Below are 57,671 nucleotides of genomic sequence, written 5' to 3' on the forward strand. Positions count from 1 at the left end.
GACGAATCGAGATCCGCGGCCCGGTCACGTCGGTCAGCGCCGAGGAGACCAGCACGTCGACGTCGCTGCCCTCCAGCGTCCACAGCACCCGGCGCAACGTCTCGCCGTCCATCTGCGGACTGATGGCAACCGTGGTGGCGTACGTCGCCCGGATGGCCGTGTGCAGGGTTTCCGAGGTGCCGACGATCGGCACCCCGAGCAGGTCGAACCCACTGCGTTCCGGGGAGTCGTGACTGTGCCGGCCGGGCGAGCGGTCGAGCACGACACCGACGACCGACCAACCCGACGTCGGATCCCGCTGGGCCAGCCGGACCARSGYSGCMGCSGASTCCCCSGCCCCGACCACSAGCACCCGGTGCAGGCAGCGGCCCGCCCGGCGCATCCGGTGCAGGTAGCCGCGCGYGGTGGCGCGGCCGGCCACGGTCAGCAGCAGCGCCGTCGGGAAGGCGATCAGCACGTAGGCACGCGCGAGCTCGGCCTTGGTCGCATAGGACAGGACGGCCACCACCGCGGTGAGCTGCGCGGCGGCGTTGAGGACCCGGCGGAACTCCTCCGAGCCGCTGCCGAGGAACCGGCTCTCGTACGCCCGGCTCAGGTACATCGACAACACCCACGCGACGGGCAGCAGGATCGACATGRCGACATACGGCGTCGCGGAGACCGGCTTCAGGTCGAACTCAACCAGTCCGCCGAACCGGACCAGGTAGGCCACTCCCGCCGCGACCACGCAGGCGGCCGCGTCGGAACCCACGAGCAGCCAGCCGTACGGCCGTTCCCAGCGAACCTTCGCCCGGTAGTCGACGACACCGTCGGATGTTCCGTCCGCGCCGGGGCCCGCGCCCACCTCGTACCCGTCGTACCGGGCGGGCTCATCGGCCCCGTCCAGCGGTTTCGGGATGGCATCCGTGCCCGGCCCCGCGGCCAACCCCACCTGTGCATGGCTGAAGACAGTGTCCGTCACCTGGCAGACCCCCCACGGCCRCAACATCTTCGGACCGACGACGACGGGGGGAGCGCTGCTTGGCGCCGACCACGCGTGTCACCTGCGTATCGACGTGCCCAGGCCTGGTGCCGAGCCCCCGAACCCGCCGCACCACCGGCCATCCGGACCCCCCATCCGACCGGCACCGCACATACGCGWGTAACTCTAACGTGCCGAGATAGGAGKATCCACGACGTCAACCCCGATGACTCATACGCGTAACAAAAATCGCGACTAGGCGGTCAAGGGACACGACAGTCAGGAGACACAACAGTCAGGAGACACAACAGTCAGGAGACACCGGACAGGTACGCCCGTAGCAGCCGCTCGGCCTCGTCGATCGCGGCGAGCTCGACGTACTCGTCCCGGGCATGGGCCAGGTTGGGATCGCCCGGCCCGTAGTTGAGCGCCGGGATCCCGAGCTCGGCGAAGCGCGCCACGTCCGTCCAGCCGTACTTCGCCACCGGCACACGACCGGTGGCGGCGACGAACGCCGCCGCGTGCGGGGCGGCGAGCCCGGGCAGCGCCCCGCCGACGAGATCGGTGACCTCGACGTCGTAGCCACCCAGCACCTCGCGAACATGCGCCACCGCCTCGTCGGGGCCCCGGTCCGGAGCGAACCGGAAGTTCACCGTGACCTGGCACCGGTCGGGGATCACGTTGCCCGCCACCCCACCGTCGATCCGCACCGCGCAGAGCCCCTCACGGTAAGTGCAGCCGTCCAGCGTCACCGTCCGCGCCCGGTAGCCGGCGAGGCGGCGGAGCAGATCGCCGGCCTTGTGGATGGCGTTGTCCCCGAGCCACGACCGGGCCGAGTGCGCCCGGGTGCCGGGAAGCGTCACGACCACCCGCAGGGTGCCCTGGCAACCCGCCTCGATCTCGCCGGAGGTCGGTTCCATCAGGATGGCCAGATCCGCATCCAGCCAGTCCCGGTGCCGGGCGGCGAGCCGACGCAGCCCGTTGCGGGCCGCCTCGACCTCCTCGTGGTCATAGCAGACCCAGGTGACGTCGTGGCTCATCGCGCCGGGCGTGGCGACCGGGAGCGTGGCCGCGAGCCGCAGCGCGACCGCGACCCCTGCCTTCATGTCCGACGTCCCGCAGCCGTAGAGCCGCCCGCCCACCACACGCGAGGGCAGGTTGCCCGCCAGCGGAACGGTGTCCAGATGGCCGGCAAGCAGGATCCGGCCGGGCAGCCCCAGCTCGGTCCTGGCCACCACGGCGTCACCGTCCCGGTCAACCCGCAGCCCGTCCACCGCGGTGAGCGCCTTCTCCACCGCGCCCGCGAGGGCGGCCTCGTCCCCACTCACCGAGGGCACGTCAACCAGCGCCCGGGTCAGCTCGCCGACGGGCGCCGTGAGGTCGAGGCTCATGCCGTCACACCCTACGGTCACCGGGCCAGCGGATCGTTAACCGGCGATAAGATCATTAACCGGCGACAGGACGCCAGCCGGCAACAAGATCGTTAGCCGGCGACGCCATGCTCCCGCAGGATGTCGTTCAACGCCAGCTTGTCGTGGATCTCGCCCTCGGCGAGCGTCCGCAGCACCAGGATGCAGGGCATCGCGAACTCTCCGCCCGGGAACGACTTCACCCGGTTGGAACCGACCGCGACCGCCCGCTCCGGGATCTCCCCGCGCGGGTACTCCGCGCCGGTCGCGGCGTCGAAGACATGGGTGGAGGCGGTCAGGATCGCCCCGGCGCCGAGCTTGGCCCCGCGGCGCACCCGCGCGCCGTCCACCACCATGCAGCGACTGCCGACGAAGGCGTCGTCCTCGACGACGACGGGGACCGCGTTCGGCGGCTCCAGGACCCCGCCGAGCCCGACCCCACCGGACAGGTGCACGTTGCGGCCGACCTGGGCGCAGGATCCGACCGTGGCCCAGGTGTCGACGAGGGTGCCGGCGCCGACGTAGCCGCCGATGTTGGTGTAGCTCGGCATGAGGACGGCCCCGGGCTCGACGTGCGCGCCCCAGCGCACGATCGCGCCCGGTACCACCCGCACGCTGTCGAACCGGGTCTTGAGCGGCACCCGGTCATGGAAGTGGAAGTCGCCCGCGGACGACTCGACCATGGCGAGAACCTTGAAGGACAGCAGGATCGCCCGCTTGGCCCGCTCGTCAACGGCGACCGAGCCGTCCACGGTGACCGTGGCGACCCGGGCCACTCCCGCATCGATGGYGTCGACGGCGGCCACCACGATCTTGCGGGCGTCGGCGTCGGCGGGGGTCAGCTCCGCCCGCCGTTCCCACAGTTCGTCGACGGCGGGATCGATCGGAGAGTCGAGGGATGTGTTCGAGGCGCTCACAAGCCCGACCCTACGAGGTGACCCCGGCCGCACGAGATGGCGGGGCCGCGGATCCGGGCCGGGTGCTAACGGATGTCCGGCTCGGCACCCCCATAGCTGCCCTGAGTGACCGRCTGACCGTAGTCGGGCCGAGCGCCATGGTCAGGCCGAGCGCCACGGCCGGGCCGAGCGCCATGGTCAGGCCGAGCGCCACGGCCGGGCCGAGCGCCATGGTCAGGCCGAGCGCCACGGCCGGGCCGAGCGCCATGGCCGGGCCGAGCGCCATGGCCGGGCTGCCCCGTGGCGGCGACCGGCGACAGCATCGTCATCCGCTCGGGAACGGTCGCCACCTGCGAGTCCGCGGCGGTCAGGGCGATCCGGACGTGATACCGGCCAGCCTCCCCGTAAAACGTCCCGGGCGCGACGAGTATCCCGACCTCGGCCAGCGCGTCCACCGTGGCCCAGGCCTCCTCACCCCGGGTTGCCCACAGGTAGAGGCCGGCCTCGCTGTGATCGATGGTGAAACCCGCGACCGCGAGCGCCGCCGCGAGGACGGCCCGCCGGTTGGCGTAGCGCGCCCGCTGATCCGCCACATGCATGTCGTCGGCGTACGCAGCCGCCATGGCGGCCTGCACGGGCGTCGGCATCATGAAGCCGGCGTGCTTGCGGACCGCGAGGAGACCCTCGACCAGGGCCGGGTCACCGGTGACGAACCCGGCCCGGTAGCCCGCGAGGTTGGACCGCTTCGACAGCGAATGCACCGCCAGCAGTCCCTCGTGGGAGCCGCCGCACACGTCGGGGTGCAGCACCGAGACGGGCCGGCTCTCCCAGCCCAGCTCGATGTAGCACTCGTCGCTGGCGACGATCACACCGCGCTCCCGCGCCCAGGTGACCACGGCGCGCATCTCGTCGACCGTGAGCACCCGCCCGGTCGGGTTCCCCGGCGAGTTCAACCAGATCAGGGTCACCCCGTCGGCCGGGCCCGCCACCGGTTCGCAGCGGGCGAGCAGCGCGCCGACCTCGTAGGTTGGATAGGCCGGGGTCGGCACCCACACCCGGTCACCGGGTTCGAGCCCGAGCTGACCGGGGAGCTGGGCCACCAGTTCCTTCGTCCCGAGCACGGGCAGCACCGCGCCCGGGTCGACGAGCACGCCGAGCCGGCGGGCCAGCCAGCCGGCCGCCGCCTCGCGCAGCTCCGGGGTACCCGCGGTCAGCGGGTACCCCGGAGCGTCAGCGGAGCCGGCCAGCGCCTGCTGCACGACGGCCGGCGTGGCGTCGACCGGAGTACCCACCGAGAGGTCGACCAACCCATAGGGATGCAGCCGGGCCTTCTCCTTGAAGGAGACCAGCTGGTCCCACGGGAAGTCGGGCAGTCGCACCCGGGACCGGGCCGGTGACCGCGGGACTCCGGAGATGTTGCCGGGTCTCCCAGGGCCGCTCAGGACTCGCCCTGAGGAGCCAGCGCGGCGACCGTCGGCGGGTCGAAGTCCAGGGCGCCGACCTTAGATGCGCCGCCAGGCGACCCGAGCTCCTCGAAGAAGTTCGCGTTGGTGTCGGTGTACCCCTTCCACTGATCGGGAACGTCGTCCTCGTAGTAGATGGCCTCCACCGGGCAGACCGGCTCACAGGCACCACAGTCGACACACTCGTCAGGCTGGATGTAGAGCATCCGTCCGCCTTCGTAGATGCAGTCGACCGGGCACTCCTCGATGCAGGCCCTGTCCTTGACATCGACGCAGGGCTCTGCGATGACGTAGGTCACCGGTTTTCCTCCTCGGGCTCACGGGCGACTGAGTCCTTAGTATCGACCTGGACAGTTCCGTGTCGACAACAAGGGCGTGCGCTGGTGGTGTATGTCGTCCGCATCACTCCGGCCGATGTTGGCGCGCGAGTTATGCTTCGCCACCGCATCCCCGGACCGGTATCCCTCAGTGATGTTCTCGGAACGTTGCGGTCATGGTCATCGGGCGTGCTCACGGTTGTCACTGCCGAGGGCACACTCGTCCAGGTTACCGAGGATGCCGTCGTAGCGGCACGCGTCATCCCACCCCGCCCACCGACACGACGTACGCGGAATGTCCCGGATACGACGGCTCTCATGGAGATTGTCCCGAATACGACTACCCTGAATACGACTACCCCGAAGGCGACTATCGCGGGGGCGACTGTCCTGGGGACGACCGTCCCGGACACACCCGATCCGGACACGCCCGATCCGAAGGTGCCCGGCCTGAAGGCTGCTGCCCCACCAGGGGCGGCTGCCCCGGAGACGGCCGCCCCTGGCGTGAACGCTCCGAGCGAGCTCTCGTGAGCACCCGCAGCCGCGGCAGGTTCGCCGAGGTCGTGCGCCGCGAGCCGATCGACCTGGCGGTCGCCTGCCATCTGCTCGCCGCCGAGGTCGACCCGGCAGCCGACGCTCCCGACGCCACCGCCACCCTGAGCGCCCTCGACGCATTCGCCGCGCAGGCCCGTCCACTGCTCGCCGCGCGGACGACCTCGAGCCGACGGCCCCGGTTCCCCCGGGCCGAGCACGGTACGCCGGTGGCACGCCAGACCGGCGCACCGGGGCAGGCACAGCCGGAATCCGGATCCGAGGCGGCAGGGCGCCTGGAGGGGTTCGGCCCGGGAGCGGGGAATTTCGATCCGAGGATCGCCGCCGAGACGCTGCACGAGTCCCTGGGGCTCGCCGCCGGCTTCGCCGGGGCCGAGGACGACTACACCGACCTGCGCTCCTCGCTGCTCCCCGATGTGCTGCGCCGGCGGCGCGGCCTGCCGATCCTGCTCTCCGTCGTCTGGCTGGAGGTGGCCGCCCGGCTCGGGGTCCCCGCCTATCCTGTCGGGCTTCCGGGGCACGTCGTGGTCGCGGTGGGTTCCCCCCAGGACCACGTGCTCGTCGATCCGTTCGCCGCCGGTCGACTACTGACGGTGCACGACGCCGCGGAGAAGGTACGCGCGGCCGGGTTCGCCTTCACCCGTGCCCACCTCGCCCCGATGAGCGCGCAGGACGTGCTCACCCGGATCCTCGGCAACATCCGGATCCTCGGGGCCCGCTCGGACGCGCCGCACATGCGGCTGTGGGCCGTCGAGCTGTCCCTGCTGCTCCCCCACCACCCGGCGAGCCTGCGCCGGGAGCGCGGCGAGCTCCGCGTCCGGTTGGGCGACTTTCTCGGCGGGGCCACCGATCTGACCGCGTTCGCCGACACGGTGGCCGCGGTCGAGCCAGCCGCCGCGGCGGCCGCCCGCCAGGCCGCCGCCGCGGCCCGCGCCCGGCTCAACTAGCCCCGGAGACCGTCCGCCCGCCCGGGAACCGTCCGTTAGCTCTGGGAAGCGCCTGTTAGCTTCGGGAACCGTCTGTTTCCCTCTGCGCCTCTGTTCCTCCCGTATCCGCACCGACCGGGTCGAGGTAGCGCCCGTCGTAGAAGACGAGCGGTCCGACATCGTCCCGCGGCTGGGCGAACGAGACGACCTCACCGAGGACGAGGGTGTGATCCCCCCCGGGATGGGTCGTGACCGTCCGGCACTCGAAGACCGACAGCGCGCCGTCGAACAGGACCACTCCGGTCTCCGGCCCGATCGAGTGCTCCCATCCCGCGAACATGTCGCCGGGCTGGTCATACGCGCGTTTCGCAAAGCAGCGCGACGTCTCGGCCATGTCCTCGGCGAGCACCGAGACTCCCCACACCCCCGAGGCCATGAGCGGACCGTGGAAGCGGGCGTCCCGGCGGATGCTGGCGAGCACCAGCAGCGGGTCGAGGGAGACCGAGACGAACGAGTTCGCCGTCATGCCGAGATGGCGACCGTCGGCGACGGTCGTGAGAACCGTCACTCCGGTAGCGAACCTGCCGACCGCCCTGCGGAAGTCCGCCGTCCGCAGGATCGACCGGTCGGCCTGGGAGACCTGGAAGACCGGAGAGACCGGAGAGACCGGAGAGGCGGGCGCGCCGGCCCGGTTCTCTCCACGGTGCGCAGGGCTACCCACCCGGCCACGCTACCCGCTCCGCTCACCACGTGGGCGACAGTCCCCAAGGGCCGGTGACATCTCCCACATCACAAGAGCCGGTGACATCTCCCAGGGCGAGACAGGCGACCCGGTGACCGGGTGACCGGACCGGTGCTCAGCAACCGGGAGGAAGCGCCGTGAGCCCCCGCCGTGCCCCGACGAGGACGGCGACCGCGATCGGGCTCAGTGCCCCGAGCAACAGGAACGCGTAGCCAGATCCGCTCGCCCGCAACAGCAGGTCCCCCTCGGGGCGGGAGCTGGCGAACAGCAGCACGACGACGGCCCAGCCGATGAGCACGGTCGTGGGTCCCAGCCGGGTGCCCGTCAGCCACCGCACCAGCAGCGCGGCACCCCCGTTGCCCACCAGCGCGACCAGTACGCCGAGCGACAGCAGCATCCCCCCCGGCCGCGGACCGGCGGGAACGAGGAAGACGCCGTAGAGACCCAGCCCGACCCCCAGAAACACCCCCAGTGTGTAGGAGGCGGTCAGAAAGGCCCTGCCGGGTTGCGGGTCCGGGGACGGTTGCAACGACGGCCGTGCCGGCTGTCGTTGCAACCGGGTTGAGGGCGGCGTCCGGCGGGGACCGGCGCTGGGACGGGGCATTCTCCGACAGTAGGACATCGTCCGCCAGGCCCGCCCGGTCAGGCCGACCAGCCCCGAGGCCCCAGCCCCGAGACCCCCGTAGCGGACCCCGGTGGCAGATCTCGGTCCTCAGGCGATCACCAACTCGGCGGGTACGACGATCACGTCCACCAACGCGCCCCGCCGCCACACCGTGAGTTCCACTGGCCGGCCGATCGTGCCCTCGGTCAGCAGCCGCTGGAGATCACCCGGAGCGACGACGGGCGTCCCGGCCACCGACAGGACGAGATCCCCGGTGAACAGCCCGGCGATCCCGGCCGGACTGCCGACGACCACCTCGGCCAGCCAGACACCGTGGCRCTGCCCGATCCGCTCGGCCACGGCGGGTGGCAACGGAACACCCGCCCCCGCGACCCCCAGGTACGCCCGGCGGACCCGGCCGTCGCGCATCAACGCGGCGAGGATCTTCCTCGTCGTGTCGTTCACCGGGACAGCCAGCCCCAGGCCGACACCGGCGACGGCGGTGTTCACTCCCACCACCCGGGCGTCGGCCGTGACCAGCGCCCCGCCGGAGTTACCCGGGTTGAGAGCCGCGTCGGTCTGGATCACCTCGTCGACCACCCGCACGGCCGAGCCCGAACGGGTCGGCAACGACCGGCCGAGGGCGCTGACGACCCCGGCGGTCACGCTGCCGGTGAGCCCCAGCGGGTTGCCGACGGCCACGACGAGCTGGCCGACCCGCAGACCCGCGGCGTCCCCGAGGACGGCAGCCGGCGGGGTCGTGCCCCGGGCCCGCAGCACGGCCAGGTCCGAGAGCGGATCGGCACCCACCAGGTCGACCTCGCGCTCGGTGCCGTCCGCGAACTGCGCCAGCCCGACCGGTGCTCCGGAGGTGGCCCGATGCCCCTCGACGACGTGCGCGGAGGTCAGCAGGAACCCGTCGTCGGTGAACACCACCCCGGAGCCGGCTCCCGCGCCGCGCCGGGTACGCACCCGTAGGCTGGCCACTGACGGGGTCAGCGCCGCGGCCACCCGGGTCACGACCGCGGAGTAGGCGTCCAGCGGCTCGACCGGCAAGGAACCACCGGGCCGCGTCGGGTCGGGTCCGTCCCCCCTGGCACGTCTGGTCCGCATCCGACCTCCTCGGCCGACGCCACACTTACATTGATTACAGCGTTACGAACACGGGGCCGTCCAGAACATTCCCACCGAGGTGCCTGTGCCACCGCGGCGAGCGGGCGAGCGGGCGGGCAGGCGAGCGGGCAGCAGACGATCGGCCAGCGGGCAGGCAGGCAGGCAGGCAGGCAGGCAGCAGACGATCGGGCCGGGGCGTCAGCGGGCCGGGGCACCGGAGCCGATCAGGGCTCGCACACGAGACCGGCGAACAGGTCCCGCTCCCGCCCGTCCGGACCGTCCCCCGGCCCCCGGGCGCCCTCGGCCAGCACGAAGTGCTCGACACTCCAGGCTCGCTGGCCGATGCCGTCGGCGAGCGCGAAAAAGAACCCGTCAACGCTCATCTGCGTCCGGTGCGACCGCATGGCGGCGATCTTCGCCTCGAAGAAGTGGGGAGCGGAGAGCTCGGTCGTGATGTCCGCATCGTCGACAAGCGTCACCCCCAACTCGTCCACGGACGTCAGACCCGCGAACGGGTTGCTCTCAGCGGCGGAATCGCGGAAGTACTCGAAGCCCGCGACGGCGCTCGATCGCGCCAGCGCCGTCTCGTAGCGCTTGGCGACCTGCCAGACCGAACCGGCCTGCGGGGCGAAGGACGGGTCGGCGGCGTCGGTGAAGGCCCGCCGGGTGAGTTCGTGGGCCCGAATGTGATCGGGGTGCCCGTAACCACCACGGGCGTCGTAGCTGACGAGCACCTGCGGCCGGACCTCGCGCACGATCCGCACCAGCTCCGCCGCGGCCTCGTCCAGGTCCGCCCGCCACAGGCAGCGGGGATGGTCGTTGGCGGGGGTGCCGATCATCCCACTGTCCCGCCAACGCCCGGGACCGCCAAGAAAGCGCTGGTCGGTGATGCCGAGCGCGGCGCAGGCACCGGCCAGCTCGCCGATCCGGTAGCCACCGAGCTGGTCGCCCCGATCCGCCCGCAGATGGATCAGCTCGGGCACCAGTACCYCCCCCTCCTCCCCCAACGTGCACGTCACGAGGGTGACGTGGGTGTCGGGGGAGGCGGCGTACGAGGCAAGCGCGATCCCCGTCGAGATCACCTCGTCATCGGGGTGGGCGTGCACGAACATCGCCCGCCGGGTGGGAAGTGGCGCAGTAGAGGGTGATGATGGGGTAGCTGTCGTCACATTGACGACCCTATGGGTAGCTTTGCCGCAATGTAGGGACCGCTCAGGCTCGGCGGCGGGAGCGGATCTTCTCGCGCTCGGCGGCGGTCAGCGCCACCTTGCGCAGACGCACGAAGCCCGGGGTGACCTCCACGCACTCGTCCTCGCGGCAGAACTCCAGCGCCTGCTCAAGGGTGAGTATCCGGTGCGGGGTGAGCCGGACCAGCTCGTCGCCGGTGGATGAACGCATGTTGGTGAGCTTCTTTTCCTTGGTCGGGTTGACGTCCATGTCGTCCGCCCGGGAGTTCTCACCCACGATCATGCCCTCGTAGACCTCGGTCGTCGGCCCGACGAACATCGTGCCGCGTTCCTGGAGGTTGAACAGGGCGTATGCGGTCGCCACCCCGCTGCGGTCGGCGACCATGGAGCCTGTCGCCCGGGTGCGCAGCTCCCCGAACCAGGGCTCGTACCGGTCGAAGACGTGGTGCAGCAGCCCGGTACCGCGGGTCTCGGTGAGGAACTCGGTCCGGAACCCGATCAGCCCGCGGGCCGGGACCRGGTACTCCAGCCGGATCCAGCCGGTGCCGTGGTTGACCATCTGCTCGACCCGGCCCTTGCGCAGCGCGAGCAGCTGGGTCAGCGTGCCGAGGAACTCCTCGGGCGCGTCGATGGTGAGGCGCTCCACCGGCTCGTGGATCTTACCGTCGACAGTGCGGGTGACGACCTGCGGCTTGCCGACGGTCAGCTCGAAGTCCTCGCGCCGCATCAGCTCGACAAGCACGGCGAGCTGCAGCTCCCCGCGGCCCTGCACCTCCCAGGTGTCCGGCCGCTCGGTGGGCAGGACCCGGATCGACACGTTGCCGACGAGCTCGGCGTCCAGCCGGTTCTTGACCAGCCGCGCCGTCAGCTTCTTGCCGGAACGGCCGGCGAGCGGGGAGGTGTTGATGCCGATCGTCATGCTGATGGACGGTTCGTCAACGGTGATAACCGGCAGCGGCCGGGGATCATCGGCGTCGGCGAGGGTCTCCCCGATCGTGATGTCGGGGATGCCGGCGATGGCGATGATGTCGCCCGGCCCGGCCGACTCCGCCGGTACCCGCTCGAGCGCCTGCGTCATCAGCATCTCGCTGATCTTGACGCGCTGCTGGCTGCCGTCGGCCCGGCACAGCGTCGCCGGCTGACCACGCTTGATCGTGCCGTTGTGCACCCGGCACAGCGCGAGCCGGCCGAGGTACGGGGACGCGTCGAGGTTGGTGACCAGGGCTTGCAGCGGCGAGTCAGGATCAAACGACGGCGCCGGCACGGTCTCCAGCAGAAGGTCGAACAGCGGCTTGAGATCGGGTGAGTCCGGGCTCACCCCGTCGGCCGGGCGGGTGGTGGAGGCACGACCCGCCTTCGCGTTGCAGTAGACGATCGGGAAGTCGATCTGGTCCTCGTCGGCGTCGAGGTCGAGGAAGAGCTCGTAGGTCTCGTCAACCACCTCGGCGATCCGGGCGTCCGACCGGTCCACCTTGTTGATGACGAGCACCACCGGCAGCCGCGCCGCGAGCGCCTTGCGCAGGACGAAGCGCGTCTGGGGCAGCGGGCCCTCGCTCGCGTCCACGAGCAGCAGGACGCCGTCGACCATCGACAGGCCACGCTCGACCTCACCGCCGAAGTCGGCGTGACCGGGCGTGTCAACGATGTTGATCGTGATGTCGCCGTAACGGACCGCGGTGTTCTTCGCGAGGATCGTGATGCCCTTCTCACGCTCCAGGTCCATCGAGTCCATCACGCGGTCGGTGAGCTCGGCATGCTCGCCGAACGCGCCGGACTGGCGCAGCATGGCGTCGACGAGGGTGGTCTTGCCGTGGTCGACGTGGGCGATGATTGCCACGTTTCGAAGATCGGCACGAAGAGACACGGTGATGCGCTCCGGGGCGGACATGGGGTTCGCGACCCCGCAACAACGACGACGTCACCGCATGAAACGACGGTAACGCATGAACCGGTGACGCGAACGTTCTGGCGAGTGTCCGCCATGGTGTCGGCGCCGCGGCACGACGATCTGCCCGTCACGCGTACACCGGCAACGGTCGCACCGCCACTCATGGTACGGGTGCACCCATGGCACGGGTGCACCCATGGCACGGATGCCTCGGCCACAACGAGCTTCACCGGTCCGGGGCTTCACCGGTCCGCGACCTCCCGTCGCCGACCTTCAGAAGAGTCGACGTTCAGAAGAGCGATCCGGGAGTCGACAGCACGCGGCGCAGCTCCGCCACMAGGGGACCGTCGGCCGGCATCCACCRGACATCGTCCAGTTCGGCCACGCCGAGCCAGCGCAGCTCGTCATGTTCGACGAGCCGGGGCTGCTGGCGCGTCACCCGGCCGAGCCACACCCGCAGCACCCATCCGGGGCTGGACAGCCCGACCTCACCGAGCGGCGGACCGACCTCGATCTCGACGTCGAGCTCCTCCCGGCACTCCCGGACGAGCGCGTCGAGCTCGTGCTCGCCGGGCTCGACCTTGCCGCCCGGAAACTCCCACATCCCGGCGTAGGGATGCGGTTCCCGGCGCCGGGCGGCCAGCACCCGGCGATCATCGTCGAGCAGCGCGACGGCGACGACCAGACGTCCCTTCACCACCGGGGAGTCGGTGCCGTCCCGGTCCTCGGGTGTTCCACGCCGTCGTCCATGGGTAGAAGGGAGGGCATCCAAGCCCTCCACATCCGCGTTCATGGTGCCGGACTCTCCCAGAGTCCGGCCAGCCGTGGATCCGTTCCCGGCGGATCGTGTCTGATGACCCTTTCGGGTGGCTCCACCAAGACGGCTCGCCGAGCGGCGGGACGCGGACCGCAAGCCAGAGAATCCAAGCCAGAGAATCAGAGAATCACCAGCCGGAGGGAATCGGTATGCCGAGCAGACTGGACACCACCGAAGTCGCCGGGGCGCTGGCGGCACTACCCGGCTGGATCGGCGACGCCGACCGGATCCAGTTGGAGATCATGCTGGACGGGGACGAGGCCGACGCGATCGTGGCCGAGGTCATGCAGGCAGCGGACGTGATGAACCATCATCCGGTCGTCGAGCGGGGCCCGGGAACAACGACCTTCACGGTCTGGACCCACTCGGTCGGCGGCGTCACCGAACTGGACGTGGCCCTGGCCCGCAGGATCTCACAGATCCTGCGCTCTGCCGGCGTCTCGTACTGAGCGCTCGTACCGAACAGATGTCTCGTACCGAACAGACGTCTCGTACCGAACAGATGTGGAGATCACCAGAGACTGGGCAGCACCCGGAAGACACCATCCGGATCAGGCGGGAACGGTACGACGATCGTCACCGCTGCGGTGTCGATCGTCCCGTAGAGATGCGGGAAGAGCTCCCCTGGCGCGGGCGTGCCCCCAGCGGGCGCCTGGCCGGCGGGCGTCACGGGCGCCGGCGGCTCCCAGCGCAGCTCCGCGCTCAGCCGCTCCGGGTTGACGACGACCAGCAGCAGGTCCGCACGCCCGGYGTAGTACCGGTTCGCGGTTGCCACGGCCTGCTCCGGGGCGGAGAAATGGATGAACCCCTCGGATGCCAGGCTCGCCGGGCGGTACCCGTCAGCCCCGGCCGCCCACTCGGACCGGCCCACCAGATGGCAGATCACGCCATCCTCCTCTCCTCGCCACTCATCGGTCGTTGACTGCCGAGCCACGGTCGCGGTGCCCGTGTCGGCCCGGGAACGCTCCCGGCGGGCCGGACGAAACCCACCTCCGCCCGAAGACCAGTCTGAAGGGCGTGCCCGCGATGCTTCAGCCCCGTCACCCGCAGGCCGCCGGGGAAAGCCGCCTACGCGGAGTCGACGCGGCGCGGGGCCTCGCCCTGATCGGCATGGTCGCGACGCACATCTATCCCGCGGTCGGGGATGACGGGGCGGTGACCCCCGCGCATCTGCTCGCCGCCGGCCGGGCCTCGGCGGCCTTCGCGGTACTCGCCGGGGTGGCGCTGGCGCTGTCGACCGGCCGGCTGCCGGCGCCACAGGCGCGCGCGTCGACCGTGGCACGAGCGGTCTGCATCGGGACGATCGGCCTCGCCCTCGGCTACACCCACTCCGGCATCGCGGTGATCCTCTGTTACTACGCGCTGATGTTCATCCTGGCCGTGCCGCTGCTGCGGGCTCCGGTCGCAGCGCTGGTCGTCGTCACGGTGCTGGCGTTCGCGGTCGTCCCGGCCGCGGGCCTCCTCAGCCGGGACCATCTGCCACCCCCGACCCTTGCCGACCCGACCTTCGGCCGGGCGTTCACCCACCCGGTGAACCTGACTCTGGAGATGGGCTTCACCGGCTTCTATCCGGCGCTTGCCTGGCTCGGGTATCTCTGCGTGGGACTCGCGGTCGGCCGGCTGGATCTACGGTCCACGCGGGTCGCCGCCGCCCTGCTCGCGGGGGGTGGCACGATCGCCGCGGCGGCGTCGCTGGTCTCCTGGGCCCTGCTCCGGCACGCCGCGGGCATGGCCGCACTCGAATCCGTCGATCCCGTCGAGGTCGCGGGAGTCGGGCCGCTGCCGGTGCGGTCCATCCTCGACGCCGGGCTGTACGGCAGCACCCCGACGAACACCTGGTGGTGGCTGGCCGTCGACACCCCGCACTCGTCCACGCCCGTCGATCTGCTGCACACCGGCGCGGCCGCGATCGCCCTGCTCGGGTTCGTCCTGCTCCTGAGCCGGCTGCTGCCGCCCCTGATGCTGATCCCGCTCGTCGCCGTCGGATCGATGACGCTGACCCTCTACTGCACCCACGTGATCGTGATGTCCGCCTCCTTCCTCCCCGCGGATCCGACGCCGTCCTTTCTGCTCCAGGCGGCCGTAGCCCTGACCGTCGCCACCGCCTGGCGGGCGAGCGGGGCGCGAGGACCGGCCGAGGCGATCGTCGCCGCGGCCACCCGGGGCACCCGGCAGCTCGTTTAGCGCGGTGACCACGGCCGCCGGAGATCTTCAGGCCGCGGCCACAGCCTCGCTGTAGAGGCGGACGTTGATCCCAAAGCTACTTCCGGACTCGTATTCCTTCGCGGTCCGGCCATAGCGGTCGGGAGGCTGCGCCGGGCGAGAATCAATCTCATGAGTGCGGATGTCACGATCCCCTCGTACGGGGTACGCAACCGGGTTGAGCGCACCGGTCCGGCGGTCCGGGCCGCGCTCAGGCCTGACCATCGTGCCGAGTTCGAAGCCGAGTTCCACGCGGCGGCTGTCGAGGCCGACGACGCCCTTGACCTGGCGCCGCTGCACCGGGTCATTGACCGCTGGTGGCCTCAGGCCGTGCTTTGCGCCAACCCGGAGATCCAGGYGGGCATCGACGAGGACCGACGCCGCATTGCCGCCGGCGATCCGACCGTGATCGCCGAAATCTGGTACCCACCCKGCCATCCGCACCCGTCACGCACGGTCTGATGACTGCCTAAAACGTGACGATCAGTGGATAGCAACCTTCGGTGACGGTTGGAGACTCATCGTCTATACCATTGAAGATAGATAGATCATTATCACCGTGCTTCGCGTGATCTGGTTGAACGGCCGCGGTCTCAACAGGCATGTCGCCACGCGGTAGGTGCTTCTCATCACACGGGAACGGCCCCTGATCAGACGTTGAAGCGGAACTCCACGACGTCGCCGTCGGCCATCACGTAGTCCTTGCCCTCCATGCGCACCTTGCCGRCCGCGCGGGCGGCGGCCATCGAACCGGCCGCGATCAGGGCGTYGTACGAGACGATCTCGGCCTTGATGAAGCCGCGCTGGAAGTCGGTGTGGATGGCCCCGGCGGCCTCCGGCGCGGTCGCCCCGGCTCTGATGGTCCAGGCCCGGGCCTCCTTCGGGCCTGCCGTCAGGAACGTCTGGAGCCCCAGGGTGTGGAAACCGATCCGGGCCAGCTGGGCAAGGCCGCTCTCCTCCTGGCCGAGCGAGGCCAGCAGCTCCGCGGCGTCGGCCTCGTCGAGCTCGGCCAGTTCGGCCTCGACCTTGGCGCACAGCACGATCGCGTCCGCGGGCGCGACGGAGCCGACAAGTTCCTTGCGCCGACCGGGATCGGCGAGGACGTCCTCGTCGACGTTGAAGACGTAGAGGAAGGGCTTGGCGGTGAGCAGGAAAAGCTCCCGCAGGGCGTCGCGATCGATCTTCGGTTCCGAGGACAGCGTGCGGCCGGCGTCAAGCACCTCGCGCGCGGCCTTCACCGCGGCCAGCAACGGCTGCTTCGCCTTGTCRGCACGGGCCTCCTTCTCCAGCTTCGGCAGGCGCGCGTCAACGGTCTGCAGATCGGCGAGGATCAGCTCGGTGTTGATCGTCTCGATGTCGTCGGCCGGGTCGACCCTGCCCTCGACGTGCACCACGTCGGGGTCGGAGAACACCCGGACGACCTGGCAGACCGCGTCGGACTCGCGGATGTTCGCGAGGAAGCGGTTACCCAGGCCCTGCCCCTCGGACGCGCCTCGGACCAGACCGGCGATGTCCACGAAGCTGACCGTGGCCGGCACCGTCCGGGCGCTGTCGTAGAGCTTCGCGAGCTCGCCGAGACGCGGATCGGGCACCCCGACCACGCCCACGTTCGGCTCGATCGTCGCGAACGGGTAGTTCGCGGCCAGCACCTCATTGCGCGTCAGGGCGTTGAACAACGTGGACTTGCCGACGTTGGGCAGCCCGACGATCCCGATCGACAAGCCCATGGCCGGTCAGTCTACGGACCTCACGGCTACGGACCTCACGGCTACAGGCCCCACGGCTACTAGGCCCCACGGCCGCTCGCCGGGAAGGGCCCGGCCGGGCAGCTTCCCGGCCGGGGACCGTCTCACCGCGAAACCGCGCGAAACTGTCGGAGGGCCGTGATTGCCTCTCTCCCGTGGACACGACCAGCGCGCTGCTGGCCCTGATCGGGCTGGCTCTCGGCGCCATGGGCGGATTCGCCGCCGCGCGCCGCTTCGCCGAGCCGCGGGTTGCCGCGCTCACGGCTGCGCACGCCACCGCCGTGCGGGAGCGCGACCAGGCCCGGGAGACCGCCGCCGCCGCTGCCGAGCGTGCGATGCTGGCCGAGTCGGACGTGTCCAGCCTGCGCACCGCGCTGGAGTACGAGCAGCGAGCGGCGGGCGAGCGGGTGGCGCTGGTCGAGCAGAGCCAGGACCGGCTTGCCGAGAGCTTCCGAGCGCTGTCCGCGCAGGCTCTGGAGGGCGCGAGCCGTCAGCTGGTAGAGCTGGCCTCYGCCCGGCTGGACGAGGCCGGCGCCCGCGCCCGCGGCGACCTCGACGCCCGTCGTTCGGCGGTCGAGAGCATGGTGACGCCGCTGCGGGAGGCTMTCGGGCGGATGGAGGACCGGCTGCGGGAGCTGGAGACCGCGCGCACTGAGGCCTACGCGGCACTCGTCGAGCAGGTGCGGTTCGCCCGCGAGGCGTCGGAGAACCTCCGGTCGCAGACCGCCGCGCTCGTGACCGTGCTGCGCCGGCCCCAGGCCCGCGGTGCCTGGGGCGAGATGCAGCTGCGCCGGGTGGCGGAGGTGGCCGGCATGCTCAACCGCTGCGACTTCACCGAGCAGATGACGATCCAGGGCGACGACGGCCCGCAACGGCCCGACATGGTCGTCCACCTTGCCGGTGGCCGCAACGTGGTCGTCGACGCGAAGGTTCCGCTCAGCGCGTTCCTGGAGGCCGCCGACACGACGGACGAGGAGCATCGCGCGCGCCGGATGGCCGCCCATGCCCGCCATCTGCGTGCGCATGTCGACGGCCTCGGCGCCAAGTCCTACTGGCGGCGGCTGCCGTCATCCCCGGAGTTCGTGGTGCTCTTCGTCCCCGCCGAGGCGTTCCTGGCCCCTGCCCTCGATCACGATCCCGGCCTGCTCGAACACGCCGCAGGCAAGAAGGTCATCATCGCCACCCCAACCACGCTGATCGCTATGCTGCGGACCATCGCCCACGCTTGGACTCAGGATGCGCTGACCGCACGGACGAAGGAGATCTTCGAGCTGGGTCGCGACCTCTACACCCKCCTCGGCACCCTGGGCGAACACGTCGATCGCCTCGGTCGCTCGCTCGGCCGGGCGGTGGGGGACTTCAACGCCACCGTCGGCTCGTTGGAAAGCCGGGTGCTGACCCCCGCCCGCCGGCTCGCGGCCATGGAAGTCGTCGAGGCGGGGCTCCCCAGTCCGGTTCCGGTAGAGACCGGCGTGCGGCCGCTGTCCGCCGCCGAGCTCCTGAGGAGCACCGGGGAGGGCGCGACGACCGGGCGGGGTGGCGCCATGGAGGACCCCGGAATCGATGTCGGGTACCAGACCCCTGACGGCGCAGATCCGGCCAGATGGGACGCGAACGACCAGCATAAGGAGGATTAAGCAACGGAAAGCAGTGAGATCGACACCGAAAGCTCAAATGCGAGAGCCGATGCGCATGTCTGGTGCATCGCCCTGACGCATTGGAAATCTGCGGGCGGTACCTTGCCTTCGTGAGTGTGCCGCCTCACCGGCAGTCGGCCGGACCGCCGGGCAGATCCGCACGCGCTCGCGGGCATGATGATCTGTACGCTCGCAGCTCGCGCGGTCGGGCGAGTGGGCCGCCGCCCACGCTGTTCACGGGCAGCCGCCGGGGCCTCACCGCGCTCGGCACCGGCATCCTCGTCCTCGTCATCGGTGGGCTCGGTGCCATCGCGGACTCCGCGATCTTCGGTTCCCTGAAGTTCGCCTTCGGCGTGCTGTTCATCGGCTCGTGCGTCCTCGCCGCGGTCCGCGTGCATGCGGATGACCTCATCGGCGTGGTGATCATGCCGCCGCTCGCCTACGCGCTCATCACCCTCGGCGTCGGCTACCTGAACCCCGCGGCCGGGAACGGCGGCTCCGGCCTGCGCAACAAGGCCATCGATGTCGGCTCGGAGATGATCCTTCACGCTCCGATCCTGCTGACGGCCTTCATCCTGGTAGTCGTCATCGCGCTCTTCCGGGGTCGCCGCGCCCAAGTGGCGCGCCGCGAGCGGCAACGTTCCCTCGCGCAGTCGTCCGCCGAGCGCCGACGCCGGCCGCTGTAGCCCGGACCGCCGCTTCCCCACGCCGCTTCCCCACGCCAGGTCGGCCGTACCGCCACAACCACCCCACAAGCAAATCCATGCCATCAATAAAAACAATAAAAGGCATGTAGATGGAACGGCCGACGACAAACACCGGCAACGCGACGGAACCTATTGCCACAGCTCGTGCTAGATTCCATGCCGCATCACGCACCCACCGTTCAGGTGCACTTCCACTGGCATATCGGGTGCCGCATCCCCGGAGGCGGCGGACGTAGGGAGGCCCGCTTGTCGTGCACGTCTCACGCTTTCTCCGGCGAGCACGTCCCGTCCGTTGGTGAGCCGGTCGGGCCCCGGTGACCGCCAGTCCCTGCTCAGCGGGACGAACGCCGATGATCCCGATGTTGCGCTACCGGTCTCTCGACACGCAGCCGCCACGCGGCCCGCGACGTCGGCTAATCCCCTTCACGACCTTCATGCGGCACTGCGCCCTCATCGCCGCCTCCGGCCGGCAGGCGCTCACCGTGTCGAAATATGCCGCGTCCCTGCGCGCGGCCACCGCGCCGGCCAACCCGGTCATCATCACCTTCGACGACGGCGGCGTGGAAACCTTGAAGGCTCTCCGCCGACTGGCCGAGACGGGTCTGACGGCGACGGTATTCGTGACCAGTTCACGGGTCGGTGATCCGGGCTATTTCAACCGGACCGACCTGCATCGAATACGGGGTCTCGGGATAGAAATCGGCGGGTCCGGTCACACCGGACGGCGGCTGGACGAACTGGCGCGGACCGACGTGATCGCCGAACTGACGCTGTCGCGTCGCCGGCTGGCCGTGGCGACCGGGGACGAACCTCGCACGTTCGCCTACCCMCTCGGCGGATACGACCTGTCCGTACGCCAGCTTGTGATCTCGGCCGGCTACAGTTCGGCCTGCGCGGTACGCGACGTCCTCTCGCATCCCGCCGACGACCGCTTCGCCCTCGCCCGGTTGACCGTCGAGGCGAACACACCCGACAGCCGGCTTCGCGCGTGGTTGGAAGGCGTCGGGCGGCCCGCGCCGCCTCCCACGGTGCCACGGACCCACACCCATCGGCTTCGGCGCGCGGCCCGCCCGCCTGGTCTTTTCACCCCCAGGCTCGGTCAGCCCGATCCTGGCCCGGTGACCGGCACCGGGGACCCGGGCGGCCTCGCATCCCCCGACCTCAGCTGGCCATCACCGGCCCTGCCGGAGCACTGAGCAGTCCGAACAAACTGAGCAGTCCGAACAAACTGAGCAGACGGGGTGGCGGCAGGACGGCTGGCTGCGGTGGTACCCCRCCCGCGGGCGGTCGGCGAGAGTGCCACGGCGTCCCGCGGCGGATCGGTGCGCAGGGCCAGATCACCGAGCGGACTGGTCACCCCGAGCCAGTACCGCTCGTTGCGGTAGTGGTGCAGACGATGCCCTCGCCACAGCCGCCGGTAGTAGGCCGTGCGCGGGGGGACCCGGGTATGGATGAGGAAATGCGTCCAGTCGTAGACGAGCGCACCCATCCCGAGGCAGAGCGCGCCGGTCGCCGCCCATGGCGGCCCGAGCAACGCAGGCGCCGCGACGGCGACGGTTCCGCTGATCACCTCGCGGGGGCGCAGGAACATCGTGTCGAGGTTGGTCGGATCGCGATGATGCTGCTCGTGCCCGTATCCGGCAAGTTGGTAACCGATCGATCCCAGCCGACCGCCCGGCCGGGCGTGGAGCAGTATCCGGTGCACACTCCACTCGACGAAGGGCTGCGCCGCCACGGCGGYCACCGCGACGCCGGTGTCCCGGATCCGCCACGGGCCTCGGACCACCCGCAGGACGGCAAGCGCCCCCACGCAACCAAGCAGAACGGGGGGCCGTGGATGGCGCAGGAACCTGCGTGCCGCACCCACCAGCGTCCGGACCTCCGCGGCGCTGCCGTGCGGTCCCGGGGGGTCGAGGCGCGCGAACACCCTCGCGGGGACGGACGGTCGCGGGTAGTGCACCATGCGACCACCTCCCGACCAGATCGGAGTCGGAACGGACCAGGAACAGCATGGAAACTGTACGGAACTCCGACCGGACCGGCGACTTGGATCGAAGCTGCGACCGGGACAGCGGCGGCTCAGAACGGGACAGCGGCGGCTCAGAACGGAACGGTGGAGTACGCCTGCAGCTTGGTGAGCTGATGCTGGCTGTCCACCCGGCGGATGGTGCCCGAGCGTGACCRCATCACCAGCGAGGACGTGTTTGCCCCGCCCGGCCGGTACCGCACCCCGGCGAGCAGTTCGCCGTCCGTGATGCCGGTCGCCACGAAGAAGACGTTGWCACTGTCGACGAGGTCCCGGGTGGACAGTACCCGGGCCGGGTCGCCCCCGAGGTCGGCAACCTTGCGATACTCCGCGTCGTCCCGCGGCCACAGCCGGCCCTGGATCACTCCACCCAGGCAGGTCACGGCGCAGGCCGTGATGATCCCCTCGGGAGTGCCGCCGATCCCCAGCAGCAGGTCCACGCCGGTGTCCGCCGAGGCAGCCATCACCGCTCCGGCGACGTCGCCGTCGGAGATCAGCTTAACCCGGGCGCCGGCCGCCCTGATCTGCTCGACCAGTTGGCTGTGCCGGGGCCGGTCCAAGACCACCACGGTGACGTCCCGCGGGAGGATCTCCTTGGCCTTCGCCACGGCGCGGATGTTGTCCTCCACCGAGGCCGCGATATCCACCACCCCGGCCGCCTCCGGGCCGGTGACCAGCTTCTCCATGTAGAAACACGCGCTCGCGTCGTACATCGAGCCACGCTCGCTGACCGCCATGACCGAGATGGCGTTATTCATCCCCTTAGAGGTCAGCGTCGTACCGTCCACGGGATCCACGGCGACGTCGCATTCGGGGCCCTCGCCCGAACCGACCACCTCGCCGTTGAACAGCATGGGGGCCTCGTCCTTCTCCCCCTCGCCGATCACGACGACCCCGCGCATCGAGACGGTGCCGACCAGTCGACRCATCGCGTCGACGGCGGCCCCGTCCGCGCCGTTCTTGTCGCCACGGCCGACCCAGCGCGCCGCGGCGAGCGCGGCTGCCTCGGTTACCCGGACGAGTTCGAGCGCGAGKTTGCGATCCGGAGCCTGCCCTTGCACGGCCAGCGTGTCGGGCACGGACGAGGCGTCGGAAGGCCTGGAGGCGGAGGATTCAGCAGTGGAAGACACGGCCCCGAGCCTAGTTCGGGAGCCCCGTCGGCGCCCGAACTAGGCCCGGAGTGACGCCGAATATACCTCCATGACCCTATCCCGCCGCGAAGGTGCGCCCGCGGCCGTCCGGCAAATCCGGCCTGTCGTCGACACGACATCTCGAATCCGCCGAAGAGGCACGCAACCTTCAACCCGGTGCGCGCGTCCAACGGAGCATCGGGCAGCCGTCACGCGGAGGGGGCGTGACGGCTGCCCGGCAGGCCCCGATCTGGCCGGTTTCTCGCCCCGCACTCCCCGATAAGGCCCTCCAGCCGGGCGAGAGTCTGAACACACCACCACCCCCGCGAGCCGCCCAGACGTGGTCCGGGTGCCCATTCGGGGGTTCGGACCTGGAAGATGGGGACGTGGCACGACGACGCGGTCAGGAAACGATCAGAGACATGGCGCTCTCTCTCGCCGTGGTCATGGCGGGTGTCCTGCTCTTCGTCGTCTTCGTCATGCCCCGCGGAGGCGACGAGCCCGCGGTCAAGGTCGTCGCGACGAGTGAGCCGATGGCGGCGTTCGCCCGCCAGGCGCCCTACTCCCCGCTCGGGCCGGCTGGCCTGCCCTCCTCCTGGAAGCCGACCTCCATCCGCCTGACGCTGCCCACCGGTGGTGGCGATGGTGGTCCCGCCGAGGCGACGATCGGCTACGTCGTCGATCGGCCCGACCATCGGACGTTCGCCCGCTTCGTCGAGAGCAACGCTCCCACCGCGGTCCAGCGGATCCTGGGGAACCGACCGGCCAACGGCACGGTCGATGTGGAAGGCGTCGCCTGGCAGCAGCGCCGGGACGGCGATGGGCATCTCGCGCTCACCCGAACCGACGGCGACGTCACCGTGATCGTGGATGACGGAGGCGGCAAAGGCGGGGCGAATCAGGCCGATCTGGTCACCCTCGCCGCGTCACTGCGACCGGTCGTTCCCGCCGCCACGAACTGATCGGGCCGCCGGTACGGGCCCGGTCGATGCAAGCCGCCCGGTCGATGCAAGCCGCCCGGTCAGCGCGAACCCGGTCAGCGCTGGACGGCGGCCGCGATGACGGGAGGCCGTGCGGGCGCGACGGCCGTTGCGGCCGGTGGCTGGCCCCCACCCTCCAGAGCGGTGGCGGCGGGGATGAGAATCGCCATGCCGATGACCAGCCCGGCCGCCCGACGTAGCAGCGGGCCCGTCGCCGGCATCCGCCATCCGAGGTGGGCGCCGCCAACCCGCGTCCCGATCATCCCACCCCTCGGCACGGCGCCCACGGCGGCAACCGAAGGCGGAGCGTGCTCTCGGGCGAGGTCGCCGAGAGGTCTGCGACGAGGCGTCGGGCGTAGCGCGGGCATTGCTACCTCCGGACTGGATGTCCTACGGGTAACGGCCGGTGTGCCAGGCCGGTCTGGTCCGTCTCGGACCGCGACCGGCCTGAAACGCCATGCAGTGACCTTGTACTATGGATCTCCACCGGACCGGCCGGGTTCAGCCATGATTGTTCCTTGTTGGATATCATGTTGGTCAGGCGGAGGGGAAATCGCCACGCCGGCGCCTCCTAGCCGCCGGGTCGCCCAACGGTGGATGCCGGGTCGGGACCGACCCGAAACCGCGCGGTCACGGATTGAGCGGACATCGTTATAGAGGATTGTGGAAGATAGAGGGTTGTGGAGGCGGCACGGAGGTGGCCATGCCCGAAGCATTCAACGACGGCCCTACCGGTCACACATCGGGCTCCGCCGATGTCCTCCCGCCGGGCGTCCCGGCCCCACCGGTCACCTACGAGGTCGCGCGGGCCGAACTCGAGGAGGTCGTCCGCCGGCTGGAGGCCGGCGGGGTGAGTTTGGAGGAGTCACTGATCCTCTGGGAACGGGGCGAGGGGCTCGCCAAGACCTGTCAGGCACTGCTCGACGGCGCCCGCGCTCGACTGGCCGCGGCGACTCCACTCTCCTGAGCGTCTCCTGATCTCCTGGACGTCTCCTGATCTCCTGAGCGAGCGGCCCCTCCAGCCGACCGGGCCGCCGGGCCTGCTCAGCCGTCCACGACCGTCGCGCGCAGCGTTCCGCCCGCCACCCGGATGGCGAGCCCGTCCCCGGCCGCAACCTCGGCAGGTCCGCGCACAACCGCACCATCCACGGTGCGCTGCACCACGGCGTACCCGCGGTCGAGGGTCGCCGCCGGCGACAGCGCGCGCATCCGGGCGCGGGTGGCGGCCAGATCGTTCCCGGTCACATCTATCACGTGGCGGACGCAGYGGCGCGAACGGGCGAGGAGCGCCGACACGTCGTCCGCTCTGCGGTCCACGTCGCGCGTGGGCGTTGCGAGCACGGGGCGTCCCCGGGTGTCCGCCAGCCAACGTTCCTCCCGGTCGAGTCGGTGCTCGACGACCCGCCGGGCCCGGGCCCGCAGCTGGGCGACCGCGATCGCCTGCTCACCGACGTCCGGCACCACCCTCTTCGCCGCGTCCGTCGGCGTGGAGGCGCGGACGTCGGCGACGAAATCGAGCAAAGGGGTGTCCTGCTCGTGTCCGATTGCCGACACCACCGGGGTACACGCGGCCACGACAGCCCGCAGCAGCGCCTCGTCGGAGAAGGGCAGCAGATCCTCCAGCGACCCGCCGCCACGAGCGATGACGATCACTTCCACCTCGGCGCGCGCGTCGAGTTCCCGCAGCGCGTCGATGACCTGGGCGACCGCGAGAGGCCCCTGGACGGCCACCTCTCGTAACACGATGCGCACCGCCGGCCAGCGACGGCGCGCGTTCTCGACCACGTCCCGCTCCGCCGCGCTGGCCCGCCCGGTGATCAGACCGACGGCCGCCGGGAGGAACGGAGGACGCCGCTTACGGGACGCGGCGAACAGCCCCTCGGCCGCCAGCGTGGCCTTGAGCTGTTCGAGCCGGGCCAGCAGCGCACCGGCGCCGAGCGGGCGAATCTCAACAACCGCAAGGGCCAGCGTGCCTCGGCCGGGGTGGAACGACGGCTTGCCCCACACCACGACGCGGGCCCCGTCGACGAGCGCCGGCCCCACCGCGTCGCACACCGCGCGCGGGCAGGTGACCCGCAGGGACACGTCGGCGACCGGGTCCCGCAGGGTGAGGAAGACCGTTCCCATCCCGGGACGGCGAACGATCCCGGTCACCTGCCCCTCGACCCACACCCGCCCCAGCCGGTTGATCCAGTCTCCCAGCGCGCGCGACACGCTGCGGACCGGCAGCGGCTGTTCCGGGGACGATGTCAGTGCCACCCGGGCACCGTAACCTCGCCCACAACCACGCCCCACAACCACGCCCCACAGCCTCACCCCACAGCCTCACCCCACAACGGTCGGCGGCCCTCCCCACGGCCGGACCGGACGATGTCGCCATCGGGTGATGCATCGCCTAGCCGACTTCCCGGCCGCCCGCCGCCGCGTAGACTCCCACCCATGGGCCGGGTCCTTCTTGCCAAACCGCGCGGCTACTGCGCTGGTGTCGATCGAGCCGTCGTGACCGTGGAGAAAGCACTAGAGCTGTACGGTTCACCGGTCTACGTACGCAAACAAATCGTTCACAACCTTCATGTCGTGAAGACGCTGGAGGCCAAGGGCGCGATCTTCGTGGACGAAACCGACGAGGTGCCGCACGGCGCCACCGTCGTGTTTTCAGCCCACGGAGTGGCACCAACGGTGCACGAAGASGCGGCGGTGCGCGAGCTCCGCACAATCGACGCCACGTGCCCTCTGGTCACCAAGGTGCATTCTGAAGCCAGGCGGTTCGCCCGTGAGGACTACGACATCCTCCTCATCGGCCACGAGGGCCACGAGGAGGTCGTCGGCACCACCGGGCAGGCTCCGGACCGCATCCACCTCGTGGACGGGCCCGAGGACGCCGCCGGGGTGAAGGTCCGCGATCCGGAGCGGGTGGCTTTCCTCTCCCAGACCACACTGTCCGTCGACGAGACGATGACGACGGTTGACGCGCTGCGCGAGCGCTTCCCGCATCTGCAGGGTCCACCGAGCGACGACATCTGCTACGCCACGCAGAACCGCCAGGTCGCCGTCAAGGAGATCGCCGGCGCGGTCGACCTGGTCATCGTCGTCGGCTCGCGGAACTCCTCGAACTCGGTCCGGTTGGTCGAGGTCGCGCTCGACGCCGGCGCCCCGGCCGCCTACCTCGTGGACGACTCCACCGAGGTGGACCTGAGCTGGTTCGATGGTGTCGAGACCGTCGGGGTCACCAGTGGCGCATCGGTGCCGGAGGAACTCGTCACCGGCGTGATGGCCTGGCTCGCCGAGCGGGGCTTCACCGATGTGGAGGAGGTCACGTCCGCGGACGAGCACCTTCTCTTCGCGTTGCCGCCGGAGCTTCGCCGGGAGATGCGTACCCGCGAGCGCGCCGCCGGCTGAGCCCGGACCGCCCCTCACACCAGACTCGTCGGAGCCACCCTTCCCCGCATTGCGCCGAAGCCCCGACGTTCCCCTCAGGAACCTCGCCGAAGGCAAGGTGACGGAGACCCCGAACGGCCCCCTATAGCAGGGGTCCCGACATGTCCTAAGGTCGGCCCTGGGGCCGCGTCCAGGCGGCATCTCGCCGGGACGCGGCCCCAGTATGCGGTACAGGGCACGTGCGGTACAGGGCACGGGCGACGAGCATCGGGAGAACGGGCGCATGAGCGAGCAGGAATACCGCATCGAGCACGACAGCATGGGTGACGTCCGGGTACCGGTCACGGCCCGGTGGCGGGCCCAGACACAGCGGGCGGTGGAGAACTTTCCCGTCTCCGGCCAGCGGATCTCCCGCGCGCACATCGCGGCGCTCGCCCGGATCAAGGCCGCTGCCGCGACGGTGAACGCCAAGCTGGACGTGCTCGACGCGGACATCGCCGAGGCGATCGTCGACGCGGCCACGGAGGTGGCCCGTGGTGACTGGGACGACCAGTTCCCCTTGGACGTCTTCCAGACCGGCAGCGGCACCTCGTCCAACATGAACACCAACGAGGTGCTGGCCTCGCTCGCCTCCGAGCGCCTCGGCCGCCCGGTTCACCCGAACGACCACGTCAACGCCTCGCAGTCCTCGAACGACGTCTTTCCCTCATCGATCCACATCGCCGCCACCCAGGGCATCGTCGGGGACCTGATCCCGGCCCTGGAGCACCTTGCCACCGCGCTCGGTCGCAAGGAGACCGAGTTCGCCGACGTCGTGAAGTCCGGCCGGACCCATCTGATGGACGCGACCCCCGTGACGCTCGGCCAGGAGTTCGGCGGGTACGCCGCCGCGGTCCGGCTCGGCGTCGAGCGCCTGCAGGTGGCACTGCCCCGGATCGGAGAGCTGCCGCTCGGTGGGACAGCCGTCGGGACCGGCATCAACACCCCGCCCGGCTTCTCCGCCGCGGTGATTGAGGAACTGTCCGCCAGCACCGGTCTTCCCCTGACCGAGGCACGCAACCACTTCGAGGCGCAGGCCTCCCGGGACGGCCTCGTCGAGGCGTCCGGCGTGCTGCGGGTGATCGCCCTCTCGCTCTACAAGATCGCTAACGACCTGCGCTGGGCCTCGTCCGGCCCGCGAGCCGGGCTCGGCGAGATCCGGCTGCCCGACCTCCAGCCCGGATCCTCGATCATGCCCGGCAAGGTCAATCCGGTCCTTCCCGAGGCGGTCTGTCAGGTCGTCGCCCAGGTCGTCGGCAACGACGCGGCGGTCGCGTTCGGCGGATCAGCCGGGAACTTCGAGCTCAATGTCATGCTGCCGGTGATCGCACGTAACCTGCTGGAGTCGATCCACATCCTGTCGACGATCAGCCGACTGTTCGCCGACCGTTGCATCGACGGCATCGTCGCCGACGTCGAACGCTGCCGCCGCTACGCCGAGTCCTCCCCCTCCATCGTGACGCCGCTGAACAAGTACATCGGCTACGAGGAGGCCGCGAAGGTCGCCAAGATCTCGCTCGCCGAGGAGAAGACCATTCGCGAGGTCGTTCTCGAGCGCGGTTACGTTGCGGCGGGCCAACTCACCGAGGCACAGCTCGACGCCGCGCTCGACGTGCTGTCGATGACCCACCCGTAGCCGAAGCTCGTCGGGCGGCCGCTCCCGACCGTCGCGTCTCCCGGGCACCTCCGTGACCCACGGAGGTGTTCCGTCCCGACGGCGCAACCCGACAGCGGCGCCCGACGGCGCGGCGGGGGCCGTGGAAGACCCCCCAGACAGCCTCCACGACCCCCGCTAGAGGTTTAACGGGTCGGCGGCGGGTTGGTTACGGGTGGCGGGTGCCCCAATTTCACCTGCCGGCACGACGGCCCGGCACGACGGCCCGGCGGCGGGGCCCGGCGGCCTGGCGTCGCGACTCCTCGACGGGTTCCCACCAGCTGGACTCGAAAAGCTCTCAGYCGGAACCACACCGGCACATATGGCGGACGTGGCGGCACGCCTCGGCCATCACGGACGGGTTCGCGACACCTACCTCAAGTGATAACCCGCAGGTAAAGCGACTCCCGAGAAATTTCCCAGAAGAAATGGACGTAACAAGCACGGCCAACATGCCGATCCGACCCGTCCGGCCGGATAGCCTCGGGTTCACCGGAGACCGATAGATTGCGGGGGATGTGACGATGTTCGACTACGAMGTCCTCGTCATCGGATCCGGGCCGGGCGGGCAGAAGGCCGCGATCGCAGCGGCCAAGCTCGGCCGACGGGTCGCGATCGTCGACAAGCGGGAAATGATCGGCGGTGTCAGCATCAACACTGGCACGATCCCGTCCAAGACGCTGCGAGAAGCGGTCCTTTATCTGACCGGCATGTCACAGCGTGAGCTGTATGGGTCGAGCTACCGGGTAAAGGATGACATCACCGTCGGTGACCTCTCGGCGCGGACCAGACATGTCATCAGCCGCGAGATCGACGTGATTCGCAACCAGCTCAGCCGTAACCACGTCACCCTGCTGACGGGCCTGGCCAGCTTCGTCGATCCGCACACCGTGAACGTGMGGGCGGGCGGCGAGGACACCGAGGACCGCCGGATCCAGGCGGAAAGAATCATCATCGCCACGGGAACCCGCCCGGCGCGGCCGGACACGGTCGACTTCGACGGACGGACCGTCGTCGACAGCGACCAGATCCTGGCCCTGGAGAAACTGCCCCGGTCGATGGTCGTCGTCGGCGCCGGTGTGATCGGTATCGAATACGCCTCGATGTTCGCCGCGCTCGGCACGAAGGTGACCGTCGTCGAGCGCCGTGACCGGATGCTCGACTTCTGCGACCTCGAAATCGTCGAGGCRTTGAAGTATCAGCTCCGCGATCTTGCGGTGACCTTCCGTTTCCGCGAGTCGGTCGTCTCCGTGGAACGCCACAACGGCGGTACCCTCACCCTGCTCGAGAGCGGGAAGAAGCTCCCGGCGGACACGGTGATGTATTCGGCCGGGCGGCAGGGGCTCACCGACATCCTCAATCTTCCGGCGGCCGGCCTCTCCGCGGACAACCGCGGCCGGATCAAGGTCGGCTCGGACTTCCGCACAGAGGTCGATCACATCTACGCGGTCGGCGACGTGATCGGATTCCCCGCTCTCGCGGCGACGTCGATGGAACAGGGACGCCTTGYGGCGTACGCCGCCTGCGGCGAGGACGTCAACGCCATGCGGGCCGAGCTGATGCCGATCGGGATCTACACGATCCCGGAGATCTCCTATGTTGGCAGCACCGAGGACGAACTGACCGAGCAGGCCATCCMGTTCGAGGTGGGCATCGCCCGGTACCGGGAGCTGGCCCGCGGAGCCATCCTCGGTGACTCGTACGGGATGCTGAAGCTACTGGTCAGCCCGGACGACCGGCGCCTTCTCGGGGTGCACGTCTTCGGTACGGGAGCCACCGAACTCGTCCACATCGGACAGACCGTGATGGGCTGCGGTGGCACCATCGACTACCTTGTCGACAGCGTCTTCAACTATCCGACGCTCGCCGAGTCCTACAAGGTCGCGGCCCTGGACGCAATGAACAAGATGCGCGCGGTTGCCCGCTTCAGCGGCTGACCGGAGCACCAGACGGCGCATCGGGCCGGGGGCGGCCGCGAACCGGGCTCCTCGCCCCACGACGTCATGAGCTGACGAAAGGTAAGCCGCTATCACCGGATCGGGCCGGCTAATGGCGGGCAAGCATAGGCTGATCAGGGTGGAGCTGTCCTCGTTCTGCCCGCGCTACCACCATGCCGTCGAGACCATCGGGCGGCGCTGGACCGGGGCCATCGTACGCGCGATGCTGGCCGGCGCAACCCGGTTCTCCGAGATCACGACGGCGGTGCCCAACCTGTCCGACCGGCTCTGTTCCGTACGGCTGAGGGAACTCGAAGCCGAAGGGATGGTCAGACGCACCGTCGTCCCGGACACGCCCGCGCGGACCGAGTACCACCTGACCGCGAAGGGAGCGGACCTCGCGGACACGGTCGCGGCTCTCTCCCTCTGGGCCGAGACCTGGCTCCCCGACCCGTCCTGCTGACCCGTCCTGCTGGCCCGGGGTTGCCCGGCACCCCAGCGGATCAGGCCCGCACGGGTCCGGTCAGCGCACCAGCCCGGCCTGCTGGGACGCCCTGGTCAGCTTCGCGCCCAGCTGGCCGGAAATCCGCTCGGGCGCCACCCACCGAACCTGCGTCGTGGCGCTCTCCCGCACCGCGAGGCTGCGGTCCTCGACGTGGAAGAGATAGGTCATGTCGTAGTGCACGTGCTCGGGTTCGCCGAGGATCGGCGCGGCGTCGACGATTCTGACCTCCACGTCGAACGGGAGGATCCCGCCCGGGATCACCGCGTCGGCCTCGACACCGGCCCGGCGCGCAGCGAGCCCGAGCGCGGCGCCGAGCAGCGAGGAGTCGTCGGCATCGACATGACCGCCGGGCATCCGCCAGACCGCGGTGGACGGCTCCAGGATCTCCAGCACCCGCCAGTCCGGGGACACGATCGCGGCTCGGCACGTGACATGGGCCGGCATCGTGCTACGGGCTGTGATGGATGGCCCGTGCAGAGCCAGCACGACCAAGGACCGCATGAGGTCCACTTCGTCCGGATTTGCCTCGATGTAGCCCAGGGCCACACCGATCACCGCGTTGTTGGTGACCGCCACGCTTAAGGAACGTACAGGCATCGGGCGCCGATCACGACCCACTGAGACGGGACACACCGAAACTCGTATCGCACCAGCATACTCACTTACAGTGATAAAAAAGGTAACAGAACGGACCGAATCGGAATTCCGGCAGCAAGGAAGGGAGCTCCGCCTACGAGGGGATCCACCGTCGGCCGCGGAACGGCGGAAGCTGGAAGCAGTGGCACCAACACCCCGTGTAATCGTCACCCCCATGCGGCCCATCCCCCTCTTGTGACTACGGAAGGTAATTGTTGGTACCGGCGCGCCGCTCGACCGCCCCGACGCGCGACCCCGGCCCCCGACCCAACGTGAAGCTCAGGTGTGCTCCCCCGGGTGGCGACGCGCCGACGCATCCCCACGCGGGCCACCCCCACTCACGCGGGCCATCCCACGCGGGCAATGACGCCGAGCCGACACCGCCACGCGGCGTGCACCGTCCGCGACTAAGGTCGACGGCATGGATCCGAAAGATCCGGGAATCAGACACCTGGACAGATCCACAGTGATGATCTACCGTCCGCCCGCGGGACCCCCGTTCCGCCGGTCGGACCGAGCGGGAGGACCAGCCGTGCGGGAGAACCTCACCCTCGACGAACCACGCCGAGGGATCCGGTCCGGCCGAACCATGACGCTGCTTCCGGGGCTGGTCCTCGCGGGAATGGTCGCGCTGACCGCCGGTTGCGGGGGGTCCGACGACATCAGCGTGCCGCCCTCCGTCAGCACACCGACCCTGCCGACGTCGCTGCCCACCGCGCTGCCGAGCGGGCTGCCCACCGCGCTGCCGACCTCGCTGCCGGGGGTGGGAAGGATCGACGCCGTCAGCGGCGCGGATGCCCTGCGTGGCACGAATGTCCCCCCCGATTTCCCGGTGCCGCCCGGGGCCACCGTGAAGGTCGGTACGACCACCGGGAAGACGTCGACGGTGACACTGGGCGGGGTGTCCAGCGACCGGGTGGCCACCTTCTACCGGCAGACCCTGCCTGGCGCCGGCTACAAGATCACAACGGATGTGGGGATTCCGGGGGTCGCCAGAGCCATCCAGTTCAACGGGCACGGCGTCAACGGGAGTATCGGGGCCGCGGGGATCGRCAATACCGACGGCGTCGCCGTGGTGTTCACCAAGCGGTAGTCCCCCCGGGGAATCACGGCCGGGCTCACCCGGGCACGACCGGCCGTTGCGGAAAATCAAGCTGCGAGCGATCGAGCTGTGGAAGATCGAAATGCCGACGGATCTCCGCCTGCACCTCGCGCGGCGGGTGCCGGGCGTCCACGACGGCCACGAACTCCTTACGCTGGAAGATCTCCATGACCGGTCGGGTCTTCTCGTGGTACTCCCGCAGGCGGACGGCAAGTGCCTGCGGGTTGTCGTCGGCCCGGGTCAGCAGCGGCGCTCCGCACACGTCGCAGGTGTCCGGCACCTGCGGCCTACTGGCGATCAGGTTGTAGTCCAGGCCGCACCGTGAGCAGAACCGGCGGGCGAGCACCCGCCGATAGACCTCGTCGTCGGGGAGGTCGAGGTAGATGACCCCGTCGATGTCGTAGCTCTCCAGGAAGAACTCGGCCTGCCGGGCGTTGCGCGGGAACCCGTCGATGATGAACCCGTAGTTCCAGTCGTGCTCGGCCAGCCGGGAGCGCACCACCGACTCGACGAGGTCGTCCCCGACCAGGTGACCGGCCGCCACGATGCGTTTGACCTGGGCACCKAGTTTGGTGTGGTTCTGCACGTTCCAGCGGAAGACGTCGCCGACGCTGATGTGGACCAGGTCGAAGTCCCGGGCCATCATCGTCGCCTGGGTTCCCTTGCCGCTGCCCTGCACGCCCATGATGACGAACTTGCGCACGCCGACTCCCGATCGTTCCTCCGCCCCGGAGGCCGGCCGACGCGCGGCCGCCTCGGTGGCCCGCCCCCAGCTGTCCCACCGGCCTCTCCGTCGCGACGTTATCCGCCATGGAGATCACTAGGGGTTTCCGCGGCCCAGCGGTGGCGGGTACGTCATGACACCCGCACGGCCGACCGGCGGGCTATCCGTGGCCCAACCCGGACCGATGCACGCCGACAATGCCGTAAAGAGCAGGATGTCAGGATGTATGGGGATCGGGGGAGCGCGGAACGGGCCGCGGCTGCGATCCCGGATTCTAGGAGGGAACGCGGGTGTCAAGGGGACTGCGTCAGACGCTCGGCGCCGGCCTGGCCGCCACCGTGCTGGCGGTGGGGCTCACAGCGTGYGGTTCCGRGGACAGGGCACCGGCTCCACCCGCGGAGATCGTCCTCAATCGGGGGCAGGACTCGTCGATCCCCTTCCGCACCGAGGCCGACGGCGAGGTGCTCCTGGACGTCACCACCACCGCCCCGGGGGTCTCCTGGGGCTCCCCGGGCGGCGAGTCCGCGGTGCTGTCGCTCTACGTCGACACCGCCTACGCCACCGATCTCGTGATCCCCACGTCCTTCCCGATCAAGCGCAGCCTCGCGCTGGGTCACCTGGCCGCCGGCAAGCACACCCTGCGGACGCTGTTCGCCGCGGACCGGTCGCCCCGCAACGCCGCCACGGCGCGCCTGACCGATCTGACCTTCCGCACCGTCACGCCGCAGGACAACGGCTACCAGGCACTGGCGCACGCCCCGGTGATCTACGGCCGGACGGCGCCGGCCGCCGCCGCGGACCCGATGGCCGGCGGGCCGTTCCAGAACGCCGTCACCGACACCCCACTGCTCGCCTTCCACTCCGAGGCGCCAACCGCGATCGCCGGTCATCGCCTGCTGACCTACTCGATGGTGTGGAGCAACGAGGACGAGGGCACCCCGACCCCGGCCCTGATGGCGTTCTGGGGGCGGACCACCGACATCGAGTGGACCTACCAGGTAGAGATCGACGCCACCGGCAACGCCATCCCCGGCAGCGCCGTGATCCAGGGGCCGGAGCACAYGTCGCAGCCGTTCACCGGCCGGTACGAGAGCACGCACCCGCTGCTCGGGACCTGCACGCGCAGCAACAGCATGTGCCAGAACACCGACGGCCCGATGCGGTTCGCCCTGTCAGCCGCGGACACCCTCGACCCGAACGCCGAGGCCCCTGAGCGGGAGATGGACCGCAACCCGTGGACCTACTGGGTGATGTCCCAGGAGGTCGCCCGGGAGGGCAAGGTCGCCGACGCCCCGGTCCCGGACCCACGCACCCGGATCAGCGACCCGCGTAACTACCTGTACCTGATCGTCCGGAAGAACACGGTCGGCACGCCGAACACCGCCGACGCCTGGGTCGGGCTGTCGGTCGGGGTGCGGCTCGCCGGCAACCCCGAGACCTACCGATCGAACAAGACCTACCCTGCCTGGTCCATCGAACGGGACGCGCCGGCCGCCACGGCCGTCGAACTCCCACCCGGGACGGTCGCGGAGGACATCGCGTCCATCCAGGCGACCCGGGTCGTCGGTGCGGGTGCCGACACCGGTGCGCGCGTCCAGGTCGACTCGATCGAGCGGGCGTTCCTGCTGGGTCCGGACGGCCTGCCCCAGCAGTCGTTCCTGTTCACGCCGACGAAGGTGACCCTGACCGCCGCCGCGCCGACCGCGACCCTGTTCCGCCGTTCGCAGGGCGGCTCCTGATCCCGTCCGGGGTTCCCTGATTCCGCGGTGGCCCTTCACCCACGTGTGGTGGACCCCGAGGTGTGCACCGGTCCCGGGCTCCGACCGTGCGTCCCGGTGCGATCGGGAGCCCCGGCTGGCGCCGGGCGGACGGCGGCCGTCGGCATGCTGTCGAGCGTCCGCACATCCCGACCGACGGGCAACTGGGCGATGCTGTCGACGATGGCGGTCGGTCGGTAGGGGAACCGGTCGACGTCGGTGATGGACGTGATGCCCGACAGCACCAGCACGGTGTCCATTCCGGCCTCCAGGCCGGCGACGACGTCGGTGTCCATCCGGTCGCCGATCACCACGGTGGTCTCGCTGTGCGCGGACAGCGTGTTCAGCGCACTGCGCATCATCAACGGGTTCGGCTTGCCGACAAAGTAGGGTGTGACGCCGGTCGCCCGGGTGATCATCRCCGCGACCGCCCCGGTGGCGGGCAGGAGACCCTCCACCGAGGGACCGGTGGGATCGGGATTCGTCGCGATGAAGCGTGCGCCGTCGCGCACCAGCCGTACCGCTTTGGTGATTGCCTCGAAGCTGTAGGTCCGGGTTTCCCCGAGGACGACGTAATCGGGTGACCGGTCGCTGAGGACGTAGCCGATGTCGTGCAGCGCCGTGGTCAGGCCCGCTTCGCCGACGACGTACGCCGATCCCCGGGGGCGTTGGGTATGTAGGAAGAGCGCGGTGGCGAGGGCCGAGGTCCAGATCCGCTCCGGCGGGATCGTGAGTCCCGCGCCAGCCAGCCGGGCGGACAGGTYGCGGGCCGTGTAGATCGAGTTGTTGGTCAACACGAGAAAACCCAGGCCTGCCTCGCCGATCCCGGCCAGAAAGGCATCCGCGCCCGGAATGGGATGTTCCTCATGGACCAGAACACCGTCCATGTCGATGAGATAGTTCTCGATCAGATGTTCCGCCATGACCCCCGATTCTCCCCGCCTGCGCTCGATGCCGTCTGCCGGGTGGTCCCCACTCGGCACCATGATGGGGACCACCCGGCCCGAACGATCCGGCGGGTTCGGTCACCTCACCTCAGCTCACCGGGTTCGGGTGATCCCTTCTCACAGCACCGCGATGGCGGCGATCTCCGGTTCGGTGGGCGACATCAGATACAGGGATGGGACGATGAGCCAGTCGGCGAATCCCCCGTCGCAGGCGTAGGCCTGCGCATGGCCGGGCGACCRGAACGGGCCGATGACTCCCTGCACCTGCCGGGTCCCCTGCTCCAGAACGACGATCGCCCAGCTACCCGTCCGGTCCGGTGCGGGTGTCCCCCACTCCGACTCCGACAAGTCCATCACGTAGTCCATCTGTGCCCCTTCGCGAACGTCCCTCACCGGTATCCACCGAGCCGCGGGGTGGTAAAGAACCCGGGATATCTTGGCGCTTTCGCGCGGCTTTGYGCATCGAAACGCCGGAGGTCGACCTGGGTCGGTCCAGGATCCTCCGCCGGCAACGGCCGGGCGCGGCCCGTTCGTACATCCGTGAGTACATCGCCGAGCCGGCCGGGAGCGGAACGCAGAGGTGTGTGACGAAAATCGAAGTTCCCGCGTGGGGATCCCCTTGGGAGGGAGTAGAAGACGGTGCATTTTCCCGCGCCGACGTTCGGGTGATGTCGTAGGCCGGTACTTTGTCCGCTGCCCGTGCTCTCGGTCGCGCGGCCGCATCTACCGCCGCGCATACCGCCGGTCCGGCGTATCGCTACGGCGGTGGTCGGGATAACCGCCGCAGAGCCCCGGAGCCGCAGAGCCCCGGAGCCCGTTTGGTGGCGCCCCTTTGGTGGTGCCCCTTTGGTGGTGCCCCTCGCGGTGTTCCCCTTTGTGGTGCCCCCCGCGGCGCCTCGGCGCCGCGGGGGGAGGTTGAATCGGGTAGGTGGGACGCCGGGCGTCGCGTCACCGGCGCGGTCGGGAGTCGCTCCCGACGCAACGTCAGGATTGAGCTGTGCGTCTGCTTTGTCGCTGACTTCTTGCTATCTGGCTATCTGGGGGATCCGTGAGCCGGCGCCGGAGCGATTACCGCACCTGGGAGGAACTGACCAGGGAGGAACGTCGACGCGGGCTGGCGGTTCTTTCCGTGGCCGGGGTCGCGGCGGTGGTCGTGGTGTTCCTCGTCGTCGGGTCCGGTGGCGGGGCCGGTGGCGGGGCCGGTGCGGCGGCACCGCCCACTACCGACGTCAAGGCCCGGCTCACGTCCTGGTACGCCACCACCGCCCAGGTCCGTTCGGAGGTCGTGCGGGCGGTCAACGCGGTACGGGCCGACATTCAGGCGGYGGACGGCATGTCGCTGAAACCGGCCTGCGCCGACCTGGGGCGGGCCRTCGACCGCATCGGACCGCTGGGCCTCCCGCCCGTCGAGAGCGTGAGCAGGAACTGGACCGAAGGCGCCGGTGCCTACGCCCAGGCGGTCACGGCGTGCGGGAACCTGTTCGACGGCACGCCCGTCCCCCCGCCGGTGCTGCTGCAGCGCACGACCGACGCTCTCAACGCCGGTGACGGGCGCTGGACCATGATCGTCGCCCAGATCGGGGCCCCGGCGCAGATCGTTCCCACCGGCTGAGCACCGGCCGGCCGCGATTGCCCGCGCTCGGGCAAGTACGGCCACGCGGCACCCTCGGCTGCCAGAAGGTGATGATGATCGCGCAGTCCTTCTTGACGATCGCGGTCGGCGGGACCTCGGCGTCGGCGGTCAGCGAGATCGCGGTGAGGGTCGGGCCGGCCTTGCGGTCGGTGTCCCAGGTCCGGATGTGATCGCAGAGGCGTTCAGCGAGGGCCTGGCCGTCAGCCCCGTGGCCGTGGGCGCCGATCTCGTATACCGGATCGGGGCCGTCGAGGCGGCGCTTGGCGAGGTAGGCAAGCGAGGAGCCGGCGACCAGCGCGGGGCTCAGGTTCGGGATCAGCGGGACGCACAGATCGGCCTCGACCGCGCCACGGCTGGCGTTGATCCGGCAGACGGCCGGGTCGGTGGCAGTGGCGCGCAGCCAGATCCCGTMGATCGGGTCCTGCGGCCCGATGGTCGTGCCCGACCAGGCGGCGACCCGGGGGTGGCGAAGACGCCGGTGAGGTGGTCCGGGTCGATGTCCTGGTCGAYGTCGTAGTGGATCTGGACGAGCGGGTTTTCGTGGAGCGCGGCGACGCGTTCGACGTCCTGACCAATCATCGGGACGAAGCCGCGGAGGAACACCGCGTCCGAGCGCAGCACGTTGTCGCCGCCTTTGACGAACGCGACACCCCGGGTCTGGCCGCGCCAGCGCAACGGCAGGACCATCCGCCCACCGGGGACAAGCTGGCTGAACCAGGCGGGGGTCAGACCGGGCCCTCCGGCCGCGTCTCCCACCCGGAGCCCTCCGGCGGCTCCGACCCGGGCCGAATCCCGGCGCCCACACGTCCGGGATATGCGGGCAGCGCGTCACCGGCGGCTGGAGAGTCAGGCTGGGCAGCCCGTCGCGCATCCGCGCCCCGCGCGCGGACCGGCGCAGATGCTCCGCGCGCGCCCTCCGGCACTCGCCGCAGGACGGGAACAGCGCGTGCACCTCGGGTTGGGGGCCCGTAGGCCCCTCCTCGCCGCAGCTTTCCCCTGCACTCACTTTTTCTGAACCTTCCCAGAGCCGCCGCATCGCGGGCACCGGATCATGCTGGCGCCATCGAAATCCTCGCCCTCGTGCCGCTCAGCGGCCGGGTTGCCCACCTGCCCGCTACTACTGCCCCGCTTGTCCGCGTTCCGCCCGAAGCCCATCCTCCCTCCATCTCCGCCGTCAGCTCATCCGGGAGGGTAGCCCGGCAGATGCGGGCAGGTAGCAAACGTGCCGGATCCGTAACCGACAGGCGGTTCACGCTGATGCCGGTGGCTTTGCTTCCAACGCCCGCCGAGAATGATCGATAACCTCTCCAAGATCCTGAACGGCTGCGATCTTCGGCCACCGGTGGTGCATTTCCCGCCACATCTCGCCTGATCGCTGGATCACGCCACGCGTAGGCCGCCCGTCGAGCACGTCGAGCACGTCGAGCGCGTCGCGAGCCGATGCCGCTGCGGCTATCGGATCGGGGTCGGCGCGATAGAGGAGGGTCCGTGCCAACGTGTTATGGGGTCCGGGTCACCGTCCACGCCACGGTCCTCGGCCACCCGCAGAGGTCCATCTGGCATTGCCCGTGGTGCGCCGRCACGGCCGCACCCCGTGGGCGCCGCCGGTCTGACCGTGAGACATCTGGATATACCCGAGGAGATGTCATGCCGCCCACAACCATGCCCGCGCTCGACTTTGTCGCGTTGGAGATCACTGGCCGGTGTCAGCCTGCGTCCACTGCTACGCGGACTCGTCCCCGCTCGGGGACCACGGGACGTTGAGCACCGCCGACTGGAGTGCGGTGATCAACGACGCCGCCGGCCTCGGTGTCGGCGTGGTCCAGCTCATCGGCGGGGAACGTCCACTCCGCGCCGCTCGACGCGATCCTGTCCGGGGATGCGTTCGGCGCCCAAGTCGAGCATCTCGACCAGCTTCGCCACCCCGGCTCCGGACCAACGGCGTGCCAGCCGAACCCGAAGTGCGGCCCGGCGTCGTCCCGCAACTTCGCGGGGCTGGCGGGTCAGCCGGTCGATGTGCCAGCAGACGATCGCCTGGAGGCGGCCTGCTTTGATGTCGTCAACGAGCCGGTCCCACTCCGGGCGTGGCCGTCCGGAATGGGCACCGACATCCTTGTCCGTAGTAGACGTCCTCGACCGCCCAGCCCTTACGGTCGCAGAGGGGGCGGCAGCCCGGCCTCCTGACGTGAGACTGCTAGCCCTGCGCCTGTTCGGTCCTGGCCGGCTCTGACGTAGATTCCCGCTCTGACCATGGGCCACATATTGACAGGCCCGTGCCACCCAGGCCGCAGTAGCCGCCGGGGTTCTTGGCGTCGGAGAGGTACTGCTGGTGGTATTCCTCCGCATAGTAGAACGGACCAGCCGGGGCGATCTCGGTGGTGATCGCCCCGAGGCCCGCGGCGGTCAGCACCTGCTGGAACGCCTCGCGGCTGGCAGCCGCCGCGGCGGCCTGCCCGGCAGTGGTGGTGTAGATCGCCGAACGGTACTGGGTGCCCGTGTCATTGCCCTGCCGCATGCCCTGGGTCGGGTCGTGCCCTTCCCAGAACACGCGCAGCAGCTCCTCGTAGCCGACCTTCGCGGGGTCGTACACCACGAGGACGACCTCGGTGTGCCCGGTCAGCCCGGAACACACCTCCTCGTAAGTGGGGTGCGGGGTGTGCCCTCCGGCGTAGCCGACGGCGGTGGTGTACACCCCGGGAACCTTCCAGAACGCGCGCTCGGCCCCCCAGAAGCAGCCGAGGCCGAACACGGCGGTCTCCAGCCCCGCCGGGAACGGGCYGGCGAGCGGGGTCCCCAGCACGGTGTGCGGGACGTCGCCCGCGAACACCGGCCGATCCCGGCCGGGAAGGGCCTGCTCGGGCGTGGGCAGTGTCGTCTTGTGACGACCGAAGAACATGGGAAGCCACCTCCGGTGGTTGTCTCCTCGCACAACCGCGCACCGCGGCCACACGTTCCCGCAGCCCGGGACCCTCGGACGCCCCCCAGATACTCTCCAAATGTTCTCCGGAGGTTCTCCGAAGGTTCATCGAACGTTCGCCGGACGATCGGGGAGCACGCCGCCAGAGAACAAGATCGCTCAGAGAACGAGATCCTCCAGCATCGTCGTGACCAGGGCCGCAATCGGCGATCGCTCGGAACGGGTGAGMGTGACGTGCGCGAACAACGGKTGGCCCTTCAGGGTCTCGATCACCGAGGCGACCCCGTCGTGCCGGCCGACCCGCAGGTTGTCGCGCTGTGCCACGTCGTGCGTGAGCACCACCCGTGACCCCTGCCCGAGCCTGSACAGCACGGTCAGCAGCACCCCGCGCTCCAGGGACTGGGCCTCGTCGACGATCACGAACGCGTCGTGCAGGGACCGGCCACGGATGTGCGTGAGCGGCAGCACCTCCAGCATCCCGCGATCCACGATCTCCTCGATGACCTCGGGGGAGACGAGCGCACCGAGAGTGTCGAACACCGCCTGGGCCCAGGGCGCCATCTTCTCGTTCTCGCTGCCCGGGAGGTACCCGAGCTCCTGGCCACCGACGGCGTACAGCGGGCGGAAAACCACCACCCGGCGGTGCGCCCGGCGCTCCATCACAGCTTCGAGCCCGGCGCACAGGGCAAGCGCCGACTTACCGGTGCCGGCTCGACCGCCGAGGGAGACGATCCCGACATCCGGATCGAGCAGGAGGTCGAGGGCGACCCGCTGCTCGGCGGAGCGACCGTGCAGGCCGAACGCGTCGCGGTCGCCGCGGACGAGCCGGACCTGCTTGTCGGCGGTCACCCGGCCGAGCGCGGAGGCACTCCCCCCGGTGGTGGTGAGGACCAGGCCGGTGTGGCAGGGCAGGTCGGCGGCCTCCAGGATCTCGGTGTACTCGCGGGAGTAGAGCCGGTCGAGGTCCTCCTGGGTGACGGTGAGCTCGGCCATCCCCGAGAAGCCGGTGTCCACCGGGGACAGCGCCTGGTACTCCTCGGCGGGCAGCCCCAGCACCGACGCCTTGACCCGCAGCGGGAGATCCTTCGTGACCAGTACGACGTCGGCGCCMTCGCGGGCGAGGTTCATCGYGACGCACAGGATCCGCGAGTCGTTCGTGTCGACCCGGAACCCCGGTGGAAGCACCGCCGCATCGGTGTGATTGAGTTCCACCCGTAGCGTCCCGCCGTTGTCCAGCGGGAGCGGTTGATCAAGGCGACCATGCCGGATGCGCAGATCGTCCAGGATGCGTAGTGCCTCCCGGGCGAACCAGCCCAGTTCCGGATGGTTCCTTTTGCCTTCCAGCTCCCCTATGACAACGAGGGGGAGCACGACATTGTGCTCCGCGAACCGCAGCAGCGCGCCAGGATCAGAAAGCAGCACGCTTGTGTCGACGACATGCGTTCGTGGCACACGCCCACCCGCTTACTCGGAGGTAGTCCGGGACCGACCCCTGCAGGGGCCGGGCACCGGCCTCCTGGTGTAGTCGCGCTTGCGGCACCGAGGGGCCTCCCGAGAGGTCCGGCACCATGCCGGACCACGGCTTGAGACGCTAGCGCTCCCACGGTAACCGCAGCCCTCGATGATGGCGACCCACTTCCGACAACACGTTACGTTAAGAACTGGAAACGTCTCGCACCCCGGAGTTCCCGTCGCACCCCGATCGGTCACATTGCGTCCGGATCATGACGCGGAGCATCAGCCGCCGCGCGCGGCGCCGTCGGAGGCCGGACCACGAGCGTCCGCCCGAGGAAGCCAGGTCACCGCTCCCTGCTCGGTTCGGAAGCCCCGGGACCTGCGCCGACTCCGGCGACGGGCACCGACCGGGGCAACAGTCACCGACCGACCGGGGCAACAGGCACCGACCGGCCGCAGGTCGCCACCGGATCCATGAGCCCGGCGACCGACGAGAGCCGGATGACCGCGGGCGTGCCGGCCAGAGACACGGTGGGCCGAAACGCGACAGGCCAGAACGTGACAGGCCGAAGCGTGATGGCCGGTGAGGGGTCACCCGAAACGCGACGACCGAGAGGTGACGGCATGAGGCGCGCCCACGGGGGAAACACGACGGAACACCATGGAACACCGCGGGCTATGGAACACCGCGGGCCGATGATCGGACACTCGTTGTCTCGACATGTCATCGAGATCGGATCGAACCAAACCGGGCCCGAAAGAGGGCGCCGACTGGCACCGTCGGGCGGGTCGGAGGAAATTCAGCCAACCGGCTGGGGAATTCCCGGAAATTCACCCGGGGGAGGGATTGATCCCCGGCGAACATGCGGGATCCGCGGGGTGGTCATTATCGGATGGTGCTCCGCTCAGGTGAGCCGTACCGCGACACTCGGTAGGAACGCGGCCCGCCGACGGTGGAACAACGGACGCGACGCGGAGTTACGAACGAGTCCGGCGCCGGGCTGGCCGCCGGGCCGGCGAAGGAGGGCCGAACCCTGCCGACCGGTCGCCACGGGCCGGGCCGGGAGCCCGCCGAGCGGCTCGGCCCGTGGCCGACCCGCTCGGGGGTATCACACGAAGTGGTGCCACGGATGCCCTGCGCTGCCACGGTTGCCTTGTGAGGCGCTGCCACGAAGTGCCGTGCCGGCGGTGCGCTCCCCGGACGGAGCTCGCGGTTGGGTGCGTCAGCCGCTCAGTCTGCGCTGTTCAGCCGCTCGACAAGCGCCTCGTGCTCGGTCCACAGGGCGGCCGGAAGCCGTTCCCCGAACGTCTGGTAGTGCTCGGGGATCAGCTGGGCCTCCTGTTTCCACACCTCGACGTCCACCGTGAGCAGGGTCTCGAGGTCCTCCTCGGCGATGTCGATGCCGTCAACGGGTAGGGCGTCCTTCGTCGGCAGGACGCCGAGCGGCGTCTCCACCCCGGCTGCCGTGCCCTCCAGGCGACCGACGATCCAGGCGAGGACACGGCTGTTGTCGCCGAATCCCGGCCACAGGAACCTGCCCTCCGGGCTCTTGCGGAACCAGTTCACGTAGTAGACCCGCGGGAGCTTCGTCTGGTCGGCCTTCTGCCCGACCTCGAGCCAGTGGGCGAAGTAGTCGGCCATGTTGTAGCCGCAGAACGGCAGCATCGCGAAGGGGTCCCGGCGCAGCTTGCCGATCGCTCCGGCCTGGGCCGCCGTCGTCTCGGAGGCGACGATCGAGCCGAAGAACACCCCGCGCCGCCAGTCGGGAGCCTCGGTGACCAGCGGCACCGCGGTCGCCCGGCGCCCGCCGAACAGGATCGCCGAGATCGGCACGCCGCGCGGATCCTCCCACTCCGGGGCGATCGTCGGGCACTGGCCCGCCGGGACGGTGAAGCGGGCGTTGGGGTGTGCGGCGGGCTCGCTGGACTCGGGGGTCCAGTCGCGGCCCTTCCAGTCGATGAGGTGCGCCGGCGGCTGCTTGGTCAGCCCCTCCCACCAGACGTCACCGTTATCGGTCCTGGCCACGTTGGTGTAGATGGCGTTGCCCCAGAGGGTCCTGACCGCGTTGGGGTTGGTCTGCTCGCCGGTCCCCGGGGCGACCCCGAAGAACCCGGCCTCCGGGTTGACCGCGTACAGCCGGCCGTCCTCACCGAAGCRCATCCAGGCGATGTCGTCACCGACAGTCTCCGCCTGCCAGCCCGGCAGGGTTGGGATGAGCATCGCCAGATTGGTCTTTCCACAGGCCGACGGAAATGCGGCGGCAATGTAGTGGACCTTGCCGGCGGGAGACGTCAGTTTGAGGATGAGCATGTGCTCGGCGAGCCAGCCCTCGTCGCGGGCCATGACGGACGCAATACGCAGCGCATAGCACTTCTTGCCGAGCAGTGCGTTTCCGCCGTAACCCGATCCGTAGGACCAGATCTCCCGGGTTTCCGGGAAATGGGTAATGTACTTCGTCGTATTGCACGGCCACGGAACATCGGCCTGGCCGGGTTCCAGCGGAGCGCCCAGGGAATGGACGGCCGGGACAAAGAAACCGTCCGTTCCAAGCTGCTCGAGGGCGGGCGTTCCCATCCGGGTCATCGTCCGCATGGAGATGACGACGTAAGGCGAGTCGGTGATTTCGACGCCGAGGGCCGAGATGCGCGAGCCGAGCGGACCCATGCAGAACGGGACGACGTACATCGTCCGACCCCGCATGCACCCCGCGAACAGGCCCCGGAGCGTGGCCCGCATCTCGGCAGGGTCCAGCCAGTTGTTGGTCGGACCGGCGTCCTCCGCCTGCTCGGAGCAGATGTAGGTGCGGTCCTCCACGCGGGCCACGTCGCCCGGGTCCGAAGCGGCGTAAAAGYTGTTCGGACGTTTCTCGTCATTCAGCCGGACCAGGGTCCCCTGCTCGATCAGAAGGGAGGTCAGCCGATCGAACTCCGCCTCTGATCCATCGCACCACTCAACCCGATCCGGCTGAGTGAGTTCGGCAATCTCGCGCACCCAGGCAACCAGCCTGGCGTGCCTCGTGGGGGCCACGTCCAGCCCCGAAACCTGTGCCGCGGTTGTCACAGCTYACACCTCCGGTCGAGTCGAACCTGCCGCGCTCTCTTCCCATATGCAGGTACCCACTTGAGAACTCGAACGTACTCGTGGACGTTCAGACAAAACCCACAATATAGGGGAAGTTCGAGGCCACGTTCAGGATCATTAGACTGTACCGCGCGTTCCGTCCGCAGTCGCGCGATAGCGAGTGCGCAGAAGCGTCGGATCCATCACRCACCGATACGGACCGACCGCTGCCGTCCAGCTCCGCTTCGTGACGGCGGCAACCCTCGGGTTATCGTTCTCGGCGTGGCTTCCCTCGTACAGCAGCCAGCCGGGCCTCCGCAGACGGACATCGCCTCGCACCCGCGTGACCTGGTGCGACCGCGCATGCGGGGATGGCTACATGCCGGCGCGTTCCCGATCAGCCTGACACTAGGCGTCATTGCGGTGGCACTGGCTACCACGCTGCGTGCCCGGCTCGGTGTCGCGGTTTACGCCCTGAGTATTGCGGCCCTCTTCGGAACGAGCGCCCTCTATCACCGGACGATGTGGTCGACATCACGTGCCCGGGCGCGCATGAAGCGTCTCGACCACTCAATGATCTTTGTTTTCATMGCCGGGACTTACACCCCCTTCGCCCTGATCGCGATGCCGCCGACGACCGCTCGGGTGGTCCTGGCGGTGGTGTGGGGAGGGGCGGGACTCGGCGTCGCCATCCGGATGCTGTGGCTGCACTCGCCGCGGTACCTGACCGTGCCGCTCTACATCGCGCTCGGCTGGGTAGCCGTCTTCGTGATCCCGGAGCTCGCCCACCGGGCCGGGATCGCCTCGATGGTACTTCTGCTCGTGGGGGGGGTCTGCTACAGCCTCGGCGCCGTCGTCTACGCCTGCCGGCGACCGGACCCGGCACCCACGATCTTCGGCTACCACGAGGTGTTCCATGCCTTCACCCTCGTCGCCGCGACCTGCCACTACATTGCGCTGCTCTTCGCCATCTACTAACAGCCTTCCCCCGCACGGCGGCTACCGGGGGCTCCGGCGGCTACAGCCGAGGGCCCACCGAGCGGATCTTCTCCACCTGTTCCATGGCCTCCCGGAGCTGGCGCAGCCAGCTGTCGGCGTTCTCGCCCACCAGACGTACGCACCAGGCGAGGGCCTCGCTGCGGCTGCGCGCCACCCCCGAGTCGACGAGGGTGTCGAGCACCTGGCGTTCCGGCTGGCGCAGCCGGGTCATCACCGGCACGGACAGCGCGGTGAACAGCTCGGTGGTGTCACCGACGGTCGCGCCCCACGCCACCTTGCGGTTGTACCGATGTTCGGCCTTCGTGGCGATGGCGATCCGTTCCTCACGGGTCTGCTCCCGGAACCGCCGGATCCGGGCCCCCGTCGCCGACGGCCCTCCTCCGGGCGCGACGCCGCCGGCCGCGAGTACCCCGATGACCGTGATCTCGTCCCGGTCCACGACCACCGTGGGCATCCCGGCGAACCACCCGGCCGGGATGTGCTCGGCGAACCAGGCTGCGGCGTCGTCCGCCGGAACCACCTCCGCCCGCTCCCCCGGTCTGCCGTACCCCCGTCCACGCGGACCGGACATGACGTGTCCCCTCGATCTCCGATCGGGACCCGCGCGCGGGCCCGGCCTGCCGGCTGATCCGGACCCGGAGGCCCGATCTGGCACTCCAGAGCGGATCCGAAGAACCCCTCGTGACAATTACATGCTTACCGCACCGCCAGTCTTACCGCATCACCAGTGCAACATGCTTACCGCATCACCAGTGAAAGAAGAGGGACGGTCAGCTGGCCACCTTCACCCCGAGTTGGCGGCGCACCTCGGCTGCGGTCCGGGCCGGCAGCTCACAGACGAAATCCCGGCACACGTACACCCCAGCCKTTTCCCGGCCGACGGTCAGCGGTCCGCTGGTCACCACGACCGCACCGGGCGCCGTGCCGAGGCGGGCGRGCCGTTCCAGCGCCGGGCTGTCCACGACCGCGACCTCGGCCGGCCCGGCCAGCAGCGCCTCGGCGACCGCACCGGCCCAACCGGCGAACCGGGCATCCCGGGCCAGCAACGGAGCGACGCGCGCCACCGTCGTCTCGGCGGCCGACCGGTGTTCGGTGGAACCGGTCAACGCCGCGTAGCTGACCAGGGCGCCGGCGACAGCCGCCTGGCCCGACGGGGTCGCCGAGTCCGAGTCGTCCCGCGGCCGGCGCAACAGCACCTCCGCGTCGTCCGCGGTATCGAAGAACCCCCCGTCAGAGGCCGCGAACCGATCACGGACGATGTCCAGCAGCGTCCCAGCGAGCGCGAGCCACTCCGGATCGCCGGTGACCTGGTGCAGGGTGAGCAGTCCCTCGGCGACGTCGCCGTAGTCCTCCAGTACCCCGGCGTTCACGCCAACCCGCCCGTCCCGGCTCGTCCGGCGCAGGCGTCCGTTGACGAGATGCACGTCCCGGAGCAGGACGGCGGCCTGTTCGGCGGCCCGCACCCAGTCCGGCTCGTCGAACAACGCGCCAGCCTCGGCCAACGCCGCGATGGCCAGGCCGTTCCAGGCGGCCACCACCTTGTCGTCGCGAGCCGGCTGCGGCCGGGTCGCCCGTGCCGCGGCCAGGGCCGCGCGGACCGCCGCGAACCTCGCCGGATCGTCCGGGTCCGCCGGCAGGCGCAGCACCGACGTACCACGTTCGAAACTGCCCTGCTCGGTGACGCCGAAGACGCCGGCGGCCCACCGCCCGTCTTCCGGCCCGAGGACGGCGACGAACTGGGCGGGTGTCCAGGCGTAGCTGGCCCCCTCCTCGGGGTGCGCTCCCGCCGGGGCAGCGCTCGCGGGAACGGCATCCGCGGGAACGGCATCCGCGTCGAGCGCCGAGGCGAACCCCCCCTGGGGGGTGCGCAGATCCGCAAGCAGGAAGGCTGCCGTCTCCCGGACCACCCGTTCGGCCAGTGCCGACCCGGTGGCCCGCCACAGGTGCAGGTAGACCCGCAGCAGCAGCGCGTTGTCGTAGAGCATCTTCTCGAAGTGCGGGACCGTCCACGTCGCATCGACGCTGTACCGGGCGAACCCCCCGGCGAGCTGGTCGTAGATGCCCCCACGCGCCATMCGTTCGCAGGTCACCGCGACCATCTCCAGGCTGCGCGCGTCCCCCGTGCGGGCGGAGTGCCGCAGCAGCATCTCGGCGACCATGGACGGCGGGAACTTCGGCGCACCGCCGAATCCACCGTGACGGGCGTCAAAGCGGGCCGACAGCCCCGCCACGGCGGTGTCGAGCAGAGCCGGGGTGATCTCGGCTGCGAGACCGGACGCCGGACCACGCGTCGCCGCCTCGGCGAGCCGGCGGGCGATGTCCGCCCCCGACTCCTCGATCTCGTCCCGCCGGGTCCGCCAGGCCTCGGTGACCGCCGTCAGGACCTGGCGGAACGACCCCATGCCGGGCCGGGGACGCGGCGGGAAGTAGGTGCCGGCGAAGAACGGCTCGGCGGTAGGGGTGAGGAACACCGTCATCGGCCAGCCGCCGTGCCCGGTCAGGGCGACGGTGACGTCCATGTAGACGGAGTCGACGTCGGGCCGCTCCTCCCGATCCACCTTGATGTTGACGWAGTGGTCGTTCATGTACTCGGCGGTCGCGGCGTCCTCGAACGATTCGTGCGCCATGACATGGCACCAGTGGSAGGATGCGTAGCCCACCGAGAGCAGCACCGGCACCCCCMGCCGGGCCGCCTCGGCGAAGGCCGCCGGGCTCCAGGGCCACCAGTCGACCGGGTTGTCCGCGTGCTGCAGCAGGTACGGAGACGTCTGCTCCGCGAGCTTGTTAGGCACCCGAACTCCTCATGATCTGCGTGTCCGCCAGGCCCGCGGAACCCCGTAGGCCTCTGGATATGCAACCAAAGGCGCGCCCAGGTAGTCCGCCCTCATCTCCACGCCGCGCCGACGTGATCGGCGCGCTTCCTCGACCGGCCCGCCGCGCCGACGTACCCGGCGGATAGGCTCGTGGGACCGCACGATCCCCGCCGTCCGCTCGCCCGACCGCCGTCCGTCAGGCCGCCGTTCCCGCCGCGAGAGCGGTGAGAGGGTCGACGTACCAACGAGTTTGGATGGCACGAGCGATGAGTGAGACGGCCGAGCCCGGCGCCCGGACCGGCGCCGCGGACACCACGGTGGCACCGACCGGTGCGTCTGGCGGGATCATCCCGGCAGCCGCGGGCACCGCGGGCGGCGCCCCCGCCGGGACCGGGAGCGTCGAGCCGAGCTTCCGGTACGACGCCCGGCTCGCCGCCGACATCGAGCGGCGCTGGCAGCGCCGGTGGGCCGACGAGGGCACGTTCAACTCGCCGAACCCGGTCGGGCCGCTCTCGACGGGCTTCGAGAAGGTCGCCGGCCGGGAGCCGTTCTACATCATGGACATGTTCCCCTATCCGAGCGGCTCGGGGCTGCACGTCGGGCACCCGCTGGGGTACATCGGCACCGACGTGTTCGCCCGCTATCTGCGGATGTCCGGCCGGCACGTGCTGCATCCGTTCGGATACGACTCCTTCGGCCTGCCCGCCGAGCAGTACGCCATCAACACGGGCCAGCATCCCCGCGACACCACCAACGCCAACATCGCCAACATGCGCCGCCAACTCTCCCGGCTGGGGCTGGGCCACGACACCCGCCGCGAGATCGCGACGACCGACGTGGGCTACTACCGCTGGACGCAGTGGATCTTCCAGCAGATCTTCAACAGCTGGTACGACCCGCAGGCCGGCCGGGCCCGGCCGATCGCCGAGCTGATCGAGGAGTTCGCCGCGGGCACCCGGGCGCCGGTAGCCGGCCCCGCCGGGGGGAACACGGCCGTGTCGGTTGACGCGGTCCGGGCGGCGAACCCGGCCGGGCTGGCGTGGACCGAACTCGACGAGGTGTCCCGCCGGAAGGTCGTCAACGCGCACCGCCTGGCCTACATCTCCGAACAGCTGGTCAACTGGTGCCCGGGGCTGGGCACCGTGCTGGCGAACGAGGAGGTCACCGCCGACGGCCGCAGCGACATCGGGAACTACCCAGTGTTTCGCCGGCCGCTGAAGCAGTGGATCCTGCGGATCACCGCCTATGCCGAGCGGCTGATCTCCGACCTCGACCTGGTCGACTGGCCGGACTCGATCAAGCAGATGCAGCGCAACTGGATCAGTCCGAGCGAGGGCGCCAGCGTCGAGTTCACCGTCGTCGCCCCCGGCGAGGAGGCAGGTGCGTCCGATCCGTCTGGCTCATCGACCGCCCGGCGTATCGAGGTCTATACCACCCGCCCGGACACCCTGGCGGGGGCCACCTTCCTGGTACTCGCGCCCGAACATCCCCTGGCCGACGCCCTGATCGCCGACACCTGGCCGGCGGACACCCCGGTGAGCTGGCGCTTCCCGGCGGGACGGCCGGGCGGCGGCACGGAACCGGCGGACACCGCCGGGCCGGAGGCGGGCGCCGATCCGGCGTGGACCCCGCGAGCCGCCGTCGACGCCTACCGGGAGTTCGCGGCCCACCGCAGCGACCGGCAGCGCGGCGAGGAGGTCATCGACCGCACCGGCGTGTTCACCGGCTCGTACGTGCGCAACCCGGTCGGTGGCGGGGTCATCCCGGTCTTCCTGGCCGACTATGTGCTGCTGGGCTACGGCACCGGGGCAATCATGGCGGTACCGGCGCACGACAGCCGGGACTTCTCCTTCGCCCGCGCGTTCGACCTGCCGATCCCCGCCGTGCTGGAGCCGGACGCGGACTGGTACGCCGCGCACGGGGTAGTGCCCGCGACTCCATCAGCGCAGTGGCCCGAGGCGTTCAGCGGTGCGGGCGAGTATCGGCCCGGTCCGGCCAGCGCCCCGGTGCTGGTCGGCCTGTCGAAAAGCGAGGCGATCAAGGCCACGGTTCACTGGCTGGAGGAGATCGGCGCCGGCAGGTCGGCGCGGTCGTACCGGCTGCGGGACTGGCTGTTCTCCCGCCAGCGGTACTGGGGCGAGCCGTTCCCGATCGTCTTCGACGTCGACGGGCTGCCCCACGCGGTTCCCGACGAGCTGCTGCCGATCGAACTGCCGGAGATGACCGACTTCCGGCCCACGGCGATGGCCGAGGACGACGCGAGCGACCCGGTGCCCCCCCTGGCCCGGGTGGCCGACTGGGTGACGGTCACCCTGGATCTCGGCGACGGGCCGAAGCAGTACCGGCGCGAGACGAACACCATGCCGCAGTGGGCCGGTTCGTGTTGGTACTACCTGCGCTACCTGGACCCGACCAACACCGAGCGCTTCGTCGACCMGACCGTCGAGCGCTACTGGATGGCCAGGCCGGGCGCGGTTCCCGGCGACGGCGGCGTCGATCTGTACGTCGGCGGTGTCGAGCACGCCGTGCTGCACCTGCTCTACGCCCGGTTCTGGCACAAGGTGCTCTACGACCTGGGCCACGTCTCCACCAAGGAGCCGTTCAAGCGGCTGTTCAACCAGGRATACATCCAGGCGGATGCCTTCACCGACGCCCGGGGCATGTACGTCCCGGCGGCCGAGGTGACGGCGACCCCCGACGGCCGGTTCCTCTTCCAGGGCGCCCCGGTCAACCGGCGCTCGGGCAAGATGGGCAAGAGCCTGAAGAACAGCGTCAGCCCGGACGAGATGTACGACAGGTTCGGCGCCGACACGCTGCGCGTCTACGAGATGGCGATGGGCCCGCTCGACGCTGACCGGCCATGGCACACCGACGACATCGTCGGTTCGCACCGGTTCCTCCAGCGGCTGTGGCGCACCGTCGTCGACGAAACCACCGGGGCGGCCGCCGTCGTTGACGAGCCGTTGGACGGCGAGGCTCTTCGCGTCCTGCACCGGACGATCCTCACGGTCACCGCCGAATACGCGGGGCTGCGGTTCAACACCGCGGTCGCCCGGCTCATCGAACTAACCAACTTCGTCAGCAAGAGCTACGGGAAATCCCCCACCCCCCGCGCGCTCGCCGAGCCGCTCACCCTGATGGCGGCCCCGCTGGCCCCGCACATCGCCGAGGAACTGTGGTCCCGCCTCGGTCACGAGGAGTCGGTCAGCACGGTCGCCTTCCCGATCGGGGATCCGGCGCTGGCCGCCGAGTCGGTCAGGACGATCCCGGTCCAGGTGAACGGGAAGGTCCGGTTCACCATCGAGGTTCCGGACGGTTCAGCGGAGCAGACGGTTCGCGATCTGCTCGCCGCACATCCCGAGTTCGCCCGGCAGACCGATGGTCGGACGATCAAGAAGATCATCGTCGTGCCCGGTCGGATCGTGAATATCGCCATCTCCCCCGCCTAGCCGGGGTCTGCGGCAGCCGCCTACCGATCGCTCCCCGCGGAGCCCGCGGGGGGTCCAGGCTGGGTCGGCAGGTCCAGCTGCTCGCCGCCACCCGCCAGGCCCGCCGTGCTACCGGCGCCGGCGGTGCCGGCGGTCTCCTCGACGACCTCCCCGTCGATAACCGGCCCGTCTCCACCGTCCAGCCGGCGCATCGCGTTCGGATCAGGGTCGACGCCGGCGAACTCGCCGCTGGCGACGTTCGACCGCATCCGGCGCAGGCTCTTCGAGAGGAAGAAGAAGATCACACTGGAGGCCGCGATCAGTGCCAGGACGACGAGGAGCCCGACGGCTCCGGCGTCGATCTTCCTCTCGACCAGCACGGAAGCGGCGAAGACCTCGTTCACGGGCACGTCCTCACACCTGGTGTCCTCTGGTGTCCGCCACACCTGCTGTCACCGCCCGCCACGGGGACACTCCACGACGGGCGCCGATTCCGACCCTACGCCCTGCCGTACGAGTCCTCCGCCTCCGCGGTCACGCACCGTTGACTAGATCACATACTGTTCGAAAAGTCACATGCCATCCGAAAAGTCACATGCCACCTGAAAGGTCAGGTTACCGGAGAGTCACACGCCGTTGAACAGATCGTCTTCGGGCAGCAWGCCGACCTCGATAAGAGAACGRGCCAGCTGGTAGTCCTCTGTCGGCCAGGCRTCCCGCTGCACCTCCAGGGGTATCCGGAACCACCATCCGGTGGKGTCGACCTGGGTGGCGTGGGCGATCAGTGCCCGGTCGCGGGTCTCGAACCAGTCCGCGCACTCCACCTGGGTGGTGAGCCGACCGGTGTCCTCGGCGCGGTCGACCCACTCGGCCAGCCGCTCGGCATAGGGGGACTCCAGACCGCGGGCCATCATCTCCTCGTGGAGAGCGAGGACGCGCTCCTTGTGGAAGGTGAGGTGGTAGTAAAGCTTGAGCGGCTGCCAGGGTTCGAGGCCGGCGTCGACACCGACCTCGGGATAACGGTCGGGATCACCGGCCGCCTCGAACGCCTCCACACTGACCCGATGGGTCATGATGTGGTCGGGATGCGGATACCCGCCCGACTCGTCGTAGGTCGTGATGACCTGCGGCCGGAACTGACGGATCAACCGGACCAGCGGACGGGCCGCCTCGCCGAGCGCGATGGTGGCGAACCGCCCGTCCGGAACAGGCGGCGGCGGATCGCCCTCAGGCAGTCCGGAGTCGACGAAGCCGAGCCACTCCTGGCGGACCCCGAGGATGAGCCGGGCGGCCTCCATCTCCTGCCTGCGGATCTCCGCCATCCGGGCGGCGACACCCGGCTGGTCCATCGCGGGGTTGAGGATGCTGCCCTCCTCTCCCCCGGTACACGTGACCACGAGGACGTCGGCGCCCTCGCTGGCGTAACGTGCCATGGTGGCGGCGCCTTTGCTGGACTCGTCATCGGGGTGGGCGTGGATGGCCATCAGGCGCAGGCCATGCCGATCGYGGACCGCGGGCATGCGGCCCATTGTTCCTGATGCCTCGACGTTGCTGATGCCTCGACGTTCCTGATGCCTCGACGTTGTTCCGGGCTCACCGGTCTGGGTGATCCGACCTCGTCCGAGGAACCGCCGGGGCCCGCCCCGCGTTCGGTCTGGAAAAGTCACCCAACGCCGTGGCACAATGCACCGTCCGCGCATGCTTCGACGGCAGGCCTGCCGTCGACCGGCGCACCGACATCGTCGTCGGCCCGGTCCGGAGGGCCGATGGACGACGGCCGGTTCCGTCGTCCTCCCACCCCTGCGTGAAGCATGCGTGGTCGAGGTCGAAGGCAAGGGCTGTCGGATCACCCGTAAGGGCTGACCCGCCGGTYCGGAGCTTCCGGGCGGTCCAGACGCCGCCAGAGCCACCAAGCCCGACATCGGATTCCTTGATTCATTTTGGTATGATGACCCTTTTGATGTTCACCGAGGAGCGTGACCCGCGTGACGCAGCAGACTTGGCTCACCCAGGAGGCATACGACCGGCTCCGCTCCGAGCTCGACTACCTGACCGGCCCGTGGCGTACGGAGATCGCGACCAAAATTGAGGCTGCCCGCGAGGAGGGCGACCTCAAGGAAAACGGCGGCTACCACGMGGCCAAGGAGGAGCAGGGCARGCAGGAGGCCCGGATTCGCCAGCTCACGGACCTGCTGCGCGACGCCCAGGTCGGCGAGGCACCCGCGGCGACCGGCGAGGCCGGCCCCGGCACCGTCGTCGAGGTGCGCTTCTCCGGCGAACGGGAGACGGAGAAGTTCCTCATCGGCTCGCGTGAGGACCACAGCACGCCCATCGAGGTCTTCTCCCCGGCGTCCCCGCTAGGCGGCGCGGTGAGCGGGCACAAGGCGGGCGAGACCGTCTCCTACACGCTGCCCAACGGCCGTTCGGCCAAGGTCGAGATCGTCTCGGTGTCGCCCTACTCGGGCTGACTACGCCAGCAGCGGACGAGCGCCGGCCCGGCTGCACGGGTGGCGGCGTCGGCGTACCGTCAACGGGTGGAGGATCTGCCGGCACAGCCCAGTCATTCCATACCACCGACCGTGCCCCCGACCGTGGCATCTGCGGTCCACCCGCCGACGGCCGCCGCCCCGCAGTTCACCACCCTGGGTGGGCTGCGCCGCAGCGGGCACGCGCACCGCCCGGTGCGGACGGAGCTGCGCGACAACCTCGTCGCCCTGATGCAGGGCGACGGCCCCCGGTTCCCGGGCATCGTCGGTTTCGACGAGACCGTCCTTCCCCAGGTCGAGCGGGCCATCCTGGCCGGTCACGACATCGTCTTCCTCGGCGAGCGCGGGCAGGGCAAGACCCGGCTCATCCGCACTCTGGTGAGTCTGCTCGACGAGTGGTCGCCGGCCGTCGCCGGCTGTGAGATCAACGACCACCCCTACGCGCCGGTCTGCGGCCGATGCCGGGCGCTGGCGGCCGATCTCGGTGACGCGCTGCCGGTGGTCTGGCGGCACCGCGGCGAGCGGTTCAGCGAGAAGCTCGCGACCCCGGACACGAGCGTCGGCGACCTCATCGGCGACGTCGACCCGGTGAAGGTCGCCGAGGGCCGCACGCTCGGCGATCCCGAGACGGTCCACTACGGGCTGGTGCCACGCACCAACCGCGGGATCTTCAGCGTCAACGAGCTGCCCGACCTCGCCGAACGGATCCAGGTCGCGCTGCTCAACGTGCTGGAGGAGCGGGACATCCAGGTCCGCGGCTACCTGCTCCGGTTGCCGCTGGACCTGCTGCTGGTCGCCTCGGCCAACCCCGAGGACTACACCAACCGGGGGCGGATCATCACGCCGCTCAAGGACCGGTTCGGCGCCGAGGTCCGCACCCACTACCCGCTGCACCTCACCGACGAACTGGCGCTGATCCGCCAGGAGGCGGTGATGTCCTGGGCGGGGTCCCCGCTCGGCGCACCGGAGATACCCGATCACCTGGTGGAGATCGTGGCCCGGTTCACCCGGCTGGTGCGCGACGCCCCCCAGGTCGACCAGCGCTCGGGGGTGTCGGCCCGGCTGTCGGTGGCCGCGGCCGAGACGGTGGCGGCTTCGGCGGTCCGCCGCGCGGCGCTGACCGGCGAGGAGACGCCCACCGCACGGGTGGTCGACCTCGCCGCGATCGTCCCGGCGGTACGCGGCAAGGTCGAGTTCGACCAGCTGGAGGAGGGCCGGGAGGACGAGGTCCTCGCGCTGCTGTTGCGCCGCGCGGTGGCCGAGACATTCCGGGCAAGGCTGGCCGGCGCGGACCTCACCGGCCTGCAGKCCCGCTTCGACGCGGATGGCCCGGTCGAGACCGGCGACCTGGTAGCGGCGGCCGAGCTGCTGCGCMGGGTCGGGCCGGTGCCCGGGCTCGCGGCGATCCTGACCAGGCTCGGCGTGGACGGGGCGGAGTCGCCGGGGCTCGCGGCGGCCGCGCTGGAGCTGGCGATGGAGGGACTGCACCTCAACCGCCGGCTGGCCAAGGAAGAGCTTCCCGGACGGACCGTCTACGGCACCTGACCCGGCGGCACCTGGCCTCGGCACGGAAGCTTCCAGGAGGAACAGTGAATTCCGGAACATTCCGGTATGGCCCGTGGGACGGCGGACCCGACCCACTCGCCTCTCCCTTCACCGCGTCCGACGCCCTGGATGAGATGTCCCGCCAGATTCTGGAGGGACGCACCCCGCGGGAGGCTCTGGAGTCGCTGCTGCGCCGGGGCATGCCGGGCCGGCGTGGTCTGGACGACATGCGCCGGGCCGTCGAGCGGCACCGGCGGGAGGCCCGATCCCACGGCCGGATGGACGGGACACTCCAAGAGGTCCGCCGGCTGCTCGACACCGCCGTGGGCCAGGAACGGGCGGCGCTGTTCCCCGACCCCTCCGACGACGCCCGGCTGCGCGAAGCCGAGCTGGACGCGCTGCCCGCGGACCCCGCCCGTGCGGTGCGCTCGCTCGCCGAGTATGACTGGCGGTCCCCGCCGGCCCGCGAGACGTACGAGAAGATCTCCGAGCTGCTGCGTCGCGAGGTCCTCGATTCCCAGTTCAAGGGGATGAAGCAGGCCCTGGAGGGGGCCACGCCCGAGGACTTCGCCCGGATCCGGGAGATGGTCGGCGCGCTCAACGCCCTGCTGGAGGCGGACGCCCGCGGTGAGGACACCGACGAGGCGTTCGCCCGGTTCATGCGGGAGTTCGGCGACTTCTTTCCGGAGAACCCCGGCTCGCTGGAGGAACTGGTTGACGCGCTGGCCCGCCGGGCCGCCGCCGCCGCGCGGTTGCTGGCCGGGCTCACCCCGCAGCAGCGCTCCGAACTCGCCGATCTGATGTCCACGGCGATGGAGGACCTGGGGCTCGCCGCGGAGATGTCACGACTGGCGCAGGCGCTGCGCGCGTCCCGACCTGACCTCAACTGGGGTGGACGGCTGCGGGGGCGGGCCGGCCGGTTGGGCGACGGCCTGAGCGGCGAGGAACCGCTCGGTCTCGGCGACGCCACCACCGCGCTGGAGGAGCTCGCGGAGCTGGACGAACTGGCCGCCGCGCTGGGGCAGGACTACGCCGGGGCCTCCCTGGAAGACGTTGACCCCGAGGCGGTGGCCCGGGCGCTGGGCCGGTCCGCCGTCGACGATCTGCGAGGGCTGCAGGAGATCGAACGGGAGCTGGAGCGGCAGGGATTCCTCACCCGCCGGGCCGGGAGCCTCGAGCTCACCCCGCGGGCGGTGCGCCGGATCGGGCAGGCCGCACTGGCCCGGATCTTCCGGCAGGTCTCCGCCCGGGGCCGCGGGGATCACAGCGTGACCGACGCGGGTTCCGCCGGGGATCTGCTGGGCACCTCCCGGGCCTGGCAGTTCGGCGACACCCAGCCGATCGACGTCGTCC

At 70.2% G+C, this 57,671-nt stretch carries 51 protein-coding genes (1 of these 51 running past the window's edge); 21 read left to right on the forward strand and 30 right to left on the reverse strand.

Going from position 1 to position 57,671, the window contains the following annotated elements:
- The 5 genes from CcI156_RS07080 to fdxA all read right to left on the reverse strand — a co-directional run.
- Positions 1-961: nucleoside-diphosphate sugar epimerase/dehydratase (locus tag CcI156_RS07080; RefSeq protein WP_371681774.1), on the reverse strand; the 961-nt coding region annotated here is incomplete at its 3' end.
- Between the two features lie 311 nt (positions 962-1,272).
- Positions 1,273-2,352: a succinyl-diaminopimelate desuccinylase gene (gene dapE, locus CcI156_RS07085; RefSeq protein ID WP_011438229.1), complete on the reverse strand. Its 1,080-nt coding sequence runs from the start codon at positions 2,350-2,352 to the stop codon at positions 1,273-1,275.
- Positions 2,353-2,444: 92 nt separating this feature from the next.
- Positions 2,445-3,287, reverse strand: a complete 843-nt coding sequence (locus CcI156_RS07090; protein ID WP_076804899.1) for a 2,3,4,5-tetrahydropyridine-2,6-dicarboxylate N-succinyltransferase — start codon at positions 3,285-3,287, stop codon at positions 2,445-2,447.
- 65 nt (positions 3,288-3,352) lie between these two features.
- Complete coding sequence (gene dapC, locus CcI156_RS07095) at positions 3,353-4,645, reverse strand: succinyldiaminopimelate transaminase (protein ID WP_305775221.1); 1,293 nt, start codon at positions 4,643-4,645, stop codon at positions 3,353-3,355.
- A gap of 59 nt (positions 4,646-4,704) precedes the next feature.
- Positions 4,705-5,028 (reverse strand): ferredoxin, encoded by a 324-nt coding sequence (fdxA, locus tag CcI156_RS07100; protein ID WP_011438232.1) that lies wholly within the window; start codon positions 5,026-5,028, stop codon positions 4,705-4,707.
- A 545-nt stretch (positions 5,029-5,573) separates the two neighbouring features.
- On the opposite strand from fdxA, the gene CcI156_RS07105 reads away from it, so the two are divergent.
- A complete protein-coding gene (locus tag CcI156_RS07105) occupies positions 5,574-6,545 on the forward strand; it encodes a transglutaminase-like domain-containing protein (protein WP_023840102.1) in 972 nt (323 codons plus the stop codon).
- A gap of 55 nt (positions 6,546-6,600) precedes the next feature.
- Here CcI156_RS07105 and CcI156_RS07110 read toward each other — a convergent pair whose 3' ends face one another.
- The 6 genes from CcI156_RS07110 to CcI156_RS07135 form a co-directional block, all read right to left on the reverse strand.
- Positions 6,601-7,245 carry a flavin reductase family protein gene (locus CcI156_RS07110; RefSeq protein ID WP_023840101.1) on the reverse strand — a complete coding sequence of 215 codons (645 nt, stop codon included), beginning with the start codon at positions 7,243-7,245 and terminating at the stop codon, positions 6,601-6,603.
- Positions 7,246-7,381: 136 nt separating this feature from the next.
- Complete coding sequence (locus tag CcI156_RS07115) at positions 7,382-7,822, reverse strand: DUF6113 family protein (protein WP_371681777.1); 441 nt, start codon at positions 7,820-7,822, stop codon at positions 7,382-7,384.
- 156 nt (positions 7,823-7,978) lie between these two features.
- Positions 7,979-8,983, reverse strand: coding sequence for a S1C family serine protease (locus CcI156_RS07120; RefSeq protein ID WP_076804903.1), 1,005 nt, complete (start codon positions 8,981-8,983; stop codon positions 7,979-7,981).
- 224 nt (positions 8,984-9,207) lie between these two features.
- Positions 9,208-10,095 (reverse strand): N-acetyl-1-D-myo-inositol-2-amino-2-deoxy-alpha-D-glucopyranoside deacetylase, encoded by an 888-nt coding sequence (mshB, locus tag CcI156_RS07125; RefSeq protein WP_076804906.1) that lies wholly within the window; start codon positions 10,093-10,095, stop codon positions 9,208-9,210.
- Between the two features lie 100 nt (positions 10,096-10,195).
- Positions 10,196-12,058, reverse strand: coding sequence for a translational GTPase TypA (gene typA, locus CcI156_RS07130; protein WP_371681775.1), 1,863 nt, complete (start codon positions 12,056-12,058; stop codon positions 10,196-10,198).
- Between the two features lie 289 nt (positions 12,059-12,347).
- Positions 12,348-12,851 (reverse strand): (deoxy)nucleoside triphosphate pyrophosphohydrolase, encoded by a 504-nt coding sequence (locus CcI156_RS07135; RefSeq protein ID WP_076804908.1) that lies wholly within the window; start codon positions 12,849-12,851, stop codon positions 12,348-12,350.
- Between the two features lie 173 nt (positions 12,852-13,024).
- On the opposite strand from CcI156_RS07135, the gene CcI156_RS07140 reads away from it, so the two are divergent.
- Positions 13,025-13,324, forward strand: coding sequence for a 4a-hydroxytetrahydrobiopterin dehydratase (locus CcI156_RS07140; RefSeq protein ID WP_011438241.1), 300 nt, complete (start codon positions 13,025-13,027; stop codon positions 13,322-13,324).
- Positions 13,325-13,386: 62 nt separating this feature from the next.
- Here CcI156_RS07140 and CcI156_RS07145 read toward each other — a convergent pair whose 3' ends face one another.
- Complete coding sequence (locus CcI156_RS07145; RefSeq protein WP_076804910.1) at positions 13,387-13,761, reverse strand: DUF952 domain-containing protein; 375 nt, start codon at positions 13,759-13,761, stop codon at positions 13,387-13,389.
- A 140-nt stretch (positions 13,762-13,901) separates the two neighbouring features.
- On the opposite strand from CcI156_RS07145, the gene CcI156_RS07150 reads away from it, so the two are divergent.
- Positions 13,902-15,059 carry a heparan-alpha-glucosaminide N-acetyltransferase domain-containing protein gene (locus tag CcI156_RS07150; protein WP_023840097.1) on the forward strand — a complete coding sequence of 386 codons (1,158 nt, stop codon included), beginning with the start codon at positions 13,902-13,904 and terminating at the stop codon, positions 15,057-15,059.
- 150 nt (positions 15,060-15,209) lie between these two features.
- Positions 15,210-15,539: a DUF6247 family protein gene (locus CcI156_RS07155; RefSeq protein WP_076804912.1), complete on the forward strand. Its 330-nt coding sequence runs from the start codon at positions 15,210-15,212 to the stop codon at positions 15,537-15,539.
- Between the two features lie 188 nt (positions 15,540-15,727).
- Here CcI156_RS07155 and ychF read toward each other — a convergent pair whose 3' ends face one another.
- Entirely contained in the window at positions 15,728-16,804 is a 1,077-nt protein-coding gene (gene ychF, locus CcI156_RS07160; protein ID WP_076804914.1) for a redox-regulated ATPase YchF, read from the reverse strand.
- Between the two features lie 173 nt (positions 16,805-16,977).
- Between ychF and CcI156_RS07165 the strand changes: the two genes are divergently transcribed.
- The 3 genes from CcI156_RS07165 to CcI156_RS07175 all read left to right on the forward strand — a co-directional run bounded on the left by CcI156_RS07165 (position 16,978) and on the right by CcI156_RS07175 (position 20,362).
- On the forward strand, positions 16,978-18,459 hold the full coding sequence (locus tag CcI156_RS07165; RefSeq protein ID WP_076804916.1) for a DNA recombination protein RmuC: 1,482 nt from the start codon (positions 16,978-16,980) through the stop codon (positions 18,457-18,459).
- A gap of 116 nt (positions 18,460-18,575) precedes the next feature.
- On the forward strand, positions 18,576-19,145 hold the full coding sequence (locus tag CcI156_RS07170; protein ID WP_369808124.1) for a DUF6542 domain-containing protein: 570 nt from the start codon (positions 18,576-18,578) through the stop codon (positions 19,143-19,145).
- Between the two features lie 371 nt (positions 19,146-19,516).
- Positions 19,517-20,362, forward strand: coding sequence for a polysaccharide deacetylase family protein (locus CcI156_RS07175; RefSeq protein WP_011438248.1), 846 nt, complete (start codon positions 19,517-19,519; stop codon positions 20,360-20,362).
- Here the strand turns inward: CcI156_RS07175 and CcI156_RS07180 are convergent.
- Both CcI156_RS07180 and glpX read right to left on the reverse strand, forming a co-directional pair.
- Complete coding sequence (locus CcI156_RS07180) at positions 20,266-21,129, reverse strand: sterol desaturase family protein (protein ID WP_076804918.1); 864 nt, start codon at positions 21,127-21,129, stop codon at positions 20,266-20,268. The genes CcI156_RS07175 and CcI156_RS07180 overlap by 97 nt on opposite strands.
- A 137-nt stretch (positions 21,130-21,266) precedes the next feature.
- A complete protein-coding gene (gene glpX, locus CcI156_RS07185; RefSeq protein ID WP_217697677.1) occupies positions 21,267-22,271 on the reverse strand; it encodes a class II fructose-bisphosphatase in 1,005 nt (334 codons plus the stop codon).
- A 437-nt stretch (positions 22,272-22,708) separates the two neighbouring features.
- Here glpX and CcI156_RS07190 point away from each other — a divergent pair, with 437 nt between their 5' ends.
- Entirely contained in the window at positions 22,709-23,284 is a 576-nt protein-coding gene (locus tag CcI156_RS07190; RefSeq protein ID WP_076804920.1) for a DUF4245 domain-containing protein, read from the forward strand.
- 74 nt (positions 23,285-23,358) lie between these two features.
- Here CcI156_RS07190 and CcI156_RS07195 read toward each other — a convergent pair whose 3' ends face one another.
- On the reverse strand, positions 23,359-23,565 hold the full coding sequence (locus tag CcI156_RS07195) for a hypothetical protein (protein WP_049760991.1): 207 nt from the start codon (positions 23,563-23,565) through the stop codon (positions 23,359-23,361).
- A gap of 434 nt (positions 23,566-23,999) precedes the next feature.
- Here CcI156_RS07195 and CcI156_RS07200 point away from each other — a divergent pair, with 434 nt between their 5' ends.
- Positions 24,000-24,269, forward strand: coding sequence for an exodeoxyribonuclease VII small subunit (locus tag CcI156_RS07200; RefSeq protein WP_011438253.1), 270 nt, complete (start codon positions 24,000-24,002; stop codon positions 24,267-24,269).
- Positions 24,270-24,346: 77 nt separating this feature from the next.
- Here the strand turns inward: CcI156_RS07200 and xseA are convergent, their stop codons facing one another.
- The gene (gene xseA / locus CcI156_RS07205; RefSeq protein ID WP_076804922.1) at positions 24,347-25,561 is read right to left on the reverse strand and encodes an exodeoxyribonuclease VII large subunit; all 1,215 of its coding nucleotides are present in this window, start codon (positions 25,559-25,561) and stop codon (positions 24,347-24,349) included.
- 180 nt (positions 25,562-25,741) lie between these two features.
- Here xseA and CcI156_RS07210 point away from each other — a divergent pair, with 180 nt between their 5' ends.
- From CcI156_RS07210 to CcI156_RS07225, 4 genes are all read left to right on the forward strand, one after another.
- Complete coding sequence (locus CcI156_RS07210; RefSeq protein WP_076804925.1) at positions 25,742-26,701, forward strand: 4-hydroxy-3-methylbut-2-enyl diphosphate reductase; 960 nt, start codon at positions 25,742-25,744, stop codon at positions 26,699-26,701.
- A 262-nt stretch (positions 26,702-26,963) separates the two neighbouring features.
- Complete coding sequence (locus CcI156_RS07215) at positions 26,964-28,355, forward strand: class II fumarate hydratase (protein ID WP_011438256.1); 1,392 nt, start codon at positions 26,964-26,966, stop codon at positions 28,353-28,355.
- Between the two features lie 542 nt (positions 28,356-28,897).
- Positions 28,898-30,310: a Si-specific NAD(P)(+) transhydrogenase gene (sthA, locus tag CcI156_RS07220; RefSeq protein WP_076805056.1), complete on the forward strand. Its 1,413-nt coding sequence runs from the start codon at positions 28,898-28,900 to the stop codon at positions 30,308-30,310.
- Positions 30,311-30,449: 139 nt separating this feature from the next.
- A complete protein-coding gene (locus CcI156_RS07225) occupies positions 30,450-30,773 on the forward strand; it encodes a helix-turn-helix domain-containing protein (RefSeq protein ID WP_236701422.1) in 324 nt (107 codons plus the stop codon).
- A gap of 60 nt (positions 30,774-30,833) precedes the next feature.
- On the opposite strand, the gene CcI156_RS07230 is transcribed toward CcI156_RS07225, so the two are convergent.
- Positions 30,834-31,412 carry an NUDIX hydrolase gene (locus CcI156_RS07230; RefSeq protein ID WP_011438259.1) on the reverse strand — a complete coding sequence of 193 codons (579 nt, stop codon included), beginning with the start codon at positions 31,410-31,412 and terminating at the stop codon, positions 30,834-30,836.
- 628 nt (positions 31,413-32,040) lie between these two features.
- Here CcI156_RS07230 and CcI156_RS07235 point away from each other — a divergent pair.
- Positions 32,041-32,544: a hypothetical protein gene (locus CcI156_RS07235; protein WP_254847305.1), complete on the forward strand. Its 504-nt coding sequence runs from the start codon at positions 32,041-32,043 to the stop codon at positions 32,542-32,544.
- A gap of 25 nt (positions 32,545-32,569) precedes the next feature.
- On the opposite strand, the gene CcI156_RS07240 is transcribed toward CcI156_RS07235, so the two are convergent.
- Positions 32,570-33,256 carry a nucleoside monophosphate kinase gene (locus tag CcI156_RS07240; protein WP_011438261.1) on the reverse strand — a complete coding sequence of 229 codons (687 nt, stop codon included), beginning with the start codon at positions 33,254-33,256 and terminating at the stop codon, positions 32,570-32,572.
- A 311-nt stretch (positions 33,257-33,567) separates the two neighbouring features.
- Between CcI156_RS07240 and CcI156_RS07245 the strand changes: the two genes are divergently transcribed.
- Positions 33,568-35,016 carry a hypothetical protein gene (locus CcI156_RS07245; RefSeq protein ID WP_076804927.1) on the forward strand — a complete coding sequence of 483 codons (1,449 nt, stop codon included), beginning with the start codon at positions 33,568-33,570 and terminating at the stop codon, positions 35,014-35,016.
- Between the two features lie 35 nt (positions 35,017-35,051).
- Here CcI156_RS07245 and CcI156_RS07250 read toward each other — a convergent pair whose 3' ends face one another.
- Together CcI156_RS07250 and CcI156_RS07255 are read right to left on the reverse strand one after the other, a co-directional pair.
- Positions 35,052-35,957: an HAD-IIA family hydrolase gene (locus tag CcI156_RS07250; protein WP_076804930.1), complete on the reverse strand. Its 906-nt coding sequence runs from the start codon at positions 35,955-35,957 to the stop codon at positions 35,052-35,054.
- 141 nt (positions 35,958-36,098) lie between these two features.
- Complete coding sequence (locus CcI156_RS07255) at positions 36,099-36,347, reverse strand: hypothetical protein (protein WP_083718359.1); 249 nt, start codon at positions 36,345-36,347, stop codon at positions 36,099-36,101.
- A gap of 682 nt (positions 36,348-37,029) precedes the next feature.
- Between CcI156_RS07255 and CcI156_RS07260 the strand changes: the two genes are divergently transcribed.
- The gene (locus CcI156_RS07260; RefSeq protein WP_076804933.1) at positions 37,030-37,593 is read left to right on the forward strand and encodes a hypothetical protein; all 564 of its coding nucleotides are present in this window, start codon (positions 37,030-37,032) and stop codon (positions 37,591-37,593) included.
- A gap of 336 nt (positions 37,594-37,929) precedes the next feature.
- On the opposite strand, the gene CcI156_RS07265 is transcribed toward CcI156_RS07260, so the two are convergent.
- The 5 genes from CcI156_RS07265 to CcI156_RS07285 form a co-directional block, all read right to left on the reverse strand.
- The gene (locus tag CcI156_RS07265) at positions 37,930-38,370 is read right to left on the reverse strand and encodes a hypothetical protein (protein WP_076804935.1); all 441 of its coding nucleotides are present in this window, start codon (positions 38,368-38,370) and stop codon (positions 37,930-37,932) included.
- Positions 38,371-39,441: 1,071 nt separating this feature from the next.
- A complete protein-coding gene (locus CcI156_RS27625; protein WP_349256624.1) occupies positions 39,442-39,894 on the reverse strand; it encodes a recombinase family protein in 453 nt (150 codons plus the stop codon).
- Positions 39,809-40,510, reverse strand: a complete 702-nt coding sequence (msrA, locus tag CcI156_RS07275) for a peptide-methionine (S)-S-oxide reductase MsrA (RefSeq protein ID WP_076804939.1) — start codon at positions 40,508-40,510, stop codon at positions 39,809-39,811. Before msrA ends, CcI156_RS27625 begins: the two co-directional genes overlap by 86 nt.
- Positions 40,511-40,690: 180 nt before the next feature.
- A complete protein-coding gene (locus CcI156_RS07280; protein WP_076804942.1) occupies positions 40,691-41,983 on the reverse strand; it encodes a PhoH family protein in 1,293 nt (430 codons plus the stop codon).
- A gap of 1,234 nt (positions 41,984-43,217) precedes the next feature.
- Entirely contained in the window at positions 43,218-45,047 is a 1,830-nt protein-coding gene (locus CcI156_RS07285; RefSeq protein WP_076804944.1) for a phosphoenolpyruvate carboxykinase (GTP), read from the reverse strand.
- Positions 45,048-45,410: 363 nt separating this feature from the next.
- Between CcI156_RS07285 and CcI156_RS07290 the strand changes: the two genes are divergently transcribed.
- Positions 45,411-46,025 carry a hemolysin III family protein gene (locus tag CcI156_RS07290; protein WP_041258009.1) on the forward strand — a complete coding sequence of 205 codons (615 nt, stop codon included), beginning with the start codon at positions 45,411-45,413 and terminating at the stop codon, positions 46,023-46,025.
- A 40-nt stretch (positions 46,026-46,065) separates the two neighbouring features.
- Here the strand turns inward: CcI156_RS07290 and CcI156_RS07295 are convergent, their stop codons facing one another.
- Both CcI156_RS07295 and CcI156_RS07300 read right to left on the reverse strand, forming a co-directional pair.
- Entirely contained in the window at positions 46,066-46,617 is a 552-nt protein-coding gene (locus CcI156_RS07295; RefSeq protein WP_011438273.1) for a hypothetical protein, read from the reverse strand.
- Positions 46,618-46,816: 199 nt separating this feature from the next.
- Entirely contained in the window at positions 46,817-48,838 is a 2,022-nt protein-coding gene (locus tag CcI156_RS07300) for a thioredoxin domain-containing protein (protein ID WP_076804947.1), read from the reverse strand.
- A gap of 275 nt (positions 48,839-49,113) precedes the next feature.
- Here CcI156_RS07300 and CcI156_RS07305 point away from each other — a divergent pair, with 275 nt between their 5' ends.
- Positions 49,114-52,308, forward strand: a complete 3,195-nt coding sequence (locus CcI156_RS07305; protein ID WP_139341438.1) for a leucine--tRNA ligase — start codon at positions 49,114-49,116, stop codon at positions 52,306-52,308.
- Positions 52,309-52,328: 20 nt separating this feature from the next.
- On the opposite strand, the gene CcI156_RS07310 is transcribed toward CcI156_RS07305, so the two are convergent.
- Together CcI156_RS07310 and mca are read right to left on the reverse strand one after the other, a co-directional pair.
- Complete coding sequence (locus CcI156_RS07310; protein WP_023840081.1) at positions 52,329-52,691, reverse strand: hypothetical protein; 363 nt, start codon at positions 52,689-52,691, stop codon at positions 52,329-52,331.
- Between the two features lie 222 nt (positions 52,692-52,913).
- Positions 52,914-53,816, reverse strand: coding sequence for a mycothiol conjugate amidase Mca (gene mca, locus CcI156_RS07315; RefSeq protein ID WP_076804948.1), 903 nt, complete (start codon positions 53,814-53,816; stop codon positions 52,914-52,916).
- A 456-nt stretch (positions 53,817-54,272) separates the two neighbouring features.
- Here mca and greA point away from each other — a divergent pair, with 456 nt between their 5' ends.
- The 3 genes from greA to CcI156_RS07330 all read left to right on the forward strand — a co-directional run.
- Positions 54,273-54,755 carry a transcription elongation factor GreA gene (greA, locus tag CcI156_RS07320; protein WP_076805066.1) on the forward strand — a complete coding sequence of 161 codons (483 nt, stop codon included), beginning with the start codon at positions 54,273-54,275 and terminating at the stop codon, positions 54,753-54,755.
- Between the two features lie 123 nt (positions 54,756-54,878).
- A complete protein-coding gene (locus tag CcI156_RS07325) occupies positions 54,879-56,318 on the forward strand; it encodes a magnesium chelatase (RefSeq protein WP_175637549.1) in 1,440 nt (479 codons plus the stop codon).
- Positions 56,319-56,362: 44 nt separating this feature from the next.
- On the forward strand, positions 56,363-57,671 hold the 5' portion of the coding sequence (locus CcI156_RS07330) for a VWA domain-containing protein (RefSeq protein WP_011438280.1). It continues 686 nt past the right edge of the window; only the first 1,309 of its 1,995 coding nucleotides appear in the window; its start codon is at positions 56,363-56,365; the stop codon falls past the right edge of the window.

This window comes from Frankia sp. CcI156, from assembly GCF_001983015.1.
In the GTDB taxonomy this organism is placed as follows: Bacteria; Actinomycetota; Actinomycetes; order Frankiales; family Frankiaceae; genus Frankia; species Frankia casuarinae.

Bases quoted from the DNA above. Each gene is read 5' to 3' on its own strand.
- CcI156_RS07295 (WP_011438273.1), bottom strand. From the start codon at position 46,617: ATGTCCGGTCCGCGTGGACGGGGGTACGGCAGACCGGGGGAGCGGGCG.
- CcI156_RS07140 (WP_011438241.1), top strand. From the start codon at position 13,025: ATGCCGAGCAGACTGGACACCACCGAAGTCGCCGGGGCGCTGGCGGCA.
- CcI156_RS07150 (WP_023840097.1), top strand. From the start codon at position 13,902: ATGCTTCAGCCCCGTCACCCGCAGGCCGCCGGGGAAAGCCGCCTACGC.
- CcI156_RS07215 (WP_011438256.1), top strand. From the start codon at position 26,964: ATGAGCGAGCAGGAATACCGCATCGAGCACGACAGCATGGGTGACGTC.
- CcI156_RS07195 (WP_049760991.1), bottom strand. From the start codon at position 23,565: ATGATCGGGACGCGGGTTGGCGGCGCCCACCTCGGATGGCGGATGCCG.
- CcI156_RS07230 (WP_011438259.1), bottom strand. From the start codon at position 31,412: ATGCCTGTACGTTCCTTAAGCGTGGCGGTCACCAACAACGCGGTGATC.
- dapE (WP_011438229.1), bottom strand. From the start codon at position 2,352: ATGAGCCTCGACCTCACGGCGCCCGTCGGCGAGCTGACCCGGGCGCTG.